Genomic DNA, 57365 nt, shown 5'->3' on the forward strand with positions numbered 1-57365 from the left:
CTTCGGCGTGCGGTTCAGGTCGGCGTACTTCGACGCCATCATGCGGTCGTACGCGAGTTTCCACGGCTGGGCGCCGGCCTGGACCTTGGCGCGCATGAAGTCCAGCTGTGGCCGGGACACGACGACTCCCGGGTGGACGAACGTCGCCGGCGCAGCCTGGGCTGAACCGGTGACAGGCACCAGAAGGGATGCCAGCAGTGCGATCAGAACCGTGCAGGACCGGGTGACCATGCGGCCAGTGTTAGTGGTCTATACCTTTCTGGTCAAACATCCCGGTCGAAGATTCATGCTGGTGAACCGGTTCATCGTGGTGAACGAACAACTCCGCGCGAACCAGCTCCAGCAGGCGCCCCATCCAGTTCCGGCCGTGCCCCCAGAAGGGGGAGAGATCGGAGTAGATCAGCCGCGCGGTTCCGGTCTCCTTCAGCGTCTCCGCGAGGTCGGGGTGCTGCGCGAACTTGAGGCGCAGCAACGTCGCCATCACGGCGGTGCGCGCCTGCGGTGCGACGGTCGCCTCCACGGCCTTCCAGGCCTCGGCGACGCTCGCGTGCGTCTGCCCGCCGACGAGGATGGGGGACGGGAAGGTGTTGCGCAGCACCAGGACGCCCACGTCGTCCGGCCAGCCGTTCGGGAACATGACGTTGTCGATCGGGAGGCTCGTCCCGGTGGGTTCCGGCGGGTTGCGCTCCTCGTACTGGCGCACCCGCTCGTCGCCGTCGGCGAAGTAGGCGAGGGCGCGGTCGTGGACGTCGGCGGTGATGGCGTGTTCCTCGCCGCGCAGGACGAACGTGCCGCCCGGACCGAACGCGAGCGCCTGCAACGGCCAGTCGTGGTGGTCCATGTCGCCGAGCGCGAACTGCCGCCTGTGCTCGGGGATGGCGAGGTAGGCGGCACGCAGGGCGGCGCGGGTGGTCTCGTCCGGCTGCGCGCGGAAGGCGTCCAGCGCGAGGTGGCAGCGGTCCGTGGAGTCGGGCCTGCGGTTCAGGCGGTCGAGGTCGTCGCGGACGTCGGCGAGGAGTCTCTCGGCGGTCAGCCAGGTGCGCGGCTCCGTGAACGTCCACGACGCCAGGTCGTAGGCCGAAGCCGTGCCGCTGTCGGGGAGCTCGGGCGCGTACGCGGCGATGTCCCGCTCGAACTCGTCGAACGGCATCAGCCTCCAGAAGCCGACCATGCCGTCCGCGTAGATGAAGAGATCCCGCAGGGAGTAGTCGCCGCCCTCCCGGTAGAGGACGTGCCGCCAGGTCCCCTCGATCCGCTCGCCGTCCACGTCCCGCCAGGTGCGGTTCCCTCTCGCCACGGACGCAGCCTAACCGCGGCGTTTCCACCGGGTACAACGAAATTCGAGTTGAGTGCGGGGGCACGGCCCGTCACGCTGTCGGCCATGAGCCGGAAACGCCTCGTCGTCCTCGACCCCGACGGCACCGCCGGTGACGCCTGGACGTACGTGGTGGTCGAGGCACCCACCGGGGTCGTCTACGAGAACCAGTACGGCGGAACCGCCTGCCGGCACGGGCACGTCGAGGGCTTCCTCGTGCCGGTGAACGGACTCGGCGCGCTGGACGTCCTGCGCCCGCTGTTCGAGAAGGACCTGCGCGGTGCCGGTGCCCGGGGCCACGAGTGGACCGACGCCGAGTTGACCAAGCTCCGCGACGCCGTGGGGAGGCTCATCTACTGGGCGTGCGCGTTGTCGGAGGACGAGGTGCCGACCACTCCGCTGCTGGACGAGAGCCGCCTGCGGGAGGCCGACGAGGCGTGGCTTCCCGTGATCACGGCGGACGGTCCCGGAATCCTCGTGTGGTGCAACTCCGACTGACGCTCCACAAAGGACAGCGAAGGGCCCCGGTGCGCGGGAGGTGCACCGGGGCCCTTCAGACACGACGGTCAGGGCGTCACTCGCGGCACTTCTTGCCCGAGTTCACGCAGTTGACCAGGCGGTTCATGATCTTCTGCGACATCACGTTGGCGAAGTCGTCGTGGTCGGTGAGCGGGTTGTGCTCCTCCTCCGGGAAGGAGTCGACCAGGTAGCGGCCGGCCTGCTGGACGTCCCTCGGGATCTTGTAGGTCAGCGAGATGCGCAGCTGCGGCACGGCCTTGAAGCCCTGCTTGCACTTGCCGTTGGCGTCCGGGAACACGATGTGGTCGCGGTGGTTCGCCGAGTCGATGTTCTTGCCGTCCCAGCAGCTCGGGAAGTCGTGGATGCGCTTGACGTCCGAGCCCTGCGGGCAGATCGGGTACTTGTCCATCAGGACCTTGTCCTCGAAGCCGGAGCAGGTCCAGGACGCCTTGGCGTTCTTCGGGCCGTTCTGGCCGGCCTTGGCGTCGCCGTAGAGCACGCGCAGGAACTTGGGCATCGCGGTGACCTTGCCGACGGGCGAGCCGCGGAACGTCAGGTCGACGACGGCCGGGCGCTGGATCTCGCCCTCGTTGCCCTCGAGCTCGTTCTCGGCGTTCTCCTCGGCGTTGTTCTGGTTCTGCTTGTCCTCGGTGCCCTCGGCCTGGGCGTTGTCGCTGTTCTCGTTGCCGTTGTCGAGGCCCTGCTCGCCGGCGGCCGCGTCCTTCACGGCGCACGCGGCGCCGGGGTTCAGGTCGGGGGCCTGCACGCCCTGGCGGGAGAACGCCAGCATCATGCGGTTGAGGATCGCGGCGCGCTTCTCGCGCGTCGGGCCGACGATGACGTTGTCACGGTCCTGGGCCTTGGTGGAGGCGACCTTCTTCTCGGCCTCCTCGGTCACCTTCTCGATGTTCTCGAGTTCCTTGTCGATCTCCGCCTGCGCGCCGTCCGGCACGTTCTCGGGCAGCAGCGACGCGACGTCGGGGCACTGCAGCTGGGCCTGGTTCTTGACGGCCTTGTCCTTGTCCTGCTGCGCCTTGTCGTCCTTCTTCGGCGGGGCCTGCTCCTGGCCGCCCTCCGCGGCCTCTTCCTCGTCGATGATGCGCACGACGGGCCAGAAGTAGGCGGACTTGTCGCCGTTCTTGCAGGTCGTGCCCGCCGCCTGGAGCGACTGGTTGTTGGAGTCCGCGTTGGTGGACAGGTTGCCGACGTAGTCGTGCAGGTGCTGGGCACCGTTGCGGACACCGGGCTGCGCGATGAAGTTGTCCGGGTTGAAGTGCCCGTTCTCGTTCCGCCCGCAGTCCACGGTGAACGTGCCGGTGGTGGCGTTGTTCTGTTGCTTTGGTTTCTTGACGTTCGGCTTCACCTTGGTGATGTCGACGAACAAGCTCTTGTCCGCCCCGTCGGCGAGCGCGGAGCCATCAGAAGAACTGATGGCCACCACCGCGGCACCGCCCGCGACCACGGCCATCGCCGCCGCTGCGGCGGTGAGCCAGATCGTGGATTTCCTCCGGTGAATAGCCATTTGCCACCTCGTGGTAGTCCGGTAAAACGGCATGGCGAAGCCGGCAGCGCTATGGCGCCGCTGTCTTCGATATGAACCTGGGTGTGCTGTTTTAGAACGAACGAGACTTGCGTCGGGACTTCTTCGACCGGGAGATGAATCTCATCCCCACCAGCGCGAGCGCGAGCACCGCGATGGCGCCGAAGAACACGCCGTTGTTCTCACCGAAGACGCCCTGCTCGGCGGTGCGGGTGAACCGGGTGCCTTCGGGCACGGTCGGGATCACGCCGTCGGTGGGGTTGGTCGACTGGTCGCCCGCCGCCTGGTCACCTGGCGCGGCGTTGTCGTCCGCGGGCGGGGGCGGGGCGAGGGGTGCCGGTGACTCCAGTCCTGCGAAGTCGACGCGACCGGTGTCCTCGAGCACCTTCATGTGGTCGAAGACGGTGATCATCGCCTGGGTCGAGAGGATGCGCACCAGCTCGTTCTTGGTGCCCGCGCGGATCTGGGCGGCGTAGGCGTAGACCTTGCCGTGGGCCGCGCGGAGCCGGTTGGCGAACACCGCGTCGAACTCGTCGCCGGTCGCCGCGTCCATCTCGGCGAGCCAGCCCTTCTGCTCGTCGGAGGCCTCGGTGGGCAGCGTGTGGCCGAGCAGGACGCCCGCCCGGTTCACCACGTTGTCCAGGAGGGTGTGTCCTTCGATGAGGTGCTTGCTGGCCTCGAGGATCTTGGGCTGGTCGGGCCGCTTGGCCCTGCCCTTCTCACCCGCGGGCTTCTCCCACAACCCGGCCTGCTTGACGCGGTTCAGGAAGTCCCTGTCGGCCGGTCCCAGCGGGCCCCACTGCGTCTGGACGACCTCGTCGCCCGTCCCGCTGCTCCCGGGCGGCGGGGTGGAGATGGGCGTGGACGGCGTCGTACTGGGCTGGCCGGCGGCGCTCCCGGTGTTCAGGAGCACTGCCAGCGCACAGCCTGCCAGCGCGACCATCAGTCGCGTCGGCTTCGCCAAGTCCAGGGGGAGTCGCACGAACGGGGATACGGCCCGGAAAGGGAGCGCGCCTCAGTTCGAGACGCCGCCGTTATCGAACCGTTATCTCGCTGACCGCAACCCCCGGACGTTCCCGCTGCATATGGCCGACATAGGGTCGTGAGCATGAGCAAGCGTTTTGTGGCGTTGGGGGACTCGTTCACCGAGGGAGTGGGCGATGTCGACGCCGGCAGGCCGAACGGCGTGCGCGGCTGGGCCGACCGGGTCGCCGACGTGCTGGGTTCTCTCGACCCCGAGTTCACCTACGCCAACCTGGCCGTGCGCGGCCGGTTGATGCCGCAGGTGCTGGGCGAGCAGCTCGACCGCGCTCTCGCGATGAAGCCCGACCTCGTCTCCCTCTACGCGGGCGGCAACGACCTCATGCGCCCCAAAGTGGACATCGACGCACTCATGCGCCGATATCGCGCGGCAGTCGCGCGCCTCGTCACCGCGGGCGCGCGCGTAATCCTCTTCACGGGCGTGGACGGCGCCGACGATCCGGTGTTCCGCAAGATGCGCGGTCGCGTGGCCATTTACAACGAGCACGTGCGTTCGATCGCGGCCGAGCACTCGTGCGTGCTCGTCGACATGTGGAGCATGCGCCAGCTGCGCGACCGTCGCATGTGGTCCGTCGACCGGCTGCACCTCAACTCGCTCGGGCACACCGAGGTCGCCATCTCGGTGCTCGAAGGTCTCGGCGTCTCGCACGCGCTGGAACGGACCGTGCTCGGCGTGGCTCCTCTGGTCGACCGCCGCGCCAAGCGCGCGGAGGACTGGAAGTGGGCGCGCGAGCACGTCGTGCCGTGGGTCGTGCGCCGGGTGCGCGGCGAGTCGTCCGGCGACGTGATCAGGCCCCGTCGTCCGGAACCGCTGCCGCCCTCCTAGGTAGAACGCGTTCTTGCGGGGTGCTCTAACGAGAGCAGGGTCTTTTGGTGACGGGTTTCCGTGCGATTCTTTGCATGTAGAACGCGTTCTAGAACCAGCCTGGACCTGGATGGATGCAGAGCCCTAGCGTCCGACCGTATGCGTCGCAGGACCGCACTGATCGCACTGACGATCTGCGCGTTGATCGCCGGGTGCGGGAGCAGGCTCACCGACGACCAACGCGCCGCACTCGTCGTGCCCCAGGGCGGCTCGGCGGGTGCCCAGGACGGCGCCGTCACCGGCGAGGACGGCGCCGTGCCCGACGGCACCGCGGGCGAGCAGCCGGGCGCCGCGAACCCGCAGCAGCCCGACAAGCAGCCGAACCCGCCCGGCAGCATCGCGGGCGCCTGCCAGGGCACCGGCGGCGCCACGGACAAGGGCGTCACCGCGGGCGAGATCACGATCGCCAACATCTCCGACATCAGCGGCCCCGTGCCGGGCATCTTCCAGTCCGCGCAGCAGGCCACCAAGGCGTTCGTCGAGTACTTCAACGCCACCCAAGGATCGATCTGCGGCCGCAAGCTCAAGCTGGTGTCGTTCGACTCGCGCACCGACAGCGGGGGCGACCAGCAGGCGACCTCCCAGGCGTGCGAACAGGCCTTCGCACTGGTGGGCTCGATGTCGGCGTTCGACCAGGGCGGTGGACCGGCGGCTGCCGGGTGCGGGATTCCGGACCTGCGAGCCTCCACCGTCACCGCCCAGCGCCAGCGCACGGCCGTGAGCTTCGGTGCCGCGTCCAACGTCGTGAACCTCGTGTCGTCGGCCGGTCCGGACCTGGTCAAGCAGGCGTTCCCCGGCGCGATCGGCAACGCCGCGTACATGTACCTCAACGCCGACGCGAGCGCCCAGAACGCGAAGAGCATGCAGAAGGCGGCGGAGGCGCGCGGCATCAAGTTCGTGTACTCGCAGGCCATCGACATCGCGGACGTCAATTACGCGCCCTACGTGGCGAAGCTGAAGGAGACCGGCGCCAAGATCGTCTACTGGATCGGGTCGGCGCAGTACGCGGTGCGGTTGCAGCAGGCCATGCGGCAGCAGGGCTACACGCCGGAGGCGTTCATCACCGACCCCTCGGCCTACGACCCCGTCTACGTGCGGCAGGGCGGGGCGGCGGTCGACGGGACGGTGGTCTACACGAACGGCGCGTTGTTCGAGGAGTCGAACGCCCAGGTGGCGCTGTACAAGCAGTGGCTGGGGCGGGTGGCTCCGGGGGCGGCGCCGTCGTACTTCGGGATGTTCGCCTGGGCGGCGGCGCGGTTGTTCGTGACGACGGCGGCGAAGGTGGGGCCGCAGCTGACGCGCAAGGCGGTGCTGGACGCGGTGCGGCAGGTGCACGACTTCACCGCCGAGGGGATGGTGGCGCCGCAGGACGTCGGGGGGAAGCGGACCTCGGCCTGCATGACTCTGGTGCGGCTGAAGGGCGGGGCGTGGTCGCGGCTGGCTCCCGCCTCCGGCTATTCGTGTGGATCGCTGATCGACACGGGGGTCGGGGGATGAGGGCCGGTTCGGGCTCGGGTGTGGGGGTGGGCGGATGACAGCCCTCCTCGCCTACACCGTCTTCGGCCTCGTCACCGGCGGTGCCTACGCCGTCGTCGCCGGCGGCCTCGTGCTGACCTACAGCACCTCCAAGGTGTTCAACGTCGGCCACGGCGCCATCGGCATGGTCATGGCGTTCCTCTACTGGGAACTCGCCGAGAACCGCGGCCTCCCGCAGTGGCTCGCCCTGGTGCTGGTCGTCGGCGTGGCCGCGCCGCTCTTCGGGCTCGTCGTCGAACGGTTCATCATGCGCCGCCTGGTCGGCGCGCCGGTCGGCATCTCGCTGGTGGCCGGGGTCGGCGTGCTGGTCGGGCTGATCGGGGTGGCGCAGGTGATCTGGCCGCCGCAGGCGCGGCCGGTGCGGCCGTTCCTCGACCAGCTCGGCGTCCACATCGGACAGTCGTTCGTCAGCGGGCACGACCTGATCACGTTGCTGTGCGCGGTGCTGGTGGCGGGCGGGTTGTACGTGCTGCTCAACCGGACGCGCACCGGGCTCGCGATGCGGGCCTGCGTGGACGCGCCGGAGCTGGCGGCGCTGTACGGGACGCGGCCGCACCGGTTGTCGGCGTTGAGCTGGGCGATCGGGTCGGCGTTGGCCGCGCTGGGCGGGATCCTGCTGACGCCGGTGGTGCAGCTCGACTACGTGACGATGACGTTGCTGGTGATCACCGCGTACACCGCGGCGCTGGTGGGGCGGTTGCGGAGTCTGCCGTGGACGTTCGCCGGGGCGCTGGGGCTCGGGCTGGTGCAGTCGTACGCGGTGGCCTACCTGCCGTCGTCGCCGTTCTGGATCTCCTTCCGGGCGGCGATCCCGGCGTTGCTGTTGTTCGTGGTGCTGCTGGCGATGCCGCAGTCGCCGCTGCGGATCGGTGGGGTGCGGGGGCAGCGCGGGGTGGCGGTGCCGACCGCGCTGACGACCGGGATCGCCGCCGGGTTGTTCGCCGCGGTGGTGCTCGCCCTCGCCTTGCTGGTGGACTCGGTGGTGGCCGGGCAGCTCGCGCTGGCTCTGGTGTTCGGGATCGTGCTGCTGTCGATGGTGCTGCTCACCGGGTACGGCGGGGTGGTGTCGCTGGGGCAGTTCACGTTCGTCGGGATCGGGGCCGTCACGGTCGCGCGGCTCGGCAGCGCGTCGCCGGTGAGCCTGCTGGCCGGGGCCGCGGTGGCGGCCGTCGTCGGGGCGTTGATCGCGCTGACGGTGCTGCGGGTGAGCGGGCTCTACCTGGCCTTGGCGACGCTGGGGTTCGCGCAGCTCATGGACAAGCTCGTGCTGCAGTCGCCGATCGCGTTCGGCGTGCGGGGGAGTCTGCAGGTCCCGCCGGTGGTCGGGTCGGCGACCGGTCAGCTGTTGGTGGCGGCGGGAGTCTTCGTGCTGGTCGGGATCGGGGTGCTGGCGATCCGGCGCGGCCGGCTCGGGCGGCGGATGATCGCGGTCAAGGACAGCTCGGCCGCCTGCGCGACCCTCGGGCTCAACGTGCGGTGGATCCGGGTGTGGGTGTTCTCGCTGTCGGCGGCGATCGCCGGGCTCGCGGGCGGGTTGTTCGCGCAGTTGCGGGAAACCGTGGCGGCGAGCGACTTCCAGCTGTTCAACAACCTGCCGTTGCTGCTGTTCGCGGTGATCGCGGGCGTCACGTCCGTGTCCGGCGCGTTGCTCGGCGGGGTGCTGCTGATGCTGCTCCCCGTGCTGCAGAGCGGGTTCCCGGCGTTCGCCGGGGTGGCGGTGGTGCTGCTCGGCGTCGCGGCCGCAGGTCTCGCGCGCGATCCGAACGGCCTCGTCAGCTGGGGTTTCCGGGCCTGGACCTGGCGGCGCGCATGAGCACGTTGCGGGTGGAGGGCGTGACTGTCCGCTTCGGCGAGGTGACCGCGGTCGACGACGTGTCGCTGGTGGTCGAACCCGGGGTGACCGGGCTGATCGGCCCGAACGGTGCCGGCAAGACGACGTTGTTCGACGTGATCAGCGGCCTGCGCCGGCCGACCTCGGGCCGGGTGCTGCTGGACGCGGCCGATGTCACCGGTCTGGGCCCGCACCAGCGGTCCCGGCTGGGCGTGGCGCGGACGTTCCAGCGGCTGGAGGTCTTCGGGTCGCTCACGGTCTGGGAGAACGTCGTGGTGGCGCTGGAGAGCCGCCGCCGTCCCGCGAAGCTCGCCGGCGAACTCCTGGACCGGGTCGGGATCGGCGAGTTCGCGCGCAACCAGGCCGACACCGTGCCCACCGGCGCCGCCCGCCTGCTGGAACTGGCCCGCGCGCTGGCCACCGATCCTTCCCTGCTGCTGCTGGACGAACCGTCGTCCGGGCTCGACCGGGCCGAGACCGAGGAGTTCGGCGAGCTGCTGCGGCAGCTCAGCGCGGAGGGCCGGTCGGTCGTGCTGGTGGAGCACGACATGGACCTCGTCATGGGCTACTGCGACCACGTGCACGTGCTGAACCTGGGACGGCTGCTGGTGTCCGGCACGCCCGACGTCGTCCGCGCCGACGCCGGAGTCCGGGAGGCGTACCTCGGATGATCGACCTGGTGGACGTCCACGCCGGCTACGGCCGCATCGAGGTGCTGCGCGGGGTCTCGCTGAACGTTCCGCGCGGCACCGTCACCGCGTTGCTGGGCCCGAACGGCGCGGGCAAGTCGACGCTCGTCAAAGTCCTCAGTGGACAGATCAGGGCCACCTCCGGCCACGTCCACCTGGCGGGCGTGCACGTCAACGACGCACCTCCGGACGAACTGGCCCGCGCGGGCCTGTGCACGATCCCGGAGGGTCGCGCGATCTTCCCGAACCTCACCGTCGCGGAGAACCTGCGGCTCATGCGCGGCGACCCGGCCGTGGTCTACGACCGGTTCCCGAAGCTGAAGACGCGGCGGGGACAGCTCGCGGGCTCGATGTCCGGCGGCGAGCAGCAGATGCTGGCGTTCTCCCGGGCGTTGCTCACCGACCCGGCGGTCGTGGTGGTCGACGAACTCTCGATGGGCCTCGCCCCGGTGATCGTCGCCGAGCTGTACGAGGTGGTGGGGGAGCTGGCGCGCTCGGGCGTCACGATGCTGGTCGTCGAGCAGTTCGCCGAGACCGCCTCCGCCGTCGCCGACCAGGTCGTCGTGATGACGCACGGCACCGTCTCGGCCGGCCACGACCTCGCCACCGTCTACTTCGGAGGGACGACATGAGGTACGCGCTCGTTCTGCTGCTCCTCCTGCTGTCCCCGGCGCCGGCCCGGGCCTCGTCCGACATCGGCGGCTTCACGCTGTCCGCCCACGCCGCGCCGGTGTCCGTGCTGCTGCACACCGACCTCATCCCGGTCCCGGCCGAACCGCAGGGCGAGGTCCACCTCTCCTACACCCGGACCGAACTCGGCTCCGGCCCGATCGGCCGCTCGCTCGCCTCCTCGGTGTGGCCGGGCGCCGCCGTCGGCACCGGCCTGCCGCAGCTGCTCGGCTTCGCCTACCCGGTGCAGGCCAACGCGGCCCACCCCGGCGGCCCGGCCGATCAGACCCAGCCGGGCATGCGCGCCGTCGCCGGCGCCGCGAAGGCCGAGTCGTACGCGGGCGCCAAGCAGGAGGTGCCGTTCCTGCTGACCGCCGACGGCCTTTCCTCCTCCAGCGTCAGCGCGGTCAGCGCGTCCGAAGCCCGTTCCACCGCCGTCACCTCCGCACAAACGATCTCGCTGCTCGCCGGGCTCGTCGTGCTGTCGGGTGTGAAGTTCGAGTCCGTGGCCGTGAGCGACGGCGCGAAGGGCAGCGGCACCAGCACCTTCAACCTCGCCGAAGTCACCGTGCTGGGCCAGAAGTTCCCCGTCAAGTCGCCGGACGCACCACCGGACGGCCTGCTGAAGCCTTGGCACCACTGGGCATCACGCTCACCTGGCCCACCGCGGGCGCGAAGGTCGAGGCCACGGCGGCGACCTCGGCCTCGCGCGGCCTGACGCTGACCATCGACGTGCTGGCGTTGCGCACCAAGCTCGGCCTCGGCGGCATCCTGGACGGCATCGTCGCCCCGTTGCTGCCCGAAGAACTCGTGCCGCTGCTCAACCCGCTGCGCAAGATGGTGGTGATCATCGGTGACACCGAGGCCGTCGCGAACGCCTCCGCCGCCGCACCCCTGACCCCGCCCGATGCTTCCGCACCCGGAGTCGTGCCCCCGCCGGCTCTGGACGCACCCCCGCCGCTCTCCCCGGGCACACCTCCGGTCGCGGGCGTGAACCCGCCGGCCAAGTCGGTCGTCCCGGTCGCCTCCGCCCGCACCCGGCCCCGGTCGTTGCTCGACTTCCCCGGAGTTCCGGCGTTGCTGGTGCTCACCGGCCTCGGCGTCGCGGCGGCGGGCGCGTTCGGCATGAAGTCGTTCGGCACGTTCCTGCTGGGCGGCGCCCCCTGTCCTTCCGGGCACCCGACCGGTGTCCCCGACCTGAGGGTGGAGCCATGACGATCCAGGACCGCCGCCGGGCCCGCCTGCGCAACGGGCTCGGGCTGGCCGGCACGATGCTGATGACGGCGGGCATCGCGGCGATCCTCTTCGCCTGGTGGGGCGTCGCGCACACCGGGTACACGTTCGAGCAGGTCCCGTACGTCGTGTCGGGCGGGATCCTCGGCGTGGGGCTGATCGGGGTCGGCGGCTTCCTCTACTTCGGATCGTGGCTGACGAAGTTGCTGGAGGAGCAGCGGCAGACCACCTACGCGCTCCTCCAGCTGCTGGAGGAGCGCGATCGGGAGAAGCTGGAACGGACTAGCGCGCTGTGAGCGCGTAAGCGGGCAACGGCACGTTCCCGCGCTCCTGTGCGACCTGCCGGAGCAACTCCTTCGCCAGCCCGTCCGGTGCCTCCTGCAGCGCGATCTCCACCTCCCAGTCGGCGTCCTGCAACGCGCTGGTGTCCACCGTGGACACCTCCTCGACCTGCCAGCCCGTCCGCTCCAACGCCTCCAGCACCGTCGCGCGGGTCAGCGGCGCCCGCACGTTGAGGTCGGTGTCGCCGGCGAGCCGATCTTGGGCGAGCACGGCCAGCAGGTGCGGGATCTGGCCGGTGTGCGCGGGCATCGGGTCCCACTCGGCGAAGCAGAGCCGCGACCCGAGTTCGCGCGCCTTCCGCAACGTCTGCTCCAGCAGCCCCGCGGACGCGAAGTACCAGGAGCAGTGGACCAGCACGACGAGGTCGTAGCCGGTGCCGACGTCGTCGGTGAGCACGTCCGTCTCGAAGCGCATGTCCACGCGGGAGCCGAGCGGGCCGTCGTGCAGGCGCCGGGCGGAGTCACCAACGGTGATCGGGGCGCCGTAACCCGGGAGGGCGATGTCGGTGCCGACGACGCGGCCGTCCGGGCCCACCTGGTCGGCGAGCACGGCGGTCATGTCGCCCTGGCCGCAGCCGATCTCCAGGACCCGGGCGCCCCTGGGGATCTGCCACGTCCTGGCCAGATCGAGGCGGTAGGCGGTCTGGGTGAGCTGGATGTCCGGGCTCACTTCGTAGGCCGCCATCAGCTGTGCGAGTTCTTGAACGTTCATATGGCTGCGAGGGTACGTCCGGAAGGCCCCGGTCGCGGAACCGGTTTCGCCCACGTCAGCGGGTTTCGTCAGCGGCCGAACATTCGCAGTCTTCAGTGGATTTAAGGTGAGAGCGTTCTCATCCAACGTCCGTACCAGCGCAAACGGTGTCCGTTTCATCCCCTTGAACAGGTGGTTTAGACCAGTTAACGTGCCCTTCATCACGTACCCCCTGCACGTGAATGGAGCACCATGAAGAAGTTTCGCTGGCAGATCCTGACCGTCGGGCTCGCGATGGCCACCGTGGTCGGAGGCGTCGTCGCCGCACCCGCGAGCGGCGCGTCGGGCGTGACGGCGGCGTTCACGAAGACGTCGGACTGGGGCAGCGGCTACGAGGCCAAGTACACGATCTCCAACAGCGGTGGGTCCGCGCTCTCGTCGTGGACCGTCGAGTTCACGTTGCCGAGCGGTCAGTCCATCGCGTCGCTCTGGGACGGCAGCTACGCGGCCAACGGCCAGAACATCACGGTCCGCAGCACCTGGAACGGTGCCGTCCCGGTGGGCGGCAGCACCAGTTTCGGCTTCACCGTGAAGGGTTCGGGTGCGAACCCGTCCAACTGCAAGGTGAACGGTGGTTCGTGCGACGGCACCGGCAACCCGCCGACGACGACCACGACGACCACCACCACGACGACGTCGAACCCGCCGTTGCCCGGCAACGGCCGTGGCGCGCCGTACCTGTACCTCGGCTGGGGCAACCCGCAGAGCGCCACGCAGGTCATGAGCCAGACCGGCGTCAAGTGGTTCACGCTCGCGTTCGTGCTGTCGAGCGGTGGCTGCACCCCCGCGTGGGACGGCCAGCGGCCGCTCACGGGTGGGGTCGACCAGCAGACGATCAACGCGATCCGCGCGGCCGGTGGTGACGTCGTGCCGTCGTTCGGCGGGTGGAGCGGCAACAAGCTCGGCCCGAACTGCTCGACCCCCGAGGCGCTGGCCGGCGCGTACCAGCAGGTCATCAACGCCTACGGGCTCAAGGCGATCGACATCGACATCGAGAACACCGACGAGTTCGAGAACGCCGTCGTCGCCGACCGGATCGTCAACGCCCTGCGCATCGTCAAGCAGAACAACCCGGGCATCCAGACGATCGTCACCTTCGGCACGTCGACCACCGGCCCGAACTTCTACGGCAACCGGCTGATCGACCAGGCCAAGGCGCTGAACGCGAACATCGACGTGTTCACGATCATGCCGTTCGACTTCGGCAGCTCCAACGTCCGCCAGGACACCATCAACGCGGCGACGGGGCTGAAGAACAAGCTCAGGTCGACGTTCGGCTGGAGCGACGCCGAGGCGTTCAAGCACGTCGGCATCTCCGGCATGAACGGCCTGTCGGACCAGCGCGAGCTCACCTCGGTCGACGACTGGACCGCGATCCGCGACTGGTCGAAGTCCAACGGCCTCGGGCGGCTGGCCTTCTGGTCGGTCAACCGCGACCGCGGCGGCTGCGACGGGCAGGTCTCCGCGAGCTGCTCCGGCATCCAGCAGTCCGAGCTGGCGTTCACGAAGATCACCGCGGGCTTCTAGCCACGTTCGGTGGATGATCGACCACGAGCCGTCAGCGCCATTTATTCGGTGGCGCTGACGGCTTAGTCTTGTGTCATGCGCCGACGACATTGATCTTCAACTGATCTGTCCCGAACCGCGACGGCGTGGGCGTGGTGTTCGCACCTCGTGCCCATCTACGCGCTGTACGCGTTGCTCTTCGCCGACAGCGGGCTGTCGGACGCCTCCATCTCGGTGCTGCTCACGATCTGGTCGCTGACCGCGGTCGTGTTCGAGGTGCCGTCCGGAGCGCTGGCCGACCGGTTCTCACGGCGGAGCTGCCTGGTCGTTTCCGGTGTGCTGCAAGCACTCGGGCACGCGGCCTGGATCGTGTTCCCCTCGTTCTGGGGGTTCGCGGCGGGGTTCGTGCTGTGGGGCCTGGGCGGCACGTTGCAGTCCGGGTCGTTCGAAGCCCTGGTGTACGACGGGCTCGCGGCCAACGGCGACGAAGACCGGTACGGACGTCTCAACGCGCGCATCGACACCATCGAGCTGATCTCGCAGGTGCCGGTCGCGGTCATGGCCACCGTGCTGTTCTCGACCGGCGGCTACGAGCTGGCGGGCTGGGTGTCCGTCGTCGTGCTGCTGGCGTCGTCGGTGATCGCCCTGCGGTTCCCCGAACCCGAACGCGGCGGCGGCGACGAGGACGAACTCGGCTACCTCGACACGCTCAGGACCGGGCTGCGCGCGTCCGTGCCGATCAAACGCGCCGTGCTCGCGGTGGCGCTGGTCTACGCGATCGACGCGTTCGAGGAGTACTTCACGCTGCTCGCCCAGGACTGGCACGTGCCGACGGTCTGGGTGCCGATGGCGACGATCGGGGTGCCGTTGCTGGGCGCGGCCGGCGCGTCGCTCGCCGGTCGGTTGCCGCTGCGCGGCTGGGTGCTGTTCGCCTCGGGCCTGACGTTGCTCGCGGCGGCGTGGCTGGCGGTACCGGTCGCGATCGTCCTGCTGGGACTGTTCTACGGCCTGTACCGGTTCGTGCTCGTGCACGTGGAGACCGAGCTCCAGCACCGCATCGAGTCCGACGCCCGCGCGACCATCACGTCGGTGGCCGCGATCGGGTCGGAGTTCGTGGCGTTCGCGGTCTACGGGCTGTGGGTGCTGGGCTCGGCCTTCGCCGTCGCCGCGATGGTCCTGGTGGTGGCGTTGATCGTGCGGCGTCAGTGAGGAAACGCGCGCCGCGGACGGCGGTCGTCCACGCTCTCGCGGTACTCCTCGATCGCGAGGGCCACGTCGAACGCCGTCCGCGTCTCCTGCAGCGACGGCAGGTAGTGCACGCTCTCCGCGAGCGCGTCCAGGTCGACGCTGAAGTACACGCCCATCAACGGGTTCACGAACAACTCGCTGCCCTCGGTGCGGGTCGTGAACCGCACGTCGCCGAACTCGCCCCGCAACGACGCCGCGATCTGGCCGTTCACGATGCTCGGCGACAACGGCGTCGCCTCCTGCGCCTGCCGGACCGCGGTCGTGTAGGCGCGGGCCTCGTGGCTGTCCGACGGGATCGACAACGCACCGAGGTACGCACCGCGCTTGTCGAGCGCCGCCAGGTTCTCCAGCACGTGCGCGTGGCACACGCCGTGGTGCGCGTCGATGCCGAACCCGAGGCTGGTCACGATCTTGACCACGCCGTCGATCCCGGTGACCGCGGCGAGGCTCGTCATGTCCTCGGTGGGCGTGCCGAGGTGCTGTTCGTCGCCGCGCAGCAGGATGTCCGTGCCGCCGTCGACCAGCACGACGGCGTCGATGCCGTGCTTCTCGATGATCGTGCGGTAGGCGGAGCGCAACGGCCGCACGCCGGTGCGCGGGAACGCGTAGACGGTGCCGCCGAGGAACCGCGCCAGCTCGCGTTCGGGGAAGTACGCGTCCTCGCCGGACGTCTCGGGCTCGACGGCGGCGAGCCCCGGCTCGAGCCACGCGTCGAGGTCGAGGCGTTCGAGGTCGCTGAAGCTCAGGCTCGCGTAGTGCACGCGCTTGCCGAGGTCGCGCAGCGCGACGCCGAGCGGGATGCCGGCGAAGACGTCGAAGCCGCCACCGGCTCCGGCGATCAGGACGTTGTTCGCTCTTTTGAGTCTCGCGAAGAGCGGTGGTGTGGCAAGGCTGAACACACCCGCGACCATAGCTTTTCGACGTCGGCGGGGCTCGTGACTTTGACCAGCAGCCGGTCGGGGTGGTGGGCGAGGCCGTCGTCGAGGTCGCCGGCCAGCACGCCCAGTCGCGGGTGTGCGGCCTGGTCGCGGTACCTCGCCACGTGCTCGGTCTGGCCGGCGAACACGAACAGGCCGTCGTCGTGGTGCGCGGCGAGGTCGGCGATCTCGGGGGAGCGCGTGCAGGCGTGCCAGACGTACGGCGCGTTCGGCCACAACGCGCGGAGCTGCGCGTAGTTCTCGAACGTCAGCGGCAGGCCGTACTCGATCGCCCTGCCGAACCAGCCGAACACCTTCGCGGTGTTGCCCCGGCCCAGCACCAGGTCGGTGCGGCCGGGGGCGAGCAGGTCCAGGGTGGCGTACTCGGCGGCGAGCTTCGCCGGGTCGTTCGTGGTGATCAGCGTGGTGGCCGTCGAGAGGGCGATCGTCGTGGTCGCCGCGATGTGCGCGAGGAGCGTGGCCGGGCAGGACGAGCTGTACGGCGGGTTGTGGTGCTCGCCGACCGCGAAGACGTCGAACCCCGCCGCGTCGGCCGCGCGGGCCAGGGCCACGATGCCCGCCGGATCCTGCTCGCCCGCGGTGAAGACGCCGATCTGCACGGCCTCCAGTGTGCCCGGATCGTGACGCCGCTACCGCCACCTGGCCGATTCCATCGAGGCGGGCGTAACGCCAGGATCTTCCGAACAGATCAAACCGCACAAAGCTGGACATCCGCGGAGGCCGCCGTGCTAGTCGTACAGATCTTCCTGCCGCTGGCGCTCGGCCTGGTGATGTTCGGCCTCGGCCTGACGCTCACCGTCGACGACTTCGCGCGCGTCGCCAAGTACCCCAAGGCCGCCGTCATCGCGCTCGTCTGCCAGGTGGTCGTGCTGCCCGCGATCTGCCTCGGGCTGGTGCTGGCGTTCGGGCTCAAGGGCGTGCTGGCCGTCGGCATGATGCTGCTCGTCGCGTCGCCGGGCGGCACGAGCGCGAACCTCTTCAGCCACCTGGCGGGCGGGGACGTGGCGCTCAACATCACGCTCACCGCGATCAACTCGGTGCTGGCGGTGTTCACGTTGCCGCTGGTGGTGGGACTGAGCATGGCGCACTTCATGGCGGACAACGCCGAGGTCGGGTTGCAGCCCGCGAAGTTCGTGCAGGTGTTCGCGATCGTGCTGGTGCCGGTCGCGATCGGCATGCTGGTGCGCCGGAAGTTCGAGGCGTGGGCGCTCAAGATGAACGACCCGGTGCGCATCGCGTCCGTGGTGGTGCTGGTGCTGGTGATCATCGCGGCGATCGCGCAGGCCTACGAGCAGTTGCTCGACAACATCGGCACGCTCGGGCCGGTGGCGTTGCTGCTGAGCATCTTCAGCCTGCTGATCGGCTACTACGTGCCGAGGCTGTTCAAGGTGGAGCGCAAGCAGGCGATCGCCAGCGCGATGGAGATCGGCATCCACAACGCCACCATCGCCATCACCCTCGCGCTCACGGTGCTGAACGACGAGACGATGGCGATCCCGCCGGCCGTGTACGGGGTGCTCATGTACCTGCCCGCGGCGGTGGCGGCGCGGTTGTTGTCACGCAACAAGGCTGCGGTCTAGCGGTTTGTCCGCAGTGGACAGTCGCTGGGCCCTGAGCGCGAGGGCGATGAGGACGGCGGGCGCGAGCACGTCGTAGATCAGGATGCCGCCGGTGTTGCCCGGCTGGTGGTTGCCCGCCGCGAACCACTGGTGGACGTGGCCGATCACCGCGCCCCAGAGGAACATGCTCGCGCCCAGGCCGACGAGCACGCGCTCCCTGGTGGTGGCCGACGCCGACGCGGCGTGGAAGGCCAGCACCGCCAGTGCGAGGTTGGCGAAGGCGATCTCGAACTCGAACGGGGTGCGCGCGAAGCCGATCGTGGCCGCCATCTCGTCCGGGACGACGAGGAACGCGACGACGAGCCACGCGCTGCCGCCGCCGAGCGCGGCGCCCGCCCACCACCGCTGCCAGGTCTCGAGCCGGGCCGCGGGGGACGGGCTGTGGCGGGTGCGCACGACCGCTCCGACGACCGCGATCAGCAGCCAGAGCAGGGGGAACGAGGTTCGCGCGAACCGGACACCCCGGCTGGCAACGCCAGGACGTCCGGCTGCTCGCGACCGAGCAGGTCGCACCGGTCGACCACCGGTGCGACCTCTGGACTAGCTAGCGGATCCCTGCGGCGCGCGTCCGTGCGACTTGCCGGGCGCGCGCACGCCGTTCACCGTCGAGGTGTCGAACGCGAACGTGATCACCGCCGTGGCGATCGCGTCGGCGTTGACGTCCAGCGCGGTCAGGTTCAGGTTCGACCTGTCGTCGCACGGCTGGTGGTAGCACGGGTCGAACGCGACGCCCGCGGTCCCGCCGTACAGCGCCGCCTGCGCCGGGGTCTTGACCTCCTCCGCGCCGGTGAACAGCCCGCCCGCCGGGATGTTCACCGCGATGAACGGCCCGTAGTCGGAACGGCCGGAGAAGTCCGTGTCCTCCGACGGCAGGCCGCGGTCGGCGTAGAACTTCTCGAACACGTCCTCGATCTGCGCCGACCCCGGAGGGATCGGCACGGGCGCGGTACCGCTCGAGTCGTCGCCGTCGTAGATGCCGTAGAAGTGGTTCGGCGAGCCGACCATGTCGAAGTTCAGGTACAGCGCGATCCTGTCGCGGTCGGCCTGCGGCAGGGTCGCGACGTAGTGCTCGGACCCGAGCAGGCCTTCCTCCTCCGCGCCCCACCACGCGAAGCGGACCTTGGCGTTCGGCTTGACCTTCCTCATCTGGACCGCGGTCTCCAGCAACGCCGCGGAACCGCTGCCGTTGTCGTTGATGCCCGGCCCGTCCTGCACGCTGTCGAGGTGCGCGCCGGCCATCACGACGTTGTTCGCGTTGCCGTCGCGGGTCTCGGCGAACACGTTCCACGCCTGCCGCGTCTCCTCGGTGAAGTCGACCACGACGGTGACCAGAGCGCCGGGCGTGCTCAGGATCAGCTCCTGCGCGGCCGCGAACGTCGCGAACACCACGGGGATCGTGAGGCCCGTGACGTCACCGATGGGCGTGACCAGGCCGGTGCGGCCGGGCTGGCCCTCGTTGAACAGGATCACCGCCGCCGCGCCCGCGGCCTGCGCGTTGAGCACCTTGACGTTGAACCCGCACGAGCCGCGCTGGAGCATCGCGACCCGGCCGGGCACGAACCCGGCGAAGTCGGCGGCCTCGCAGCCGCTGCTGTTGCCGTTCGGCGCGGGCGTCGGCGGGAGCACCACGTCGACCGGCTGGATCACGCCGGTCGCGGTGCCCTCGACGGGCTGGTCGAAGCCGTGGCGGTTGAAGTCGGTGTCCCGGACGAACGTCCGCGGCACGGGGGAGACGCGGACGAGCCGCGAGTCGTCCTCCACATAAGGGAAGTCGAACGTCTGCACGCTCGGTGAGAACCCGGCCGCGGACAGTTGCGACACCACGTAGTCCACCGACGCCCGGTATCCAGGACGTCCGGCCGCGCGGTCGCCGTGGGTGTCCGCGATGGACTGGAACGCGTCGAGATGTCGCAGTACGCCGTCGAGAGTCACGGCCTTGGTGAGCTTCGCGGGAGAGTTGTTGTTGGGATCAGCGAGCGCCTGTCCGGTCACGGCCAGTGGTAGAACCAGTGCCAGGACCGCGAACAGTGCGAGCCGTCGAGGACGTTGAACCATCGGTATGCCTCCATGCGTGCTTCGCCGCCGAATGCACCCCCGAAGTTCCTTATCTGCCCGATGTGTCTCGTGTTACACCGTTTGGAGGTGGGAGGGTGTTCCGCCTGCTGGAGACCGCCGTCCGCGTCGAGCCGCTTCCGGGCGAGGGCCTCACCAACGTGCTGCACCTCGTGACTCTCGCGGACGGCCGCAAAGCCGTGCTGCGCCGGCCCAGGGTGGCGCGGGACCTGCCGAAGTTCGTCGTGCCGGGCGCGCCGGAGGTACTCGCGCACAACGGCCGCGGCGACGTGCTGGTCGAGTACGTCGAGGGCCGCCCGCTCGCCGACGCCCTGCCGGTGTCCGACGAGGTCTGGCGCAGCATCGGCGACGCGTTCCGCAAGATCCACCGGATCGGCCTGCTGCACAACGACGTCAACCTCCACAACATCATCGTGGGCGACGGCGAGGCCACGCTGATCGACTGGGACAACCCCGGTCAGGGCAACCCGCTCGACGAGCTGGCGGCGTTCGAGGAACACCTCTACCTGCACGGAACCGCGCTGCCCCAGGCGTTCTGGACCGGGTACGGGTCCACCCCGGACCCGGACCTGCTGCGCGTGCACCGGATCGCGGGCTGCATCGGCTGGCTCGCGAGCGGGGACTGGCGGGAGTGGGAGAACGACAGGACGCTCAGCCCGGACAAGCTGGCGAGGGTCCGGAGCTGGCGGCGACTGCTCGCCGAGTGGCTCGCCGACCAGCTCCGGAACGACCTCCTAGCGGCTGAGGTCGCGGTACTTCAGGACCGACAACGGCCAGAAGATCGCCACGAACACCGCGGGCCACAGCACGGCCAGTAGCAGCGAGTTCTGCGCGGCCCAGGAGTCACCGCCGACACCGGGGTTGCCGAACAGCTCCCGCGCCGCCGCCACCGTCGAGGACAGCGGGTTCCACTCCGCGACCACCCGCAGCCAGCCCGGCATCAGCTCCGGTGAGACGAACGTGTTCGCGAACATCGTCAGCGGGAACAGGAACATCCAGGACGCCTGTGCCGCCTCGGGTTTGACCAGCAGGCCGAGGTAGACGCCCATCCAGACCAGGGCGAACCGCAACCACAGGAACAGCGCGAACGCCAGCAGGGCGTTCAGCAGCCCGTCGTGGAACGACCAGCCGATCACCAGGCCGCACAGCGTGAGCACCAGCAGTTCCAGCGACGAGTTCACCAGGTCCGCGATGCTGCGCCCGGCCACCACGCCGGTCTGCGACATCGGCGACGCGCGGAACCGGTCCGTCACGCCCCGGTCGGCGTCCATCGACACCGTCATCATGGTCGTGGCCACGCCGAACGCGATGGTCTGGCCGAACATGCCCGGCATCAGGAACTCGATGTAGTCGCCGCCGCCGAAGACGTTCATCGCGCTGCCGAACACCAGGCCGAAGATCAGCACCGAGATGACCGGGTAGGCGAGGTTCGCGAACACCCTGACCGGCTCGCGCACCCAGTGGATCAGATCTCTCTTCGCGACGACCCACGAGTCGACGACCGCGTACCTCATGCCCGCACCTCCGAAGTGGCCCTGTGCCCGGTGATGGCGAGGAAGACCTCGTCCAGCGTCGGCCGGCGCAGCGCGATGTCCTCGGCCTCGACCCCCTTCGCCGCCAACGCCGACGTCACGCGGGTCAGCGCCGCGACCCGGTCGGCCACGGCCGCGCTCACCCGGAACGCGTCCGGGTCGACCTCGGCGTGCGGCCCGAGCACGTCCGCGACGACCGGCAGTTCACCGGCGTCGCGGACCACGACCTCGATCCGGTCGCCGCCGAGCTGGGACTTGAGCCCCTCCGGCGTGCCCTGCGCGGCGACGCGGCCGGTGTCCATCACCACGATCTGGTCGGCGAGCTGGTCGGCCTCGTCCAGGTACTGGGTGGTCAGCAGGACGGTCGTGCCCTCGGCGACGACCCGTTTCACCTCACGCCACACCTCGCCGCGGTTGCGCGGGTCGAGGCCGGTCGTCGGTTCGTCGAGGAACAGCACCGACGGCCGCATGACGAAGCTCGACGCCAGGTCCAGGCGCCGCCGCATGCCGCCCGAGTAGTGCTTGGCCCGCTTGCCGGCCGCGTCGGTGAGCCCGAACTGCTCCAGCAGCTCGTCGGCCCGCGCGGCGGCCTGGCGCTGGGACAGGTGGTACAGCCTGCCCCACATGATCAGGTTCTCCTTGCCGGTCAGCACGTCGTCGACCGTGGACTGCTGGCCGTTCAACGCCACCTGCCGCCGCACGGCTGGTGCCTCGCGCACCACGTCGTGACCAGCCACCTCGGCACGGCCGCCGTCCAGGCGCAGCAACGTGGCCAGGATGCGCACCGCCGTGGTCTTGCCGGCGCCGTTCGGGCCGAGCAGCCCGCACACCGTTCCGGCGGGCACGGACAGGTCGAACCCGTCGAGTGCCCAGTTCCTGTCGAATCTCTTGCGCAGGCCTTCCGCGTGCACCGCGTGTCCCACGACTTCACCCCCGGTGGCTTAACTGCGTACGTTGTAAGCTGAGGCGTACGTTGTACACGGTTCTAGGATTCACATGCAAGCGCGTTGTGAACGAGGGGGTTGGGTGAAGAGCGATCGGGACCGGAGCGTGCGGCTGCTGTGGGAGCCGCCGGCCGAGGCGACCAGGGGGCCGAAGGCCGCGCTGAGCCAATCGCGGGTGGTCGAGGCGGCGATCAAGGTGGCCGACGCCGACGGGATCGACGCGCTCACCATGCGCCGGGTGGCCGAGACGCTCGGCAGCACGGCGATGGCGCTCTACCGGCACGTCCCCGGCAAGTCCGAGCTGCTCGACCTCATGGTCGACGCCGTGTGGGGCGAGACCGAGCACACGCCCGAGGGGGAGTGGCGCCAGGGCCTCGAGTTCTTCGCGCGGCAGATGTGGGCGATGTACCGCGCGCACCCGTGGATGCTCCAGCTGACGACCTCGCGGCGGGTGCCCGGCCCGCAGTCCATGACCCGCAGCGACGCCGCCTACGCCGCCGTCTCGCGGCTCGGGCTCGCGCCGGAGGAGATGGTCGCGGTGGTGACGACGGTGGCCCAGTTCGTCGACGGCGTCGGCCGCACGATGGCGGACCGCGTCCAGGCCGAACGCGAGACCGGCATCTCCGAGGAGGACTGGTGGAACGGCCGGGAGGAGCTCTGGCAGCAGTTCACGCCCGAGCGGCTGCCGATGATGAACCACATCTGGAACACCGGCGGCTTCCACCGCCTGCTGGACGAGTTCGAGTTCGGTCTGGCGAGGGTCCTGGACGGCCTCGCGGTGTTCATTGAGTCGGAGGAACGACCGCTGGTTCGTCCACAGACGTGCCTGTAGTCATTCAAGGCACCTTGAGTCGTCCGATCGAGTGAAAAGGGCAGCTCAGCGCCAGGTGGAAGGGTAGTTGGGCGGTTACGTAATGCCATTGTTATGCGATATCAGAATGAACTCGTGGGAACGCTGAACCGACCACTCCTATCTGCCCGTTTTCCTTCGTGACACCGTTTCGCCGCGGGGGTCGAATCGGGACGACGAGGAGGTCGTATGACAGCTGGCGCGCACGACGCGGTCACCCTTGGCTGCTACGCGCTCGGCGTTCTGGACGCGCACGAGAGTCTTGGCGTGGAGCAGCACCTTCGGGGCTGTCCGTCCTGCCGTGCGCAGGTCGCCGACTTCCATCGGATCCGAACAGCACTTGACGACGTGCCTCGTGAGGCATTTCTGCACGAGCTCGAGGACGACCTGCCCATGCCGTCGGACCTGGTGCTGCAACGCACGTTGCGGCAGATCAGGCAGGAGTCGGCCATCCCGCAGCAGCGGGAGTCCGCTCCCCGCCTGAGAGCCAGTCCGGCGCCGCCGCCGGTGGAGGACCTTCCCTCACCGCAGCACGCCAAGGCCCGGCGCTGGCCGGGCTATCTCGCCGCCGCGGCCGTCGCCGCGGTGGTCGCGTTCGGGGGTGCCGCGGTGTTCATGCAGAACGAGGCACCGGGCACGAGCATCGCCTCCACTCGCACGGGCGAGGGGACGGCGGGTGCGATCAAGCTGGTGGCGGAGATCGCTCCGTCCTCGCAGGACCGCTACCTGGTGACGGCGAACGTCGACGGGTTGCCGGCCGCGCAGAAGTGCAAGCTGATCGTGGTGGGCAAGGACGGGACGAAGACCGAGGCCTTCGCCTGGACGACGACCGAGAAGCAACGGGTCGAGGGGTCCAAGGTGCGGGGCATGGTGAGCGTCTCGCCGGACACGGTGCAGTCGATCTCGGTCGAGACGGCCGAGGGCAAGGCGATCGTGGTGGCGAACCTGTAAGGGACGGAAACAGGCGAAGGGCCCGGATTCTTCGGAATCCGGGCCCTTCGAGTTGCATTGGTGTAATTAGACGGCCTGCAATGTCAGCCAGGCGCCGACGACGATGACCATCGCGGCCGTGCCCACCGGTGCGTAATGAGACAGCAGGCGGGTGGCGCGGCCGTCCAGGATTTTCTCCACGCGTTCCCGCGCCTTCACGAGCAGCAGTCCGACGGCGGTGAGCGTGCCGGCCATGCCGATTCCGTAGCCGACGACGAGAAGCACGCCGAACCCCGTGCGGCCGAGCGCCATCGCGCCCAGCAGGACCACGAGGGCGGACGGCGAGGGGACCAGTCCGTTGGCCGCGCCCATGCCGATGAGGCTCGCGCGGCTGTACCCGTGGCCATGACCGTGCCCGTGGCCATGACCGTGCCCATGTCCGTGGCCGTGGCCGTGGCCGTGGCCATGACCGGTCAGGGCACCGGCGAGCGCGGGCTGGCGTTGCGCCGAGAGGGCCGACCGCAGCAGCATCACGCCGATCCCGGCGATCAGCACGCCGCTGACCAGGCCGAGCCAGCGCAGCACCTGTTCACCGGCCAACGCGCTGGAGGCGCTGATGATCAGGCCGAGGACCAGCACGCCACCGGTGTGCGTGGCCGTGACCGACGCACCGACGATGAACGCGTCCTTGGGCGTGCCCTGCCGTCCGGCCAAATAGGCCGCGATGAGCGTCTTGCCGTGACCGGGCAACGCGGCGTGCGAGGCGCCGAGCACCAACGACAGCAGCAAAGCCAGGAACCCGAGCCACGGCGTGAGGTCGTCGCTGCCCAGGATGTCGTTGAGTTCGGCCGCCGTGACGCTGAAGGTCTGGACGGGGGAGCCGGACGCCTGCTTCGGTTCGGACCCCGTGCCCGGTTCGGCGCTGAACGCGACGCTGCGCACGTCCATCGGGCTGCTGAGCAGGTCCTCCGGGTACGTGCGCAGTTCGTCGCTGATGCTCGCGGTCGGCACCTTCGAGTCGGTGAGTCTGACCCCGGTGCCGGCGGCGGTGATCTCCCGCCAGCCGACCCGGTCGGCGTTCGACTCGTCGTGGAACTCGAGCCGCGCCGGCCGGTCGAGCTCCACCCTGGCGGTGAACTCGCAGACCAGCCGTGTCGTGGAGAGTTCGGCCTGGCCGAGCGGGTGGTCCTTGGCGGAGCTGGAGAGCGTCCACGAGATCTGCCGTCCGTCCACGGAGGAACGGTCGGTGCGCGACACCTCCTCGCACCACTGCCTCGCGTCGCGGGCCTTCAGGTTCTCCTGCAACGTCGGGATCTCCGCCACGTCGACCACGGACCGGAGGTCGATCCGGTCGGGGTGCAGGTGCAGCCCGTGGTAGTGGTTGACGCTGAAGTTGCCCAGCGGGTGGGCGGACGCTTCACCGTTGATGAAGAAGATGCCGGCGAGCAACAACGCGACCACCAGAACAGGTCGCACCACCCAGCCCGACAGGCTCACCTGCCGCCTCGCAGCTCCGCGAGCTTGCGGCCTGCCTTGAGGGACTGCAGCGGGGAGAAGTTCGCGTTCAGCCGCAGCGCCTGCACCAGCGCCTCCTGGGCCTCGGCGACGCGGCCGAGCGCGGCCAGGATCATCCCGCGGTGGTAGGAGAACGTGGCGTTCTGCCAGCCCAGCGCGACCGCGCGGTCGGAGTAGCTCAACGCTTCCGCGTCCCTTCCGTTGACGTGCAGTGCCCACGCCATGGCGTCGGCGACGAAGACGCTCTGCCTGCGGCTCCACTCGGCTTCCGCGCGGCGCAGCGCCTGCATGCCATCACCGCGGTCCGCGGCGACGAGGGCAGCGGCCAGATCGTCGGAAGCACCCTGGGACTCCATCAGTCGTTGCTGCTCGGAGAGCACCGCGTACTGCTGCGCGGCCTCCTCTGTCCTGCCGTTCGCCTCCAGCAGTTCCGCGTACTCCTGCAGGTACTGGGGCAGGGGAGCGCGCGCCACGAGCCTGCGGTACGAGTCCAGCGCCACGGGGGTGTCACCCCGGGCCGCCGCGACCTTCGCCATGCCTTGAGTGAGAGTCATGTCGTCTCCTCTCGCCGCCAGTCCCTGCTCGTAGTGCTGCGCGGCAACGTCCAGCTGGTTGTGGTCGAACGCGAGTTCGCCCAGCCGGTAACGGCAGAACGCGATCTCCTCCGGCGTCGTCGAGGCCTTCAGCGCGCGTTCCATCGCGTCGCGGGCACCGTCGACGTCACCGTGGAGCTCGAAGTGGAAGGAGGCACGGGCGAACGACGCCGTGCCGGGCTTCAGGTCCAGCATCTTCTGCACCGCCTCCTCCGCGCCCGCGTCGTCGCCGAGCTGCGTCAACGCGTCCGCCAGCACGCCGTGGGCCTCCGCGGAGGCGGGCAGTGCGGCAATCGCCTTCGCGGCCCAGTCGCGGGCCGCGTGGAAGTCGTGGCGGGCGTTGGCGAGCGTCCCCATGCCGATGGCGGCGAGGCCCGTGTTACCCGCGTTCTTCAGCGCACCTTCGGCCTTCGCGTAGTACGCCGGGTCGGCCGTGACCCGCGCCAGCTCCACGTAGGACGATCCGAGCCTGGCCCAGGAGTCCCTGTCCTGCGGGAGCTCGTGCAACCGCTGCTGGAGCTGGTGGACCACCTTGTGCATCTGGTTCTGCTGCGCCACGGCCGGAACCACCGGCGCAGGGGGCGCGCCCCCGGCCCTGCTGTCGGCAGGACCGGAGGCGGCTAGGTGAGCAAGCGCCGCGGTGACCAGGAGAACCACCGCGACGGCCTGCTGTTGTTGGTACTTCACTTCGAGTGCGACCCGTACTTGCGGATGTGCTGCTGACGCTTGCGCCACAACAGGAAACCGGCGCCGAACACGACCGCCGAGCCGACCGCCGTCGTCATGGCCATCGGGTCGATGTTCCCGATCTGACCGACCGGGTTGACCGCGACCTCGGCGCTGTTGCCGGAGGTGTTCACCGCGGTGCCGTTGCGGGGCAGGCCCACGTACGGGAAGTTCGCCTCGAACGGCTGGTCGTTCGCGTCGACCTTGTCGCCGGTGGCGAGCGCGTCCACGAGCTTGCCGGACGCCGCGGCACCCTCCATCGCCTGGATCGCGATGTCCACCACGTCGTCGGTGAGCCGGCGACCGTTCGGGAAGCCCTGCGTGTCACCGGCGAGCAGGCCGAGGCGGTTCGGGTTGGCGTTCGGGTCGATCATCATGTTCAGCCGCAGCATCTCCGCCGGGCGGAACTTCTGCGCGTTCGCGTCCTGGTTGTTGACCTGCGAGTTCAGGTCGGCGTTGATCTGCGCGCCGAGCTTCTTCGTGATGCCGGTCAGGAAGATCTCGGCCAGGTCGTCGCGCTGGCCCTGCGGCGCGGGGATCTTGTAGATCGCCTCGATGAGCTTCGGCAGCTCCGGGTTCACGACCCGGTCCACCAGCTCCTTGACGTTCGCGTCCTGGTCGGGGCGCAGGCCGTTGAACGCGTCCTTCAGGCCCGCGGGCGCCACGACCTCGTTGACCAGCGGGTTGCCCAGCCGCGAGACCTGCACGAAGTCACCGGTCGGTTCCGCCTTGCCCGGCGAGAGCTTCAGGCTGCGCTTCTGCGTGGTGCTCCAGACGCCGATGTTCGGGTTGCGGTGGTTGTCGTTGCGCAACGCCAGCGCGTTCTTCGGCAGCTGGATCGCGATGGTGTTGACGTTGTAACCACGCAGCGTGTCCTGGCCGACCTCGCTCAGGTTGCCGCCGTAGAGCAGGTCGAACACCCGCAGGTCGGCGAAGAACGAGTCCTCCGACGGGCCCACGTAGACCTTGCCGCCGCCCGCGATCTGCGTGATCGCCTGGTCGCGCAGCTTCTTGAAGTCGGGCATCGACGCCGGGCCGTTCGGGGACGGCGCCACCGGGGCGTTGTTCACCAGCTTGACCTTCTGGCCGTTCTGGTAGATGGCCTCGAGGTTGTAGCGCTGGCGGAACAGCAGGTTCTCGTCGTCGAGCGACTCCACGACGCCGTTGGTGTACAGGAACGTGTTGTTCTTGCGCCGGTCGTCGGTCTGGAACGTGAACCGCAGCGTGACGTCGGGCTTCGCATCGCCGTCGTTGTCGACGTTGAAGTCGTACTGCGCGTCCTCGGCCCACGGGAAGAAGTTGGGGCCACCGTTGGGTTCCTGGAACCCTGACCAGTTGCCGACCAGCGTCACGGTGTCCTTGTGGTCAGGACTCACGAACGCGTACAGGTCCGTGTTGTCCACGGCCGGGTCACCCGCGATCAGCGGAGCCTCGCGGTGGGACGACGCCGTGGCGTTGTTCCCGCCGAACATGGCCGCGTTCAGCAGTGTGGCGGCCACCAGCGCGGCCGCAGCCACCTGGCCGCGCCGACCGCTGAGGGCGTGCGGTGATGACATCTCTGGGCAACCTTTCGGAGAAATGGTTCAGGTGCGCTGTCACGCGCTGTGCATCAGCAGCGACGGTTCGCTGGAGTGGCTCGAATGGCTTGCGTGGTCGTTCGTCCACCTCGCCTGGGTGAAGTCGCGGATGCCCTCCACGAGCCGGTCGACGTCGTGCTCGGGGCGCACGACGAGCCGGGCGAACTTGCTCGTCATGCCGAGCTTGTTGCCGCACTCGCGGATGAAGACCTGGTGGCGGGACAGCAGGTGGTCCCGCAGCTCGCGGCCGTCGATGCCGCCGCCGAGCTTGACCAGCAGGAAGTTGGCCTGCGAGGAGTAGACGGTGAGGTCCGGGGCGCGCGAGAGCTCCATGCCCATCCGGTACCTGTCCCGTGACAGCAGACGCAGGCTTTCGGCGTACTCCGCCTCGTGTTCGGCCAGCATGAACACGACGGTCTCCGCCAACGAGTTGAGGTTCCACTTCGGCAGGATCTGGCGCATCTTCCCGGCCAGACCGGGGTTCGCGACCAGGTAGCCGAACCGGATGCCGTGCAGGCCGAAGTTCTTGCCGAGGCTCTTCAGCACGACCACGTTGGGCCGGATGGACGCCTCGGCCGCGACGCTCGGGTTGCGCTCGACCTCGACGAAGTCGATGAACGACTCGTCGATGACGACGAGGTCCAGGTCGGCGAGCTCGTCCATGAAGCGGATGATCTCCCTGCGGGGCAGGTAGCCGCCGTCGGGGTTGTTCGGGTTGCAGATCACGGCGACCTTGCTGCCGCGAGCGCGGATGAACTTGATGTACTCGTCGACGTCCAGCTCGAAGTTGTTGCTCTCCTGGAGCAGGAACATGTCGACGCGCTTGTTGCTCTCCATCGGCTGGTCGGTCCAGCGGCCGAAGGTGGGGATCGGGATCGCGACGCTCTCGTGGATCCACATGTGGTCCATCCACGTGATGAGCTCGGTGGACCCGTTCGACATGGCGATCGTGGCCGGGTTGAGCCCCAGCACGGCGCTCAGCTGGGCCGCGATCTTCGTCGAGTCGCTGGGGTAGAACTTCAGGACCGCCTCGAGGTTCTTGGACAGCTCCTCGAACATCTGCGGGGTCGGAAAGTACGGGTTGCACGGGATGCAGAAGTCCACGAGCTCGCCCGCACCCGTCCGCGACAGCTCGAAGTAGGACGGGCTGTGCGCGGTCTGCTGGAAGAGACCCGAGTCCACACCATGCCGCACGCGATCACTCCGTCCCTCGGTCCGTTTCCGACATCGGGGCATACGTGCCGATGTTCATCGCGGTTCACGGGTCCGTTTCGGGAAGGTCTCGGAACGGTCTCGCGCGCAACCTCGCCCCGGCGTGCCGACGACCTGCCCGGCCACTGCATTCGTGTCTACATAGGACGGTTGAACGGCGCTGATCCGGACCGCTGGGTCGCGTGCTCGCGTGCTCGGGCAACCGCGCTTGACGCGCGCTCGCGTGCGTGACGTTCGCCAACCGGTCTCGTTTGGGGCTGGTTCGACTGTTTTCGCAGGTCGACGGGTTGCAGAGGCCGGTTTCACGTTCCACTGACGCGCCGTCCGGGGCGGTTTCCACCTCCGTGACGGGCGTCCTGCGAAGAATTGTCGGTGGGGACGGATACCCTGCTGGCAGTCCGCACACAATCAGGGAGCAGTACCCGTGACCGCAGAGACCCTGTACGGGGCCGACGACCTCACCCACCTGGAAGGTCTGGAGGCCGTCCGCAAACGGCCCGGCATGTACATCGGGTCGACCGACAGTCGTGGCATCAACCACCTCTTCAGCGAGATCATCGACAACTCGACCGACGAGGGCGTCGCAGGCCACGCCACGCGCGTCGTCGTGACGCTGCACGCCGACGGCAGCGTCCAGGTCGACGACGACGGCCGCGGCATCCCGACCGACGTGCACGCGAAGTCCGGTCTGTCCGGTGTGGAACTCGTGCTGACCAAGCTGCACGCCGGCGGCAAGTTCGGCGGCTCCGGCTACAAGACCTCCGGCGGCCTGCACGGCGTCGGCGCTTCCGCCGTCAACGCCCTCTCGCACCGCTACGACGTCACCGTCCGCCGCGGCGGCAAGGTGCACGAGATGTCGTTCGCCCACGGCGTGCCCGGCGTCTTCGACGGCCCCGGCCCCAAGGCGAAGTTCACCCGCCAGTCGGGCCTGAACGTCGTCGGCAAGATGAAGCGCAACGAGTCGACCGGCACCTCGACCCGGTACTGGTACGACGCCCGCTACTTCGAGAACGGCGCCGCCCTGGACGTGGACACGGTCCGCGCCAAGCTGCGCAACACGGCGTTCCTGGTGCCGGGCGTGACCTACGTGCTGCGGACCGCCCTGGAAGACTCGATCTCCGAAGAGGTCTTCCACTACCCCAACGGCCTCACCGACATGGTCGAGTTCCTGGCGCCCTCGGGCGACCGGGCCGTCTCCGGGACCCTGGTCATCACCGGCACGGGCGCCTACTTCGAGAACGCCGCCGACGAGAACGGCGTGATGCGGTCCAAAGTGGAGCGTCAGGCCGAGGTCGAGGTGGCGCTGCGCTGGGGCACCGGCTACGAGCGCACCGTCGAGTGCTTCACCAACACCATCCGCAACATGCACGGCGGCACCCACCGCCGGGGCTTCGACCGCGCCGTCCTGAAGTCGATCCAGGACGCCATCTCCAAGACGCGCGGCCTGCTGAAGCCCAAGGAGGAGATGCCGACGCTCGACGACGTGCTGGAAGGCATGACGGCCGTCGTCCACGTCCGCATCCCCGAACCGCAGTTCACCTCGCAGACCAAGGACGAGCTCTCCACCGCCGGCATCACCAAGGTGCTGCAGGGCATCGTCGACCAGCACGTCCGCGCCTGGACCGAGGACCGCAAGACCAAGGTCGAGGCCAAGACCGTCCTGCAGAAGGTCGTCGACGCCTCCCGCGTCCGCCTGACCCAGAAGCAGCAGAAGGACGCGGCCCGCCGCAAGACGGCGCTGGAAGGCGCCGCGATGCCCGCGAAGCTCGTCGACTGCCGCACCACGGGCGTGTCGCGGTCCGAGCTGTTCCTCGTGGAGGGCGACAGCGCGCTCGGGTGTTTTGTGAAGGAAACTCGCGTTTCGCTCGCGTCCGGCAGGTCGCTGTCCTTCGGCGAGCTCGTCGAGGACTGGGAGCGCGGCGTAACGCACTTCGGTTACGCCACCAACAAAGCCGGTCGTGTCGTCGTCGTCCCGCTGGTCGAGCCGCGGCTGACGAAGAAGGATGCGCCGCTGGTCCGCGTCACGCTGGACAACGGCGAGTCCGTGCGGTGCACGCCCGACCACCTGTTCCGGCTGCGGGACGGTTCCTACCGGCGTGCCGATGCCCTGCAGCCCGGTGATTCGCTGATGCCGCTGTACCGGTCGGTGTCGTCAAAGGCCGAGGGCCACAACCTCGACGGGTACGAGCGGGTCTGGATGAACGACCGGCAGGAGTGGGTCTACACCCACTACCTGGCCGACGCCTACAACCTGCGGCACGGCTTCGACAGCGCGGAGAACGGCAACGTCCGCCACCACGTCGACGTCGACAAGCGGAACAACGACCCGCGCAACCTCCAGCGGATGACGTGGGAGGACCACGCGGCCCTGCACGCCGCGCTGATGGGCGAACACGTGCACGAGGGCTACCGCGCGTGGCTCGCGGCGGGCGGCACCGAGTTCAAGTCCGCCATGCTGTCCGAGCAGTGGAAGAACCCGGAGTTCCGCGCCTCCTGCCTCGCGCGGCTCGCTGACCGCAACCAGGACCCGGAGTTCCGCGCCCGGATCGAGCAGGGCTTCCGCGACTGGTATTCGGCACTGAGCCAGGGCGAGAAGGCCGTCTACGCCGAGCGCATGCGTGCGTTGCAGGCCGAGTACTGGGCAAAGCCCGAGCACCGCGCCGCGGCAGCCGAGCGGGTGCGCGTGTTCTTCGCGCAGCCAGGCAAGCGCGAGGAGTGGCGTGAGCGTTCGCTCGCGCAGTGGCAGGACGAGGAACTGCTCGCCTGGCGTTCCCGCGCCACGACCGAGCAGTTCGCGGATCCGGCCGAACGCCAGAGGCAGCGTGACACGATCCTCACCTGGCACGAGAACAACCCGGAGTTCGGCCGCGAGCACTCCGCCCGGATGAGGCAGCGCATGGCTGACGCGTCCACCGGTCACCTGGAGAAGGTCCAGGAGGGCCGCCGTCGGTACGTCGATTCGACTCCGCGTGCGGAGAGGGTCGCGCGGCAGACCGAAGGCCGTCGGATCGCCGCCCTGAAGCGCCTGGCGCCCATGCTGGACACGCCGTCGAACTTCGAGCTGGCGTTGTCCTACGAACTCGACCGCAAGCAGAACGCGAAGACGGGACTCAAGTTCCGGAACGTCCTGGCGCACTACGACGACGACTTCGGGCGGCTGCGCGAAGCGGCGTCGATGGTGAACCACACCGTCGCCTCCGTCGAGGCCTTGCCGGAGCGTGAGGACGTCTACGACCTGACAGTGGACGGCTACCACAACTTCGCGCTCGAAGCCGGTGTGTTCGTCCACAACAGCGCTCGTATGGCGCGGGTCTCCGAGTACCAGGCGCTGCTCCCGTTGCGCGGCAAGATCCTCAACGTCCAGAAGGCCTCGCTGGCCGACACCCTGCGCAACGCCGAGATCGCCTCCATCGTCCAGGTCCTCGGCGCCGGCACCGGCCGCACGTTCGACATCTCGGCCATGCGCTACGGCCGCGTGATCCTGATGGCGGACGCGGACGTCGACGGCAGCCACATCCGCACGCTGCTGATCACGTTGTTCGCCAAGTACATGCGCCCGGTCATCGAGGACGGCCGCCTCTACGCGGCCATGCCGCCGTTGCACAAGGTCATGACCCGCGGCCGCAACGCCGAGACGCACTTCACCTTCACCCAGCGCCAGATGGAGCAGAAGGTCGCGCAGCTCGAAAAGGCCGGCAAGCAGGTCGTCACCCCGGTCCCGCGGTTCAAGGGCCTCGGCGAGATGGACGCGGACGAACTGTGGGAGACCACGATGAACCCGTCGAGCCGCTCGGTCCGCCGCATCACCATGGACGACGCCGACGCCGCGGAAGAGGCCCTCGAACTGCTGATGGGCGAGAAGGTCGAGCCGCGCCGCAACTGGCTCGTCGAGTCCGCCGCCAGGGTCGACCAGTCGGCCATCGACCTCTAAGCCTTCAAGAAACAGACGGAGTCACGAAGTCATGGCACGCCGCAAGGGACCCACGACCAAGGTCGACCCAGCCGCGTTCGACCGGGCCGGTAAGACGGTTCTCGACAACTCGCTGAAGACGGAGATCGAGGACTCCTACCTGGAGTACGCGTACTCGGTCATCCACTCGCGTGCCCTCCCGGACGCGCGCGACGGCCTCAAGCCGGTACACCGCCGCATCCTCTACTCGATGCACGAGCAGGGTTACCGGCCGACGCACGCGTACGTGAAGTCGTCGCGCGTCGTAGGCGACACGATGGGCAAGTTCCACCCGCACGGCGACACGGCCATCTACGACGCCCTTGTGCGCCTCGCCCAGGACTTCAGCCTCAACGAGCCGTTGATCGACGGCCACGGGAACTTCGGTAGTCCAGACGATGGACCGGCCGCGAGCCGTTACACCGAGTGCCGCATGTCCCCGGTCGCCATGCAGCTCGTCGGCGAGCTCAACGAGGAAACGGTCGACTTCCGTCCCAACTACGACGGCTCACTCCAAGAGCCGTCTGTGCTCCCGGCGGCGTTCCCGAACCTGCTGGTCAACGGCACGTCCGGCATCGCGGTCGGCATGGCGACGAACATGATCCCGCACAACCTGCGCGAGGTCGTGGGCGCGGCGCGGTGGCTGATCAACCACCCGAACGCCGACCTCGACAAGCTGATGGAGTTCGTGCCGGGCCCCGACCTGCCGACCGGCGGCATCCTGCTCGGCCTCGACGAGGTCCGGAAGGCCTACGAGACGGGCCGCGGCGTCGTGCGCATGCGGGCCAAGGTCGAGATCGGCCCGCTGGAGGGTTCGCGCGGCCGCCAGGCCATCACGGTCACCGAACTGCCGTACGGCGTCGGTTCCGAGCGGATCGTCGAGAAGATCACCGACGAGGTCAACAAGTCCAAGCGACTCACCGGCATCGCGGACGTCAAGGACCTCACCGACCGCGAGAACGGCATCCGCCTCGTCATCGAGTGCAAGGTCGGCGTGAACCCGCAGGCGCTGCTGGCGGACCTCTACCGCCTCACGCCGATGGAGCAGTCGTTCGGCATCAACAACCTGGTGCTCGTGAACGGCCAGCCGCAGACGCTCGGCCTCAAGGAGTTGCTGGAGGTCTTCCTCCAGCACCGCTACGACGTCGTCACGCGCCGCACGAAGTTCCGCCGCCGCAAGCGCGAGGAACGCCTGCACCTCGTCGAGGGCCTGCTGCTCGCCCTGCTCGACATCGACAAGGTCATCAAGCTGATCCGGGGCAGCGAGAACGCCGCTGCCGCCAAGGACGGCCTGATGAAGCAGTTCACGCTGTCGGAGATCCAGGCGAGCTACATCCTCGACACGCCGCTGCGCCGCCTCACCAAGTTCGACAAGCTCGAGCTCGAGAACGAGCAGGACAAGCTCCGCCAGGAGATCGCCGAGCTGAGCGCGATCCTGGACGACGAGGGCGTCCTCAAGAAGCTCGTCTCGACCGAGCTCGCCGCCGTGGCGAAGGAACTGGGCGGCGAGCGCCGTACGAGCCTCATCGACGGCGACCTGAAGGAGGTCCTCGCGGCCTCCAAGCCGGCGGGCCCGCTCGAGGTGGCCGACGACCCGTGCCAGGTGATCCTGAGCGCCGCGGGTCTGGTCGCCCGCACCGCGGCCGAGTCGGAGGAGGCCTCCGAGGGCAAGCGCCGCGCGGGCCGCGTGAAGCACGACGCCGTGGCGGCCGTCGTGCACTCGACGGCACGAGGCCAGGTCGTCCTGATCACGAACCTGGGCCGGGCGTTCAAGACCGACGTGCTCCCACTACCGGTGCTACCCGAACAAAGCGGCACGGTCTCGTTGCGCGGCGGCATGGCGGCCTCCGAACTGGTGCCGCTGGACAAGGGCGAGAAGGTGGTCGGCATCGCCCCGCTCGACCCGAAGGACTCACCCGGCATAGCGCTCGGCACCAAGCTCGGCACCGTCAAGGTGTGCGTGCCGGAGTGGCCGGTCCGCTCGGACGAGTTCGAGGTCATCACCCTCAAGGACGGCGACGAGATCGTCGGCTGCACCTGGCTCACCGACGGCAGCGAAACCCTCGCCTTCGTCAGCTCCGACTCGTCCCTGCTGCGCTACGACGCCAAACTCGTCCGCCCGCAGGGCCTCAAGGGCGGCGGCATGGCGGGCATCAACCTGAGCGGCGACGCCCAGGTCGTCTTCTTCGGCGCGATCCGCACCGACGACGACGAACACGGCGAACCGATGGTCGTCACCTCCTCCGGCCAGAGCGTGAAGGTCACCCCGTTCAGCGAGTACCCGGCCAAGGGCCGAGCGACCGGCGGCGTCCGCTCGCAGCGCTTCCTCAAGGGCGAGACGCACCTGGTGCTCGCCTGGATCGGCTCCCGCCCGGCCGGTGCCGACGACAAGGGCAGCCCGGTGGAGCTACCGGACATCGACCCGCGCCGGGACGGTTCGGGCCACGCACACCCCGGCCCGGACGTGATCGGCCACCTGATCGAACGCGACTAGCACCTCTGGTTCCGGCTGTCGGTGCGAACGCGGTCGTTCTCATCGACAGCCGATCCGGTCGCCGTCAAATGCGGTGCGGCGGAGCCATCCACAGGGGACGGATCCGTTGTGCTGCGGTCAGAAGCCCGCGCCGAGGTGGTCGAAGTCGCCGAACGTCCATTCGCTACGCGCGCATGGGCTTTCCGTTGAGCGGTTAGTGCGACTGGACGACGGGCCAGTTGTGCAGGGCCGTGTCGGCGATGCCCCGCAGATCGGCGCGGCTCACTCCGCTCGCGGCCTGCACCGAGATCCCGAACCCGACGGTGATGACGTACAGGGCGAGCCTGCCCGCGTCGGTGCCGGTCGGCAGATCGCCCTCCGAGACCGCGCGCCGGAACCGCGTTTCGAGGAGACGGCGGCCCTTGTCGCGCCACTCGGCGAGGATCTGGCGCGCGGTCTCGGCTGCCTCTCCTGCCGCGAGCGAGCCCTGCACGCCCAGGCACCCCTGCGGGCCGTCCGGGCGGGTCGTGGTCAGGACCGCGCCTTCGAGGAACGCCTTGGCGACCTCGTGGGCGGTCGGTTCGTCGACGGCGCGCAGGGCATAGGAGGCCGGGCCGTCGTCGTAGCGGGCCAGGGCCTTGCGGAAGAGTTCTTCCTTGTTGCCGAACGCCGCGTACATGCTGGTCCTGGTGATGCCCATGGCCGCGGTGAGGTCGGTGAGGCTCGCGCCCTCGTAGCCGTGCCGCCAGAACACCAGCATGGCGGCTTCGAGCGCCTCGTCCGCGTCGAAGCTCCTGGGTCTGCCGATCGCCGTCACGCCACCAGTCTACCTATTCGGTACCGATCGGTCCGTAAGTGATACGGTCGACTTCGGTACCGATCGGTACCGAAGTCTTGGGAGGGCAGATGGCGCGGTTCGAGGGCAAGACGGTGGTCGTGACCGGCGGCAGCAGCGGGATCGGACTGGCCGCCGCGCGGAGGTTCGCCGGCGAAGGTGCGCACGTGTTCATCACCGGCAGGCGGCAGGTCGAGTTGGACGCCGCGGTGGAACTGGTCGGTGACGCCACCGGTGTGCGCGGAGACGTGGCGGACCCGGCCGACCTGGATCGGCTCTACGACGCGGTCCGGGCCAGGGGAAGGGGTGTGGACACGTTGTTCGCCAACGCGGGTGTCGGTGCGTTCGCGACGCTCGAGGAGACGACCGGGGAGCACTTCGACCAGGTCTTCGCCGTCAACGTGCGCGGCACGCTGTTCAGCGTCCAGAAGGCGTTGCCGTTGCTCAACGACGGCGCCACGGTGGTCGTGAACCTCTCGGTCCGCGCCGATGACGGTGTCGCGGGGTTCGGCACCTACTCGGCGACCAAGGCCGCGCTGCGGTCGTACGTCCGCACCTGGGCCAACGAGCTCAAGGATCGCGGCGTGCGCGTCAACGCGGTCTCTCCCGGCACGATCGACACCCCCGCGGTCGCCGGGATGGACGAGGCGGTCCGGGCGGGCTTCGCTGCGCGGGTGCCCATCGGCCGCACGGGCACGGCGGAGGAGGTGGCGGACGCGGTGGCGTTCCTCGCCTCGCAGCAGAGCAGCTTCATCGTCGGCGCCAACCTCTACGTCGACGGCGGCGAGAATCAGCTCTGACACATTCCTGGCGGCGCGTAACCCACACGGGTCAAGAAGCCCTGGAGAATTTGCCTGATTCTCCCAAGGTGGCGATACGGTTCTGCCCATGACCAGTCCCGAGGCCTCGGCGGTGCACCTCATCGGGGAGGCGCACGCGTATCTGAAGGCCGCCGCTCTCCGGGCGGTGGCGGTGCTCGGGGTGGCCGACCACCTCGGCGATGGACCGCGGCCGGTGGAGGAGCTGGCGCGGGAGACCGGGACCGACGCCGACTGCCTCGGGCGGATGCTGCGGTTGCTGGCCGCCGGCGGGATCTTCCGGCGGGAGCCGGGCGGCTTCTCGTTGACGCCGCTGGGGCAGGGGCTGCGCACGGACTCGCGGTACTCGGCGCGGTGGGGCATTGTCATGTCCACAATGGACACGCATTGGCAGAGTGCGTTCGAGCTGGGAACCAGCCTGCGCACCGGGAAGCCGTCGTTCGAGGCGTTGTACGGCAAGCCGTTCTTCGACCACGTCGCGGAGGACGAAGCGGCCAGGGCCGAGTTCCACGGCGGGATGGGCAGCTTCTCCGGGGCGGCGCGCAGGCTGGCGCTCGACGAGTACGACTTTCCCGGCGGGGGAACGGTCGTGGACGTCGGCGGCGGCAGAGGTGGGTTCCTGAGTGACGTGCTGAAGGGCAACCCCGGCCTGGACGGAGTGCTGTTCGACCAGGCGCACGTGCTTCCGGGGGCTGTGCCGGACGGGGTCGGGGAGGGCAGGTGGACCGAGGTCGCCGGTGACTTCTTCGACGAGGTGCCCCGGGGCGACGTCTACCTGTTGTCGTACGTGTTGCACGACTGGGACGACGACGCCTGCGTGCGCATATTGGGCAACTGCCGTGAGGCGATGGTCCCCGGCGGCCGGATCGCGGTGTTCGACGCGGTCGTGGGCGCCGGGGACGAGCCTGAGGACGCCAAGCTGCTCGACCTGGTGATGATGATGCTGGTCAGCGGTCGGGAACGGACGGCGGAGGAGTTCGAGCGGCTCTTCGAGAAGGCCGGTCTCCGGGTGGAGCGCGTCGTCGGGTCGGAGGGGCCGTTGTCGGTGGTCGAGGGGGTCAGGGCCGAGCGGTGACGTCCAGGGCGGCGCTGACGATGCTGTCGGTGTCGATGCCGTGGTGGCGGTACACGCTGTCCAGGTCGCCGGACTGGCCGAACGCGCTGACGCCCAGGTGCACGGCGCCGCGACCGGTGACGCCCGCCAGGAACGCCAGGGTGTGCGGGTGGCCGTCCAGCACGGTGACCAGGGGCGTCGCGGGGAAGAGCGTGTCGAGGATCCACGTCGGGGCGTCCGAACGACCTCGACGTGCTTGCACCGCACGGAAAACCAGGTCGGGGCTCGTCAGGCAGACGACGTCGGCGGTGACACCGAGAGCGGTCAGGCGGTCGGCCGCGGCGAGGGCCTCGGTGACCAGGGCACCCATCGTCACGATCGTCACGTCGGCGGAGGCGTTGCGGCGCAGCGGGTAGCCGCCGGCGACGACCTGGCGGCGGCGGCGTTCGCGGGCGGCGGGGTCGGAAGGAACCGCGGCCAACGTCTGGTCCACGGGGCGCGTCGACAGGCGCAGGTAGGCGGATGTGCCGTCGGGTTTGCCCAATGCGCCCAGTGCGGCCAGCAGGCACCACTCGGTGTCCAGGGCGAAGGCCGGTTCCCACGTCGTGCAGCCGGGTTGTTCGATGCCGATGGACGGGGTGGTGATCGACTGGTGCGCGCCGCCCTCGGGGGCCAGCGTCACGCCGGACGGGGTGCCGACGAGAATCGACTGGCCGCCCGCGTAGAGGCCGAACGACCACGGCTCCAGCGCGCGCGAGACGAACGGGTCGTAGAGCACGCCGATCGGCAGAAGTGGCTGGCCCCAACGGTTCCAGGTCGCGCCGAGCTCGCCCAGCAGGCCGACGAGGTTGGTCTCCGCGATGCCCAGCTCGATGTGACGGCCGGTCGGGCGTTCGCGCCAGTGCAGGATCGTCTCGGCGTCGTCGGCGAACCAGTCGACGTTCTCACTGGTCGACCACACGCCGACCTTGTTCACCCAGCCGCCCAGGTTCGTGCTGGAGCTGACGTCGGGGGAGACGGTGACGACCCGCGCGCCCGCCTCCGGTGCGACGCGGTTCAGGTCGAGCAGGGTGCGGCCGAGTGCCGACTGCGTGGTGGCGGTGCCGGACGGGGTGCGGCCCAGGTCGGCCGGCACGGCAGGTGGTTCCGTCGGCGCGACGGGGGAGCGGAGCAGCCGGGCGGCCGCGGAGCGGCACAGCAGTTCCTCGGCGCTGCCGGGCGTAAATCGTTGCCACGGCTGGGAAGCGGACATCCCCGATCGCTCCGCCAGCTCCTCGAACTGGGGACCGGACAGCAGTGCCGAGTGGTTCTGCGGGTGCCCGGCGGTCGGCAGGCCGTGTCCCTTCACGGTGTAGGCGATGATCACCGTCGGCCGGCTGTCGTCGATCTCGGCGAACGCCGCGCGCAACGCCGCGTGGTCGTGCCCGCCCAGGGAACGCAACGCCGTCACCAGCTCTTCATCGTCCAAATCGGACACCAGAGAGGAAATCCGCGAGGCATCGGGACCGTCACCCGGCAGCAGCGAGCGCAACCGGTCGGGCGTGTGCCGCAGCAGACGCTGGTACTCGGCGTTGGTCATCGTGTCGATGCGGTCGCGCAACGCCTCCCCGCCGGGCCGCCGGAACAGGGCCTCCAGCGCGGCGCCGTACTTGGCGGTGATCACCTGCCAGCCCGCGGCCGTGAACAACGCCCGCATCCGGTCGGCGGCGAGCACCGGCACGACCCGGTCGAGCGACTGGCGGTTGAAGTCGACGATCCAGACGATCTCGCCCAGCGCCGTGACCATCGGGTCGCAGATGGCCTCCCAGACCGCGCCCTCGTCGAGTTCGGCGTCACCCACCAGCGAGTACTGCCTGCCCAGCGGCTGCTCGGCGAAGTGCCCGCCGACGTACCGGCGCGAGAGCGCGCCCCAGATCGGCGCCGTAGCGCCGATGCCGACGGACCCGGTCGAGTAGTCGGCGGGCACCGGGTCCTTCGTGCGCGACGGGTAGCTCTGCAGGCCGCCGAACGAGCGCAACGTCGTCAGGGCGTCGGCGTCGAGCTGCCCCAGCAGGTACTCGATCGCGTGCAGCACGGGGGAGGCGTGCGGCTTGACCGACACCCGGTCCTCCGGTCGGAGATGCTCGAAGTACAGCGCGGTCATGATGCTCGTGATCGACGCGCTGGACGCCTGGTGGCCACCCACCTTGAGGCCGGAGGCGTTGGGGCGCACGCGGTTCGCGTGGTCCACGATCGCCGTCGACAGCCACAGCACCCGCTGCTCCACGCTCCGCAGGACGTCCAGGTCCGTGGCGGTGGTGCGCTCGCTCAACGTCGTCATGGCACGAAGTGGAACCAAGCCCGGGAACGGGCCGCAAGTATCACGCGTGATTTCGAGGTCTAAGTGCAGTTTTCCGCCGCCGGAACACCCAGCTCGCGCTAAAAAACTGCGCAAACCACTAGAGTTCGGCTCATGGCCGACTCGATCGACGACCTGGACCGCGAGATCCTCGCCTTGCTGATCGAGGACGGCCGCCGGTCGCTGGTCGACATCGCCGACCGCGTCAGCCTCTCGCCCGCCCCGGTGAAGCGCCGCATCGAACGGCTGGAGCGCCTCGGCGTCATCACCGGCTACACCGCGCTCGTCGACCACGGCAAGCTCGGCGCGGGCCTGGAGGCGTGGGTGGAGCTCAGGTTCGCGGGCGACGTCAGCGTCGAGGAGGTCACCGACGCGATGATGCGCATCCCCGAGGTGCAGGAGATCGTCACCGTGGCGGGCGATCCCGACGCCCTGGCGCGGGTGCGGCTCACGAACGTCGCCCAGGTGCGCGACGTGATCGACCGGATGCGCGAGGGCGGCTTCGTGATCGGCACCAAGACGTTGATGGTGCTGGGCCGGAAACGTCGCTGAGCCAGGCGGGCGTGTACCGTCGATCACGCGTGTTTCCGCAGCTCAGCAGCCCAGGTCAGGTGGAATTCGGCGGTGTGCGAACCGGTCGTGCTTTCGGCCCGAACGTCTCCGGGGGGCTTCGGGCTGCGCGAACGGGCGGTGGAAACGATGAACCTCGGCGCCGATGTCACCCCGTTGGCCCAGCAGCGGGGTTGTTGCCCTTGTGCTGTCCGAACGGGCTGGTGTGAGGTGTCGCAGTGACGACGTCCGGCAGCGCCCCGCAGCGGTTCGACGCGTTCTTCCGCGCCTGCCCGGCCGCGGCCGTCATCACCGACCCCGACGGGGTGGTGCGGGCCGCCAACCCCGCCTTCACCGACCTCGTCGAGAAGACCGAGATCGGCGCGCGCGTCGGGTTCGGCATCGGCGAGATGGCGACGACCGGGGCCACCGGGGCGTTCCTCGCCGACACGGTGAACAAGCTCCGCCAGAACGCCGACCTCGTCGTGCGCGGTGAGGCCGAGATCGTGTCGGCGGAGGCGCCGAGCCGGTACGTGCGGGTGTCGGCGACCGCGTTGCCGGAGGAGGGGCTGCTCTTCCTGTTCGAGGACGAGCAGGAGTTGCGGCAGCTGCAGGAGACGTTCCGGCACCAGACGTTGCACGACTCGCTGACGGGCCTGCCGAACGACGCCTACTTCCGCTCGAAGCTCGAGAGCATGGTCGGCGGGCCGGCCGACGGCGACCGGATCGCCGTGCTGTTCCTGGACGTCGACGGGTTCGGCGTGATCAACGACGGCCTCGGGCCCGACCTCGCGAACCGCGTCCTGTACGCGACCGCCGCCACCCTGCGCGAGGTGTTCGCGCACGAGAACGCCTTCATCGCGCGGCTGTTCCGCGACGAGTTCGCGGTGGCGCTCAAGGGGGACATCACCCAGCAGTCCGTCGTGGCACTGGTCGAGGAGATGATCGACCGGCTCGCGCAGCCGGTCTACCACGACTCCCGCGTCGGCGTGGGGGTGAGCGCGAGCGTGGGCGTCGTGGTCGCGGACTGCGCCGGCGCCGACCACAGCGCGCTGGCCCGCTCCGCCGAGGTCGCGTTGCACCGCGCCAAGGAACTCGGCAAGTCGCAGTGGGTGCTGTTCGACCCGGAGACGGACCGCACGGCCCGGGACCGCTACTTCCTGGCGGCCTCGCTCGCCGGTGCGATCGAGGTCGGCGAGGTCGGGTTCGTCTACCAGCCGCAGGTCGTGCTGCCGGACGCCCCGGTGATCACGTCGCTGAAGGCGAGCCTGTGCTGGCGGCACCCGTCGCTCGGGCCGCTGGGCGCGGACGAGGTCTACGCGCTCGCCGAACTCACCGGCATGACGATGCCGCTGGGCAGGCACCTGCTCGCGGAAGCCGTCGAGACCGCCGCCGACTGGTGGGCCCGGTTCGCCGACGCAGCTCCGGTCGTGTGCCTGAACCTGCCGCAGCGCATGGCGATCGACCCCGACCTGGTCCGCATCGTCCGCACCGAACTCGACCGGCGCGGCGTGGACGCGCGGCGGCTGATGCTGTGCACGAACAGCGCCTCGTTGCTGGACAAGCGGGGCGACCTGCAGGAGTCGATCGGCGTGCTGGCGCGGCTCGGCATCGTGTTCGTGATGGACGTGGCCGGGCTGCCCGACCTCGAACTGGTCGCCGCGCTGGAACTCCCGGTGCCCGGCGTGATGCTGGTCGGCCCGGTCGTGGCCGTCACCGCCACCGGCGAGGCCCCCGAGTGGGCCCGCCGCCAGATCAGCCACCTCGTCGAACGGGCGGGGCAGCTGGGCGTCGTGGTGGGCGCGCACGGCGTGGCCTCGCAGGCGCAGGCGGAGTTGCTGCACTCGCTCGGCGTGCTCGTCGCGGCCGGCCCGTACCTGCCCCAGTACGAGAGCAGGGACGAGGCCGAGGTGTGGGCCGGCCGCGTCTGGTCCGCGGGCTAGGACACGGCCGGGCGGGCGTGCTTCTCGAACAACGCCTCGAAGGCGTCCAGCACGGCCGGAACGCTGTACCTGGCGTCGGCCGCGCCGTCTGACATCGGCGGGCTGTCGAAGAGCGAGCTGAGGCCCGCCGTGATCGCCGCCGCGTCACCGGGCGGCACGACCACGCCGAAACCCGTCTCCCGCACCGGGATCCGCACGCCGGGCAGGTCGCTCGCCAGCACCGGCACGCCCGCCAGCATCGCGACCACCTGTACGATCCCGAACGCCTCGAAGGCGTTCACCGACGGCAGCGCGAACACGTCGAGCGAGGCGTAGAAGTCGCCCAGGTCCTCGTCCGGCACGAACCCGAGCAGCTTGATCCGCGGGTCGCCCGCGATGTGCGCGCGGACGCGGTCGATGACGCTGCCGCCCGCGACGTTGCCGAAGTCGCCGCCGATCAGCAGCCGCGCCGACGGGTCCGGCAGCGCGCGGAACCCGTCCACCAGGTGCTCGACGCCCTTCTCCTCGACGATCCGCCCGAGGAACCCGACGTGCGGGCCGTCGCCGTCGCGGAACCGGGGCGTGCCGGCCGCAACCGGGCGGCACGGCGGCGGGATGGCGGCCATGTGCGGCCGGATCGACGGCCACAGCCTGCTCGCCCGCGCGTAGTCCTCGCTCGTCACCGCGACGGCGGCCGCGCGGCGCATCGCGAGACGGCTGGACGCGTCGATCACCTTGCCCTGCACCGCGTTCACCGCACCGGGCGGCAGGCTGACGTCGCAGTGGTACGTCACGACGACCGGGCACTTCGCGAGCGCCGCCACCGGACCGGCCTCCAGCATCGGCAGGTGCAGGTTCAGCACGCGCGCGTTCGCGGACGCCTCGCGCACCATCGCGGCGAACGCCGGGCTGATCACGCCCTTGCCGAGCTTCGCGAGCACCGGCGCGCGGCTGACCCGCACGCCGTTGATCGTCTCCTCGTGCGGCAACGACGGGTCGTGCCGGGTGGTGACCACCCTGACCCGCTTCCCGCGCTCGGCGAGACCCTCCGCGACGTCCCGAGCGAAGTTGGTCAGGCCCGACACGTACGGCGAGTAGTAGGTCAGGGCGATGACGAGGTCGTCGAGCACAGTTCGCTCTCCTGTCGTGGGGAAGTGAGCAACCGGACCCCGACGAGCAGTCCGGTGAGCGATCCGGCGAGGAACGCGATCTCCGCGCGCAGCACCAGATCGGGGATGACGGCGAACGTCGCCGCCGCGGTCAGGACGCCGGCGGCCCAGCTCCACGCCACCCGGCTGTGCAGGGCGTCCGCGACCAGCGCCTGGGTGGTGACGATCAACCCGAGGTGCGCGACCACCCCCAGCGCCAGCAGCGCGAGATCACCCGCGGACACCACGTAGAGATGCCCGAACACCAGCTGCACCAGCCACGGCCCGATGGTGAACGCCACCGCGACCCCGGCCGCCCCGGCCACCGCGAGCAGGACGGCGAGCCGGGTCACGACGGCCCGCTTCGGCTTGCCCGCGATCACCGGCAGCAACGCCGTCTGCAACGGGACCGCGACGAACAGCGGGACCCGGGCGAGCAGGAACGCCGCGAGGAACACCCCGGCGCGGGCCCGTTCCCCCGGTTCCGCGACGGCCGCGACGACGACCGGAATGCCGTTGAGCAGCAACTGTGCGCACAAGGACCCGACGAGCAACGGCGCGACCGAGCGGGCGATCTCGCGCACGGGCACCTCGCGTTCGCCCTGCCACCAGATCGCGGCCAGCACGGGCAGGTGCGCCACCGCGACCGCCGCCACCAGCGTCCACTCGAACTGGGCGCTCGTCGTCGCGCCGAGCCACCCGGCGAGCAGGGCGAACAGCACGCGCAGGGCGGTGTCGGCGACCAGCAGGCCACCGTGCCACGACAGCCTCCCGCTGCCGATCAACGCGCCGCGCACCAGGAACTGGGCCGCGGACAGGAAGCACAGCACGACGACGGCGGGGGAGAGGAACGCGGCGAACACGCTCTCGACCAGGGCGATGCCGATCGCCACGACCGCGGCCGACCGCAGCGCGCGTGGCCCGAGGCGTGCCAACTCCTGTTCCACCGGCAGGAAAGCACCGAACCCGACCAGCAGCGCGATCGACCAGAACGCGCCGAAGTCGCCGTACTCGGCGGGGGTGACGCCGCGCGCGACGATCGCGAGGTACACGTTGACCAGCAGTCCGGACAGGACTATGCACACCCCGACGAAGCTGAGGGCACGGAGCATGGGCGGACCCTATCCGTTGCGGCGTGGCGGTTTTCCCGTCCGTAACACGAATCCGGGGTATGGCAACGCAGACGTAGCAATGCCGTGGGTGACCGGCCGGTTCGCGTAACGAGGGCTCGCTAGCTTCTGACGCCTCGCCCATCCGCACCCCCTAGGACATCGGCGCGTGACGACACAAACGATTCCGCTAGCCCCTGAAGCGCCTGCCCCTGCCACCACGCCCGTGCGGAGGACGAGACGGCTGAAGGTCGCCGCCCTCGTGTCCGGCGCGCTCACCGTGCTGTTCGCGGCGCTGATGCCGCTCGCGCCCGTGACGATCAACGACCCGGTCGTGACCTGGCCGGAAAGCGCTTCCACAGCGCCGCGGTCCACGATGCTCCCGCTGAGCGCCTACCGTCCGTTCGAGGTGGACGCGCGCTTCGGCTGCGACACCGTGCGCGCGGCGCAGGCCAGTGGTGGCGTGGTGTTCGCGACGATCACGCCCACGGCCCCCGCGCGTGGCCTGGTGGTGCAGGCGGAGAACGGCCGCCTGCTGATCAGCGGCGTCGCGACGCTGGACGAGCCGGTGCCCGCCGGATCGTGCGCGTACGAGATCCGCGGTGACCGCGATGGGCTGAGCATCCTGCGCGACGGCCGGGAGATCGGTCGTGCGCCCATGCCGGACGTGCACGTGCTGGCGACCACGATCACCGTGCCGGGCACCGACCTGTCCGTGCGGATCAGGGTCGACGACCAGTTCAGCACCAGCCCGTCGGTGTGGAAGACCGTGCTGGTGGTGTTGCTGGCGCTGTCCACGGTGACGGCCTTCGCCTGCCTCGTGCTCATGGACCGGCGCGTGACCCGTGAGCCGTCCAGGTTCCGGTGGCGGCTGAGCCTCGTCGACCTGGTCGTGCCCGCGATCATGCTGGCCTGGCTGTTCCTGGCACCGATGTCCGACGACGACGGCTACTACAGCGCGATGGCCAGGAACGTGCCGTTCGAGGGGTACGTCGGCAACTACTACCAGATCCTCAACCAGGGCTTCACGCCGTTCTCCTGGTTCTACTACTTCCTGGCGAAGTGGCAGGTCTTCGGGTTCGCGCCGGTCGTGCTGCGGATCCCCGCGCTGCTGTTCGGGCTGGTCACCTGGTTCGCCGCACGTCGTTACGTGTCGGGGAAGTTCAGCGGCGTCGTGCTCGGGGCCGCGTTCCTCGCCTGGTGGCTGCCGCTGGACATGGGCGTGCGTCCTGAGGGCGTCGTGACCATGTGCGGCCTGCTCACCCTGCTCGCGGTGACGGCCGCCGTCGAACGGCAGCGGCTCGCGTGGCTCGGCGCGGCCGTCGGCGTCGCGGGCATCGGGTTCTTCGCCCACCCCACGGGTTTCACGACGCTCGCGCCGCTGATCGCGGGCCTGCCGTTCATCTGGAAACTGCTCGCCGAGGACGCCGGCTGGCGCACGATCGTGGCCAGGGTCCTCGCCGTGCTCTCTCCCGGCGCGATCGCGGTGATCATGGCGTTCAGCGACGGCAGCCTGCGCGACTTCCTGTACGCGCAGGAGATCTTCAAGAAGATGGCGGGCTCGGAGACCTGGTACACCGAGTTCGCGCGGTGGGTGTTCCTGCTGAACCAGGGCGACGCCATGGCGAACTACGCCAAGCGCGCGCCCGTGCTGCTGTGCGTGGTGGCGCTGATCTGGTTCGTCGTGCTGGTCACGGCCGCGCGGGCCCGCCGGATCGAGGTGCCGTCACGGCTCGCGCTGGCGGGCTGGTCGACGCTGTTCGCGTTCTTCCTGCTGTGGTTCACGCCGAGCAAGTGGACGCACCACTTCGGCAGCCTCGCGGGGATCGGGTCGGTGTTCCTCGCCTTGATGCTGCTGGCTTTCGTACCGCTGGTGCGTGAGCTGACCACCGACCGCAAGCTGTCCGTGCCGGTGCTCTTCGGCGGTGTCGTCAGCGTCGTGGTGATGATGGGACTCGCGGGGCACGGCGCCAACCTGTGGCCCTACTCGTGGCACCTGGGGCTGCCCTCCGCGGGCGTGCCGCCGCACGTGTCGGTGCTCAAGTTCGACAAGCCCTACTGGTGGTTGCTGCTGATCGTCGTCGTCGCGGTCGTGTTGTACCGGCGGGGCAAGGGATCGCTCGCGCCGGTGATCGCGATCCCGGTCGTGGTCGTGCTCTTCTTCGCCGCCAACGTCACCTACCTGGTGGGCGGGTTCGCCGTCGCCACCGCGCGCACGCTGGACACCTGGTCGCCGTGGGCCGCCAACGTGCAGGACCCGCTGGCGGAGAAGTGCGTCGCGGCGGACGGGATCGAGGTGGCCACACCGCAGGCGCTGGTTCCGCTGCCGGACAGGTGGTTCGCGATCCAGACCGGCCCGATCGCGACCGTCGTCACCGGCAAGCCCGCATCGATCACCTACGAGTACGCGACGTCGAACGCCGAGGTGCTCTCGGGCGGCAAGATCACCGACACCGTCGACAGCACCCTGCGGCGCACCCTCGTGCTGCCGCCGGCTCCGTCCGGCGCGACGCAGGTGCGGCTCACCGGCGACGGCGAGTTCTCGGCGCCCGCCGCGCAGAAGTACGTGCCGTTGCGGGAGTTCCTGCCCCGTGAGGCGGCCGTCGGGGTGGCGTGGCAGTTCGCGTTCCTGTTCCCCTGCCAGCGCCAGCCGCGCGTGCAGGACGGCGTGATCGAACCGATCTCGTACGCCGTGCAGTGGGGCGACTCGCCGTGGCTCGGCCTGAGCGACGCGACCTGGCAACCGGTGCGCGGGGCGTTGTTCGGTGACGTCCTGACCACGCACGAGGTCACCGCGCTGCCCGCGCGGCTGCGGGACTTCGCCGGCCCGCACCCGATCCAGGTCTACCGGACCACCCCGCTCTACGAGACCGGTGGCTACACCACCACCCACGACCGCCAGACCCGCATGGGTTGGGAAGGGCCACGATGAGCGAACGTGAAGCGGAGGCGTTGGTCGTCGTGCAGACGGCCCTGGCGAAACCTCCGGTGGTGCGGGCAGCGCGCCTGATGTCGTTCTTCGGCGAGCACAGCGCCGGGTGGGTGCTGCTCGGCGTCGCCGGTGCGCTGGTGGACCGCCGCCGACGTCCTGAGTGGACGGTCGCCGCGGCCTCGGTGGTCGCCGCGCACGCGACGTCGATCGTGGTGAAGCGGGTGGTGCGACGGAAACGGCCGCACCACGCGGAGGTCCAGGTGCTCGCGGGGACACCGAGCCGGCTGAGCTTCCCGTCCTCGCACGCCACCTCCACCACGGCCGCAGCGATCGCCTACGGCGCGCTGACGAACCAGCCGCTGGTGCCGTTGCTGGTGCCGCCGATGATGGTCAGCAGGCTGGTGCTGGGCGTGCACTACCCGACCGACGTGCTGGCCGGTGCCGTGCTGGGGGCCGCCGTGGCCCGCGGTGTGCGGCGTGTCGTGTGGGGCCGGCGATGACCGTGGCGACCGAGACGCGACCTTCCCTGCTGCGCGGCCTCGTCAAGACGGCCAGGCCGCACCAGTGGGTCAAGAACGTGCTGGTGCTGGCCGCTCCCTTCGCGTCCAGCCGGATCGCGGAACCCGTCGTGCTGCGGTCCGCCGCCCTTGCCTTCGTGGCGTTCTGCTGCGCGGCCTCGGCGGTGTACCTGGTCAACGACGCGAAGGACGTCGAGGCCGACCGCGAGCACCCGAAGAAGCGCACCCGGCCGATCGCGGCGGGCGTGGTGCCCGTGCCGGTCGCGTTCGTCACCGCCGGGGTGCTGATGGCGGCGGCGCTGGCCGTCGGCGCGGTGGCGAGCTGGCAGCTGCTGGTGCTGATGGCCGTGTACCTGGCCGTGCAGCTCGGGTACTGCTTCGGCCTGAAGCACCAGCCCGTGCTCGAGCTGTGCATCGTCGCGTCCGGGTTCCTGATGCGCGCCATCGCGGGCGGGCTGGGCGCCGGCATCGTGCCCAGCCAGTGGTTCCTGCTCGTGACGGCGTTCGGCTCGTTGTTCATGGTGGCGGGCAAGCGGTACGCGGAGATCACGCTGTTCCACGCCACCGGCGCCGCGATCCGGCACTCGCTGACCCGCTACTCGGAGACCTACCTGCGGTTCGTGTGGGCCACCTCCGCGGCCGTCATGAACATGACCTACGGCCTGTGGGCGTTCGAACTCGGCCAGCGCACGGGTAGCCCGTGGGCCGCGCTGTCCATGATCCCGTTCGTCATCGCGGTGCTGCGCTACGCCGTCGACGTGGACAGCGGCAAGGCGGGCGCGCCGGACGACCTCGCGCGTTCCGACCGGGTCCTGCAGTCGCTCGGCCTCGCCTGGGTGGTGACCGTCGCGCTGGCCATCTACGTGTGACCTGCCGAGACGGTGTGGGAACGCTCTCACCCGGAGGGCGGTTGTGACGCGCGGTGGGGCTCGACGCCTACGCCGGCACCGTGACCATGCGCGGGCTAGTCCTGAGCTGATCACGCCGTGAATGCAACAGATTCAGGCGGTCATGCGTCCGAGCAGTGGAGCGTGCTGGACGCGACGTGAACCGATCACCGGATGTGTGCCTGGTGAAGTGGAAACGTTGCCCTCCAACACGGTGACGTGATCTCGTGGACGGCCCGCGGCACTGCCGCGCGGGCGGGAGGGGGAGGAATTACGTGATCGACATCCTCAACACGGTCGTCGCAGCACTGGCCGCGGGCGCGGCGGTGGGGTTCAGCGACACCGCGTCGACGGCGGTGAAGGACAGCTACGGCGTCGTGAAGAACTCCGTGAGCGGACTGCTCCGCCGCAGGGGCGCCGCGAATGACGCGGAGGTGGAAGAACTGCTGGCCGACCCGGAGAACAACCGCGAGGCGCTGGCCGCCGCGTTGGCTGACGCCGACGACACCGAACGGGACCAGCTGAAGGTGGCGGCGGAACGCGTGACCGGGTCGGTGCGCGTCGAGCAGGGGAACGTCCTGGTCTACAAGAGCCCGGGATCGGCCGTTGGTCCCAGCGCCAACATCACCAACATCAACTTCACGCCCCGCTGAGCAGGGGATGACCGACGAGCTGGAGTCGGGAGCGCCTTCGCCCGACCCGCCCTCCGCAAACCTCTACGGGAGCCACGGCTCAGCCACCGGGCCCAACTCCGTGGTGATCAACATCAATGGTGTCTCCGAGCAGCTCTTCGGAATGAGCCACGACGAGCTCCTCGTCAAGTTCGTCCTGACCCAGGAAAACCTGGTCGACGAGCTGCGAGAGGGCAAGGAGAGCCAGCGACTCATCGCCGAGCAGAAGCGTGAGATCGAGCGTCTGCAGGACCAGTTGGGGAAGGTGCGGGGTCTTGTGCCCTCCCTGGTGGACCTGTACCGCTCGCTGGGGCACGACAAGATCGAGAAGGAAAGTCGGCGTGCCGCGCTTCGCGTTCAGTTCGATCAGGCTCTGGACGACCGCGACAGCCTCAAGGCCGAGTTGGACCGGCTCGACAGCTATCTGAAGGCGATAGAGGTCCAACGGGTCGACGTGTTGCGCGTGGTGCGTGAAACGGATGTCGAGCAGCAGATCGGGCAGAACATCCTCGACGTGTTCCTGATGCGGTTGCAGGTGCTCACCGGGATGCGGATCGGCTCGGAGCAGCGCGTGCGCGAGGTGACCACGGCGGCGTTCTCGATGTCCGGCCGCTCGGCCGACGGAGAGGACCTGATCGCCTACGCCGGCCGAATCCTGGCTGAGGCGGCCGAGATCCTCGAGGAAGCCCACAAGTTGATGAAAGAGCTGGCCCTGGAGCTCTACCGGGCTGTTGCGCCGGGAGAGAAGAGCGAGGAGCAGTTGGCTCGCGTGAGGCAGCTCGAGGGCGAAATCGCCACCATTCGCAGACGGCACGAGGCGTTCCAGGAGAAGGTCAAGGCTCAAGAACTCAAACACGAGAGAGAACTCTCCAAGCGGGAGCGAGAGCTCGCGAAGCAGAAGCGGGGAACCCCCGACCCCGTACGGGTGTTGCGTGAGGGAACCAGCGGCCTGCTGCCCGGCCTCGGGCTGTTCCTGCTCGGCGTCGTCATCCGCGAGGTGTCGAAGCTGGCGCCGTTGTCGCAGACCCAGCAGTGGGTGTTCGTCACCCTCGCGCTGCTCTTCGCCGTCGCGCCGATCGCGGTGTTGCTCAAGTGGTCCGCGTCGGCCGACAGCTCGGCTCAGATCGCGGTGGCCGCGCTGGGGGCGTTCTGCGTCGTCGCCGGCAACTTCAGCTGGCTGGTGGCCGCGGTGTTCGGACTGGTCGCACTGGCGTCTGTGGTGAGCACCAGGAAGTTCGGTCCGGGGTTCGCGCTCGCGCTGATCGGTGCGCTGGTCGTCAGCGCGGCGCTGCCCGGTGTGATGTGGTGGTCCTGGAGCGGTTTCGACTGGTTGGCTCGTGTGCTGTGACTCGCGCCGAGTCGCTTAGAGGCCGAAGCCGCCCGACACCTCGACGTTCTGCGCCGTGATCCACCGCCCGTCCGCCCCCGCCAGCGCCGCGATCGCCACCGCCACGTCCTCGGGTTCCCCGACCCGGCCCAGTGCGGTGTTCGCGGCCAGTGCGGGAATCACCTCCGGGTACTTCTCGAACGCGTCACCGCCCAGCCGCGTCCGGGTGGCGCCGGGGGAGACGGAGTTGACCCGGATGCCGCGCGGGCTGAGTTCCTTGGCCAGGTACCGGGTGAGCACGACCAGCGCGCCCTTCATGCTGGCGTAGGCCGAGTAGCCGGGCTCCGCCGTCTCGGTCGAGCTGCTCGTGGTGTTGATGACCACGCCGCCGTTCGCGAGCAGGGGGAGCAGGGTCTGGGTGAGGAAGAACGGGCCCTTGAGCAGCACGCGGTAGAGCCGGTCGAACAGCTCCTCGCTCAGGTCCGGGAACAGGGCCGTCTCGGCGAAGCCCGCGTTGTTCACGAGCACGTCGAACGAGTCCGTGCCCCAGCCGCGCAACACCTCGGCGACCTCGTCGCGGAACGCCGCGAAGGTGTCGCTGCGGCCGACGTCGAGGTGCAGGGCGGTGGCCTTGCCGCCGTTCTGCTCGATCAGGTCGACGGCCTGCTTGGCGCCGGCCTCGTTGGAGCTGTAGGTGAGGATCACCTCGAAGCCGCGCCCGGCGAGTTCGACGGCCGTGGCCCCGCCGATGCCGGAGCTGCTGCCGGTGACGATCGCTGCTGACATGTTCCTGCCGCCTCACTGGTTCGCTCGAACTTCCGATGAACCAATAAGACCAGCCCTAGACCCGAAGGCGAGAGATCGAAGCTCTCGCCTTCTTGCCTGATCCTCCCGCTGTTCAGACCATGCGGCTCTCCAGCGCACGGAGCTCGGCGATCACGCGGTTCGCCGCGTCCGGGTCGGTCATGTCGCGGTGCGGGAGCGTGAAGATCTGCAGGAACACGGTCTCGCCGTTCAACACGTTCTCGTTGTGCCGGACGCTGGGCGTGAGCACGACCTGTCCGGAAGCGCGGGCCTGCTCGGGAACGGTGGCGCCGAGCCGGTCCTCGGCCTCGGCCTCCTCGAGCAGCCTCCGCACGAACCGCTCCAGGAACTGGTGTGCGTGCAGGAGCGGTGCGACGGCCTCCGCCGAGGGCAGGGTGCCGTGCTGCACGAGGGCGTTCAGCTGGCCGGTGGGGTCGTCGATGCCCCCGGCCTCGAGGCCCTGGTCGTAGCGGCTCAGGATGAACGCCCTCAGGTGGACGGTGATCCACCTGGTCACCGCCCGGTACGACGGCTGGGCCGGCGCGGCCAGGATCCTCGGCACGGGCGCTCCGGGGCGCTGCTCGACGTTGAGCAGGCGGACGCACGAGTTGAAGTCGGCGTGCATGATGCCGTGCGCGTCGAGCCAGGCGGCGGTGACGGCCATGTGGTTCGCGCTGCGGGTGCCGGCCAGCGCCAGCTCGGTGCTCAGGGCGCGCCACCTGCGCTCCTGCTGGCCCGCCTCGCTCAGCTGGGCGATCCGGGTCTGCGTCGCGACGAGCTGCACGCGCTGGCTCTCGACCACCGCGGCACGGTCCGCGAGTTCGGCGTTGAGCCGGACGATCTCCCTGCGCAACAGCAGGATCATGCCCTCCGTGTCGGGTGCGGGGTGCTCGCCGGTCAGTCGCACGTACTCCGTGCCGAGGCGTTCCTCGACGGCCTCGCGGTCGTGCTCGACGGTGCCTCTGACGATCCACGCGACCATCGACCAGGACGGCAGGTGCTTGGCCGTGCAGTTGAGCGACTCGTACAGCGCGTTCTTGACCGTGTTGAACCTGCGGCGGGCCCAGGCGGGCTGATCGTCCTGCTCCTGCAGCCACGTGACGAACCGGATGACGCTGTTGCGGGTCGGGTGCTCGCGCAGGATCCGGCACACCTCGATGACGAACTCCTTCTCGTCCGTCCCGAGCGGGCACTCCTCCTTGAAGTCTCCGAGCTCCTGGGGGAGCCGGGGTCCCGGCGTGCCGGGCCGCTTCGTCCCGTCGCCCGCGTGCTTGGCCATGAGTGGTTCGTGGTTCCTTTGCTCCCCGACGAAGCTGGCAGAGTCTCACCTGAACGGGTGACGTTGGGGCACACCGGTGTTCGACAACGCCCGGAAGAGATGGCGGTCCGGGTCGAATCCGGCTGTGGTCGCGCTTTCGCGGTCGTGACGTGCGGCTTTTCTGTTCGCCCTGCGACGAATTGCCGGGTGGCACGGGGATGGGCGCGCGGCGAATTCACTCGAAAAGCGGAGCCCTGGGTTCGCAGCCGTGGGCTCCGCTCTCGGTGAGATTCCGATGTCCGTCCTGAGTCATGAGGAGTCGCGGCATCGGGGAATTTCTTGCGATCCGTACATTCCAGGGTCTTCCTGCTGTCGTGCAAGTGCTGTCACTCGTTCGGTGGGCCGCAGGTCGCGGCCTGTGCTGGCAGGCCGCGGCGGGTGCGTGCCATTCCCTGCGGGCGGGACTGGGCCGGGAATGTTCGGAAATCGGGACAATCCTCGGAGTCCATTGCCTGCGGAAAGCCTGCTGGTGTTGTTTGCTCGGCCGGCGCGCACGTTCGTGCTGTCATGGTCGGGCCTGGTGGATACTCGCCTTCAGGTCGTCATCCGGTGGATCGCAGCCCGCCGGATGAATGTCCGGTCCTGAGTCACGTTGTTTGTCGAGGAGTCGGTCGAAATGTTTCATCTGAAGCGAGACAAATCGAGTGATCCGCATCACATCAGCGCAACCGGAGGTAGGAGGGAACTTCCCGTCAAGCCACGACGGGTGTTCAAGAAGAAGCGGGCCGGCCGGACGCGGCCCGCTCCGGCCGGCGCCTGGCACGCGATCGCCGGGAGCTGGACGGCGGTGCTGAGAACCACCGCCGTCCTGGCGGTCGCGGTCCTGCTGGCCCACGTGTCCGGGGCCGCGGTGGCGGTCGGGCCGTTCGAGATCAGCGTCGCCGGGTCCTGCGAGGCTCCTCCCGCGGTGGTGCACGTGCCCGCACCGGACGGTGAGGTCGCGCCGAACGCGGGTGTCGCGGTGCGACCCGTGCCGTTCCACCGGGGAACGCGTCCGGTGAGCACCGCGGTCACGTCGGTCTAGCCGAGCCGGGAAGCGGCCGGTACCGGGCAACCTCCGGTGCCGGCCGTTCGGCGTTCACTCGATGTGCAGGCTCTGGATCTTGGCCTCGGCGACGATGCGGTCGGCCTCGTCGCGGGCCACGTTGCGCAGCTCCGCCAACGCGCGCATGGCCTCGGCGCGGCGGGCGGACATGGCCAGGCGGAAGTCCTCGCGGACCTCCTCGCGCTCGGCCGTCGCGGCCTCGTCGAGGTCACGGGCTCGCTGCTCGGCCTCGCCCACGATCATCAACGCCTTGAGCTGTGCGTCCCTGATGACGTCGCGGCGTTCCTCCTCGGCGAGGGCGACCATGCGGGCGAGCCGTTCCGGCAGGCCCTTCGGGTCTATCGGGGTGAGGCAGATGCGGTGCAGGCCGTCCTGCAGGGCCGCGTTCTCCTCCTGCACGGTGATCAGCCTGGCGGCCAGCGCCTCCGCGCGGGCTTCCGACGCGTCGCGGTCGGCGGTGACCAGGCGGAGCTCGGCCTCCAGTTCGGCGACGTAGTCGTCCACCTCGTCGCGGTCGTAGCCGCGCCAGCGCAGCCCGAACCACGTCCGCAGCGGTACGAGCTCTTGCCTGCTGTCGACGCTCACGTTCTGCCTCCTCTGCCTCCCGCGAGTCAGTCCTGCCAAGGGGTACGTACGGGGCAGTGCATCGGTTCTAACGGGATTACCAGGCACAATGTCGGCGTGAACAACAAACTGTGCCCCTGCGGCACCGGCGGGTCCTATGTGGAGTGCTGTGGAGCGCTGCACTCGGGCGCCCGCAAGGCGGCCACCGCGGAGCAGCTGATGCGGTCCCGGTACAGCGCTTTCGCGGTGCACGACGAGGACTACCTGCTGCGCACGTGGGCCACCCGGCACCGGCCGTCGAGCGCCGGGATCGACTCGACGGACCGCTGGTTGAAGCTCGAGGTGCTCGCCACGGAGAACGGCGGGCTGCTGCAGAACGAGGGCGTCGTGGAGTTCCGCGCGCACTACGTCGGCGGCGTCGTGCACGAGCGCAGCAAGTTCGTCCGGGAGAACGGCCAGTGGGTGTACCTGGAGGGTCAGGAATGAGCACCGTGAAGGTCGCGAGCAGGTTCAACGGGCCGCCCGGCATGGGCAACGGCGGATATTCGGCGGGCCTGCTCGCCGCGCACGTCGACGCCCGCGCGGTGAGCGTCCGGCTGCGCAGGCCCGTGCCGCTCGACCGCGACCTCGAGGTCGTCGACGGCGAGCTGCTCGACGGCGAGACCGTGATCGCCTCGGCCGAGCCCGCGACGCTCGACCTGGACGTACCGCGGGCGCCGACGCTGGAAGAGGCGCTCAAGGCGTCCGCGCAGGTTCCGTGGCGCGACAGGCACCCGTTCCCGACCTGCTTCGGGTGCGGCCCGGACCGCGAGGACGGCATCGCCGCGTTGCTCGGCCCACTGGAAGGCCGCAGCGAGTGGGCGGGCGTCTGGCGGCCGTCCGACGTGCTGCCGAACGACGGGGTCAGCGTGCTGCCGGAGATCGTCTGGGCCGCGCTCGACTGCCCTTCCGCGCAACCCGTCGCCCCCGACGGCGGACCGGCGTTCGTGCTCGGCACGTTCGTCGCGCAGGTCGAGAAGCCGGTGGAGCTGGGGGTGGACCACGTGCTGCTGGCGTGGGAGCTCGGCAAGGAAGGACGCAAGGCGTACTCCGCGTCCGCGATCGTCGGTCCTGACGGAGTGTGTGGACGAGCACGGGCCGTGTGGGTCTCGATCGGATGAGATCAAATAACCCGACTGGGTGAGACGGATGCGCCGCGTCTTGATAGCGTGCACGACCGTTGCCCGATTACACCGAAAGGGCGAGTGACCGGGATGGCACGGAGGTGATCAGGCGCTTGTTGGGCCGACGTGCCGCCGCCCAAGGCGAGCAGCAACCACAGATCCAGCAGACCCAGCAGAGTTCTGGCCAGAGCGTGTTCGGGGTGCAGACCATCACGAGCACCGACCAGGACCAGGATCTGTACGCCGTCGAGCAGCCCCCGGCAGCAGCGCCGCCGCCGGAGCCGGTGCCCCAGAGGACGCCCTTCGCGGCCAACCTCGTGGGCGCCACGCTCGTCGTCTCCGCTCCGG

52 protein-coding genes (2 of these 52 only partly in view) are annotated in these 57365 nt (G+C 69.6%); 30 read left to right on the top strand and 22 right to left on the bottom strand.

Translation table 11 applies throughout. The features are described from left to right. Both QSK25_RS01105 and QSK25_RS01110 read right to left on the bottom strand, forming a co-directional pair. Positions 1-120, bottom strand: the start of a protein-coding gene (locus tag QSK25_RS01105) for an alginate lyase family protein (protein ID WP_285631079.1). It extends 939 nt beyond the left edge of the window; the window shows 120 of its 1059 coding nt (coding positions 1-120); its start codon is at positions 118-120; its stop codon lies off the left edge, out of view. Between the two features lie 121 nt (positions 121-241). Further along, positions 242-1297, bottom strand: coding sequence for an NADAR family protein (locus QSK25_RS01110; protein ID WP_285631082.1), 1056 nt, complete (start codon positions 1295-1297; stop codon positions 242-244). A gap of 84 nt (positions 1298-1381) precedes the next feature. Here QSK25_RS01110 and QSK25_RS01115 point away from each other — a divergent pair, with 84 nt between their 5' ends. Continuing rightward, positions 1382-1813 carry a DUF6210 family protein gene (locus tag QSK25_RS01115; protein WP_285631085.1) on the top strand — a complete coding sequence of 144 codons (432 nt, stop codon included), beginning with the start codon at positions 1382-1384 and terminating at the stop codon, positions 1811-1813. A 76-nt stretch (positions 1814-1889) separates the two neighbouring features. On the opposite strand, the gene QSK25_RS01120 is transcribed toward QSK25_RS01115, so the two are convergent. Next, entirely contained in the window at positions 1890-3356 is a 1467-nt protein-coding gene (locus QSK25_RS01120) for a DUF1996 domain-containing protein (protein WP_285631087.1), read from the bottom strand. Between the two features lie 91 nt (positions 3357-3447). Next, a complete protein-coding gene (locus QSK25_RS01125) occupies positions 3448-4356 on the bottom strand; it encodes a DUF4142 domain-containing protein (RefSeq protein ID WP_285631089.1) in 909 nt (302 codons plus the stop codon). Positions 4357-4482: 126 nt separating this feature from the next. On the opposite strand from QSK25_RS01125, the gene QSK25_RS01130 reads away from it, so the two are divergent. From QSK25_RS01130 to QSK25_RS01165, 8 genes are all read left to right on the top strand, one after another. Further along, entirely contained in the window at positions 4483-5241 is a 759-nt protein-coding gene (locus tag QSK25_RS01130) for an SGNH/GDSL hydrolase family protein (protein ID WP_285631092.1), read from the top strand. 138 nt (positions 5242-5379) lie between these two features. Continuing rightward, entirely contained in the window at positions 5380-6777 is a 1398-nt protein-coding gene (locus QSK25_RS01135; protein ID WP_285631095.1) for an ABC transporter substrate-binding protein, read from the top strand. Between the two features lie 34 nt (positions 6778-6811). Continuing rightward, positions 6812-8629: an ABC transporter permease gene (locus QSK25_RS01140; protein WP_285631098.1), complete on the top strand. Its 1818-nt coding sequence runs from the start codon at positions 6812-6814 to the stop codon at positions 8627-8629. Positions 8630-8649: 20 nt separating this feature from the next. Then, positions 8650-9318 (top strand): ABC transporter ATP-binding protein, encoded by a 669-nt coding sequence (locus QSK25_RS01145; RefSeq protein ID WP_285631102.1) that lies wholly within the window; start codon positions 8650-8652, stop codon positions 9316-9318. Beyond that, positions 9315-9968, top strand: a complete 654-nt coding sequence (locus QSK25_RS01150) for an ABC transporter ATP-binding protein (protein WP_285631105.1) — start codon at positions 9315-9317, stop codon at positions 9966-9968. Before QSK25_RS01145 ends, QSK25_RS01150 begins: the two co-directional genes overlap by 4 nt. Next, complete coding sequence (locus QSK25_RS01155; RefSeq protein WP_285631108.1) at positions 9965-10723, top strand: choice-of-anchor P family protein; 759 nt, start codon at positions 9965-9967, stop codon at positions 10721-10723. The genes QSK25_RS01150 and QSK25_RS01155 overlap by 4 nt, the downstream gene beginning before the upstream one ends. Continuing rightward, positions 10636-11220 carry a hypothetical protein gene (locus QSK25_RS01160; RefSeq protein WP_285631111.1) on the top strand — a complete coding sequence of 195 codons (585 nt, stop codon included), beginning with the start codon at positions 10636-10638 and terminating at the stop codon, positions 11218-11220. The genes QSK25_RS01155 and QSK25_RS01160 overlap by 88 nt, the downstream gene beginning before the upstream one ends. Further along, positions 11217-11534, top strand: a complete 318-nt coding sequence (locus QSK25_RS01165) for a hypothetical protein (protein ID WP_285631114.1) — start codon at positions 11217-11219, stop codon at positions 11532-11534. Before QSK25_RS01160 ends, QSK25_RS01165 begins: the two co-directional genes overlap by 4 nt. Here the strand turns inward: QSK25_RS01165 and QSK25_RS01170 are convergent. Next, positions 11521-12291 (bottom strand): class I SAM-dependent methyltransferase, encoded by a 771-nt coding sequence (locus tag QSK25_RS01170; protein WP_285631117.1) that lies wholly within the window; start codon positions 12289-12291, stop codon positions 11521-11523. The genes QSK25_RS01165 and QSK25_RS01170 overlap by 14 nt on opposite strands. A gap of 231 nt (positions 12292-12522) precedes the next feature. On the opposite strand from QSK25_RS01170, the gene QSK25_RS01175 reads away from it, so the two are divergent. Together QSK25_RS01175 and QSK25_RS01180 are read left to right on the top strand one after the other, a co-directional pair. Further along, positions 12523-13857 carry a cellulose binding domain-containing protein gene (locus QSK25_RS01175; RefSeq protein WP_502881793.1) on the top strand — a complete coding sequence of 445 codons (1335 nt, stop codon included), beginning with the start codon at positions 12523-12525 and terminating at the stop codon, positions 13855-13857. A gap of 147 nt (positions 13858-14004) precedes the next feature. Then, a complete protein-coding gene (locus tag QSK25_RS01180) occupies positions 14005-15045 on the top strand; it encodes an MFS transporter (RefSeq protein WP_285631120.1) in 1041 nt (346 codons plus the stop codon). Here the strand turns inward: QSK25_RS01180 and QSK25_RS01185 are convergent. After that, positions 15039-15983, bottom strand: a complete 945-nt coding sequence (locus tag QSK25_RS01185; protein ID WP_285631123.1) for a DUF1152 domain-containing protein — start codon at positions 15981-15983, stop codon at positions 15039-15041. The genes QSK25_RS01180 and QSK25_RS01185 overlap by 7 nt on opposite strands. Then, positions 15923-16621: an LLM class flavin-dependent oxidoreductase gene (locus tag QSK25_RS01190; RefSeq protein ID WP_285631126.1), complete on the bottom strand. Its 699-nt coding sequence runs from the start codon at positions 16619-16621 to the stop codon at positions 15923-15925. Before QSK25_RS01190 ends, QSK25_RS01185 begins: the two co-directional genes overlap by 61 nt. Positions 16622-16747: 126 nt before the next feature. On the opposite strand from QSK25_RS01190, the gene QSK25_RS01195 reads away from it, so the two are divergent. Next, complete coding sequence (locus QSK25_RS01195) at positions 16748-17602, top strand: bile acid:sodium symporter family protein (protein ID WP_285631129.1); 855 nt, start codon at positions 16748-16750, stop codon at positions 17600-17602. Here QSK25_RS01195 and QSK25_RS01200 read toward each other — a convergent pair. Further along, the gene (locus QSK25_RS01200; protein ID WP_352235704.1) at positions 17579-18073 is read right to left on the bottom strand and encodes a DUF6790 family protein; all 495 of its coding nucleotides are present in this window, start codon (positions 18071-18073) and stop codon (positions 17579-17581) included. The two genes, QSK25_RS01195 and QSK25_RS01200, sit on opposite strands and share 24 nt — an antisense overlap. A 108-nt stretch (positions 18074-18181) precedes the next feature. Next, positions 18182-19696, bottom strand: a complete 1515-nt coding sequence (locus QSK25_RS01205) for a M28 family metallopeptidase (RefSeq protein WP_285631134.1) — start codon at positions 19694-19696, stop codon at positions 18182-18184. 95 nt (positions 19697-19791) lie between these two features. Between QSK25_RS01205 and QSK25_RS01210 the strand changes: the two genes are divergently transcribed. Then, positions 19792-20532 (top strand): lipopolysaccharide core heptose(II) kinase RfaY, encoded by a 741-nt coding sequence (locus tag QSK25_RS01210; RefSeq protein WP_285631137.1) that lies wholly within the window; start codon positions 19792-19794, stop codon positions 20530-20532. Here the strand turns inward: QSK25_RS01210 and QSK25_RS01215 are convergent. Both QSK25_RS01215 and QSK25_RS01220 read right to left on the bottom strand, forming a co-directional pair. Beyond that, the gene (locus tag QSK25_RS01215; RefSeq protein WP_285631140.1) at positions 20449-21228 is read right to left on the bottom strand and encodes an ABC transporter permease; all 780 of its coding nucleotides are present in this window, start codon (positions 21226-21228) and stop codon (positions 20449-20451) included. The two genes, QSK25_RS01210 and QSK25_RS01215, sit on opposite strands and share 84 nt — an antisense overlap. Next, the gene (locus tag QSK25_RS01220; RefSeq protein ID WP_285631142.1) at positions 21225-22169 is read right to left on the bottom strand and encodes an ATP-binding cassette domain-containing protein; all 945 of its coding nucleotides are present in this window, start codon (positions 22167-22169) and stop codon (positions 21225-21227) included. The genes QSK25_RS01215 and QSK25_RS01220 overlap by 4 nt, the downstream gene beginning before the upstream one ends. Before the next feature lie 103 nt (positions 22170-22272). On the opposite strand from QSK25_RS01220, the gene QSK25_RS01225 reads away from it, so the two are divergent. Both QSK25_RS01225 and QSK25_RS01230 read left to right on the top strand, forming a co-directional pair. Then, entirely contained in the window at positions 22273-23022 is a 750-nt protein-coding gene (locus QSK25_RS01225) for a TetR/AcrR family transcriptional regulator (protein WP_285631144.1), read from the top strand. 207 nt (positions 23023-23229) lie between these two features. After that, positions 23230-23991, top strand: coding sequence for an anti-sigma factor family protein (locus tag QSK25_RS01230; protein WP_285631147.1), 762 nt, complete (start codon positions 23230-23232; stop codon positions 23989-23991). Between the two features lie 66 nt (positions 23992-24057). Here QSK25_RS01230 and QSK25_RS01235 read toward each other — a convergent pair whose 3' ends face one another. The 4 genes from QSK25_RS01235 to QSK25_RS01250 all read right to left on the bottom strand — a co-directional run bounded on the left by QSK25_RS01235 (position 24058) and on the right by QSK25_RS01250 (position 29575). Next, complete coding sequence (locus QSK25_RS01235) at positions 24058-25467, bottom strand: nickel/cobalt transporter (protein ID WP_285631150.1); 1410 nt, start codon at positions 25465-25467, stop codon at positions 24058-24060. Further along, positions 25464-26636, bottom strand: coding sequence for a tetratricopeptide repeat protein (locus QSK25_RS01240; RefSeq protein ID WP_285631153.1), 1173 nt, complete (start codon positions 26634-26636; stop codon positions 25464-25466). The genes QSK25_RS01235 and QSK25_RS01240 overlap by 4 nt, the downstream gene beginning before the upstream one ends. A gap of 125 nt (positions 26637-26761) precedes the next feature. Further along, positions 26762-28360, bottom strand: a complete 1599-nt coding sequence (locus tag QSK25_RS01245; protein WP_285631156.1) for a DUF4331 domain-containing protein — start codon at positions 28358-28360, stop codon at positions 26762-26764. A 39-nt stretch (positions 28361-28399) separates the two neighbouring features. After that, positions 28400-29575, bottom strand: coding sequence for a pyridoxal phosphate-dependent aminotransferase (locus QSK25_RS01250; RefSeq protein ID WP_285631159.1), 1176 nt, complete (start codon positions 29573-29575; stop codon positions 28400-28402). Between the two features lie 442 nt (positions 29576-30017). Between QSK25_RS01250 and QSK25_RS01255 the strand changes: the two genes are divergently transcribed. Together QSK25_RS01255 and QSK25_RS01260 are read left to right on the top strand one after the other, a co-directional pair. Next, on the top strand, positions 30018-33524 hold the full coding sequence (locus QSK25_RS01255) for an ATP-binding protein (protein ID WP_285631162.1): 3507 nt from the start codon (positions 30018-30020) through the stop codon (positions 33522-33524). A 31-nt stretch (positions 33525-33555) separates the two neighbouring features. Next, on the top strand, positions 33556-36036 hold the full coding sequence (locus QSK25_RS01260) for a DNA gyrase/topoisomerase IV subunit A (protein WP_285631165.1): 2481 nt from the start codon (positions 33556-33558) through the stop codon (positions 36034-36036). A gap of 193 nt (positions 36037-36229) precedes the next feature. Here the strand turns inward: QSK25_RS01260 and QSK25_RS01265 are convergent, their stop codons facing one another. Then, positions 36230-36832 (bottom strand): TetR/AcrR family transcriptional regulator, encoded by a 603-nt coding sequence (locus tag QSK25_RS01265; RefSeq protein WP_285631169.1) that lies wholly within the window; start codon positions 36830-36832, stop codon positions 36230-36232. Between the two features lie 89 nt (positions 36833-36921). Here QSK25_RS01265 and QSK25_RS01270 point away from each other — a divergent pair, with 89 nt between their 5' ends. Together QSK25_RS01270 and QSK25_RS01275 are read left to right on the top strand one after the other, a co-directional pair. After that, a complete protein-coding gene (locus QSK25_RS01270) occupies positions 36922-37650 on the top strand; it encodes an SDR family oxidoreductase (protein WP_285631172.1) in 729 nt (242 codons plus the stop codon). A gap of 88 nt (positions 37651-37738) precedes the next feature. Further along, complete coding sequence (locus QSK25_RS01275) at positions 37739-38743, top strand: methyltransferase (RefSeq protein ID WP_285631175.1); 1005 nt, start codon at positions 37739-37741, stop codon at positions 38741-38743. Here QSK25_RS01275 and QSK25_RS01280 read toward each other — a convergent pair. Next, a complete protein-coding gene (locus QSK25_RS01280) occupies positions 38727-41042 on the bottom strand; it encodes a thiamine pyrophosphate-binding protein (RefSeq protein ID WP_285631178.1) in 2316 nt (771 codons plus the stop codon). The genes QSK25_RS01275 and QSK25_RS01280 overlap by 17 nt on opposite strands. Before the next feature lie 132 nt (positions 41043-41174). On the opposite strand from QSK25_RS01280, the gene QSK25_RS01285 reads away from it, so the two are divergent. Next, on the top strand, positions 41175-41612 hold the full coding sequence (locus QSK25_RS01285) for an Lrp/AsnC family transcriptional regulator (protein ID WP_285631181.1): 438 nt from the start codon (positions 41175-41177) through the stop codon (positions 41610-41612). 236 nt (positions 41613-41848) lie between these two features. Further along, on the top strand, positions 41849-43552 hold the full coding sequence (locus QSK25_RS01290) for a diguanylate cyclase domain-containing protein (protein ID WP_285631184.1): 1704 nt from the start codon (positions 41849-41851) through the stop codon (positions 43550-43552). On the opposite strand, the gene QSK25_RS01295 is transcribed toward QSK25_RS01290, so the two are convergent. Further along, a complete protein-coding gene (locus QSK25_RS01295) occupies positions 43549-44661 on the bottom strand; it encodes a glycosyltransferase family 4 protein (protein WP_285631187.1) in 1113 nt (370 codons plus the stop codon). The two genes, QSK25_RS01290 and QSK25_RS01295, sit on opposite strands and share 4 nt — an antisense overlap. After that, a complete protein-coding gene (locus QSK25_RS01300; protein ID WP_285631190.1) occupies positions 44634-45791 on the bottom strand; it encodes a lipopolysaccharide biosynthesis protein in 1158 nt (385 codons plus the stop codon). The genes QSK25_RS01295 and QSK25_RS01300 overlap by 28 nt, the downstream gene beginning before the upstream one ends. Positions 45792-46014: 223 nt before the next feature. Here QSK25_RS01300 and QSK25_RS01305 point away from each other — a divergent pair, with 223 nt between their 5' ends. The 5 genes from QSK25_RS01305 (at position 46015) to QSK25_RS01325 (ending at position 52144) form a co-directional block, all read left to right on the top strand. After that, on the top strand, positions 46015-48720 hold the full coding sequence (locus tag QSK25_RS01305) for an arabinosyltransferase domain-containing protein (protein WP_285631193.1): 2706 nt from the start codon (positions 46015-46017) through the stop codon (positions 48718-48720). Further along, positions 48717-49220: a phosphatase PAP2 family protein gene (locus tag QSK25_RS01310; RefSeq protein ID WP_285631197.1), complete on the top strand. Its 504-nt coding sequence runs from the start codon at positions 48717-48719 to the stop codon at positions 49218-49220. The genes QSK25_RS01305 and QSK25_RS01310 overlap by 4 nt, the downstream gene beginning before the upstream one ends. Then, the gene (locus QSK25_RS01315; RefSeq protein ID WP_285631200.1) at positions 49217-50107 is read left to right on the top strand and encodes a decaprenyl-phosphate phosphoribosyltransferase; all 891 of its coding nucleotides are present in this window, start codon (positions 49217-49219) and stop codon (positions 50105-50107) included. Before QSK25_RS01310 ends, QSK25_RS01315 begins: the two co-directional genes overlap by 4 nt. A gap of 293 nt (positions 50108-50400) precedes the next feature. Beyond that, on the top strand, positions 50401-50778 hold the full coding sequence (locus QSK25_RS01320; RefSeq protein WP_285631203.1) for a hypothetical protein: 378 nt from the start codon (positions 50401-50403) through the stop codon (positions 50776-50778). A gap of 7 nt (positions 50779-50785) precedes the next feature. Further along, the gene (locus QSK25_RS01325; protein ID WP_285631206.1) at positions 50786-52144 is read left to right on the top strand and encodes a DMT family transporter; all 1359 of its coding nucleotides are present in this window, start codon (positions 50786-50788) and stop codon (positions 52142-52144) included. Between the two features lie 15 nt (positions 52145-52159). Here the strand turns inward: QSK25_RS01325 and QSK25_RS01330 are convergent, their stop codons facing one another. Both QSK25_RS01330 and QSK25_RS01335 read right to left on the bottom strand, forming a co-directional pair. Continuing rightward, on the bottom strand, positions 52160-52909 hold the full coding sequence (locus QSK25_RS01330; RefSeq protein WP_285631209.1) for an SDR family NAD(P)-dependent oxidoreductase: 750 nt from the start codon (positions 52907-52909) through the stop codon (positions 52160-52162). Between the two features lie 112 nt (positions 52910-53021). Then, the gene (locus QSK25_RS01335) at positions 53022-54206 is read right to left on the bottom strand and encodes a hypothetical protein (RefSeq protein ID WP_285631212.1); all 1185 of its coding nucleotides are present in this window, start codon (positions 54204-54206) and stop codon (positions 53022-53024) included. Between the two features lie 745 nt (positions 54207-54951). On the opposite strand from QSK25_RS01335, the gene QSK25_RS01340 reads away from it, so the two are divergent. Further along, the gene (locus QSK25_RS01340; protein WP_285631214.1) at positions 54952-55269 is read left to right on the top strand and encodes a hypothetical protein; all 318 of its coding nucleotides are present in this window, start codon (positions 54952-54954) and stop codon (positions 55267-55269) included. Positions 55270-55323: 54 nt separating this feature from the next. On the opposite strand, the gene QSK25_RS01345 is transcribed toward QSK25_RS01340, so the two are convergent. Beyond that, positions 55324-55875 carry a DivIVA domain-containing protein gene (locus QSK25_RS01345; RefSeq protein WP_285631217.1) on the bottom strand — a complete coding sequence of 184 codons (552 nt, stop codon included), beginning with the start codon at positions 55873-55875 and terminating at the stop codon, positions 55324-55326. 96 nt (positions 55876-55971) lie between these two features. On the opposite strand from QSK25_RS01345, the gene QSK25_RS01350 reads away from it, so the two are divergent. The 3 genes from QSK25_RS01350 to QSK25_RS01360 all read left to right on the top strand — a co-directional run. Beyond that, on the top strand, positions 55972-56340 hold the full coding sequence (locus tag QSK25_RS01350) for a YchJ family protein (protein WP_285631219.1): 369 nt from the start codon (positions 55972-55974) through the stop codon (positions 56338-56340). Next, a complete protein-coding gene (locus QSK25_RS01355) occupies positions 56337-57014 on the top strand; it encodes a hypothetical protein (protein ID WP_285631221.1) in 678 nt (225 codons plus the stop codon). The genes QSK25_RS01350 and QSK25_RS01355 overlap by 4 nt, the downstream gene beginning before the upstream one ends. Before the next feature lie 116 nt (positions 57015-57130). Continuing rightward, positions 57131-57365, top strand: the beginning of a protein-coding gene (locus QSK25_RS01360; protein WP_285631224.1) for a hypothetical protein. Its footprint extends 2162 nt past the window's final position; 235 of the gene's 2397 nt are visible here — the first part of the coding sequence; its start codon is at positions 57131-57133; its stop codon lies off the right edge, out of view.

Origin of the sequence: Lentzea sp. NBRC 102530 (genome assembly GCF_030269365.1) — a bacterium.
GTDB lineage: Bacteria > Actinomycetota > Actinomycetes > Mycobacteriales > Pseudonocardiaceae > Lentzea.

What these genes read in the sequence shown, in the direction of transcription:
- QSK25_RS01115 (WP_285631085.1), top strand. Translation starts at nt 1,382, where the DNA reads ATGAGCCGGAAACGCCTCGTCGTCCTCGACCCCGACGGCACCGCCGGT.
- QSK25_RS01120 (WP_285631087.1), bottom strand. Translation starts at nt 3,356, where the DNA reads ATGGCTATTCACCGGAGGAAATCCACGATCTGGCTCACCGCCGCAGCG.
- QSK25_RS01130 (WP_285631092.1), top strand. Translation starts at nt 4,483, where the DNA reads ATGAGCAAGCGTTTTGTGGCGTTGGGGGACTCGTTCACCGAGGGAGTG.
- QSK25_RS01135 (WP_285631095.1), top strand. Translation starts at nt 5,380, where the DNA reads ATGCGTCGCAGGACCGCACTGATCGCACTGACGATCTGCGCGTTGATC.
- QSK25_RS01140 (WP_285631098.1), top strand. Translation starts at nt 6,812, where the DNA reads ATGACAGCCCTCCTCGCCTACACCGTCTTCGGCCTCGTCACCGGCGGT.
- QSK25_RS01150 (WP_285631105.1), top strand. Translation starts at nt 9,315, where the DNA reads ATGATCGACCTGGTGGACGTCCACGCCGGCTACGGCCGCATCGAGGTG.
- QSK25_RS01155 (WP_285631108.1), top strand. Translation starts at nt 9,965, where the DNA reads ATGAGGTACGCGCTCGTTCTGCTGCTCCTCCTGCTGTCCCCGGCGCCG.
- QSK25_RS01165 (WP_285631114.1), top strand. Translation starts at nt 11,217, where the DNA reads ATGACGATCCAGGACCGCCGCCGGGCCCGCCTGCGCAACGGGCTCGGG.
- QSK25_RS01170 (WP_285631117.1), bottom strand. Translation starts at nt 12,291, where the DNA reads ATGAACGTTCAAGAACTCGCACAGCTGATGGCGGCCTACGAAGTGAGC.
- QSK25_RS01175 (WP_502881793.1), top strand. Translation starts at nt 12,523, where the DNA reads ATGAAGAAGTTTCGCTGGCAGATCCTGACCGTCGGGCTCGCGATGGCC.
- QSK25_RS01205 (WP_285631134.1), bottom strand. Translation starts at nt 19,696, where the DNA reads ATGGTTCAACGTCCTCGACGGCTCGCACTGTTCGCGGTCCTGGCACTG.
- QSK25_RS01215 (WP_285631140.1), bottom strand. Translation starts at nt 21,228, where the DNA reads ATGAGGTACGCGGTCGTCGACTCGTGGGTCGTCGCGAAGAGAGATCTG.
- QSK25_RS01230 (WP_285631147.1), top strand. Translation starts at nt 23,230, where the DNA reads ATGACAGCTGGCGCGCACGACGCGGTCACCCTTGGCTGCTACGCGCTC.
- QSK25_RS01245 (WP_285631156.1), bottom strand. Translation starts at nt 28,360, where the DNA reads ATGTCATCACCGCACGCCCTCAGCGGTCGGCGCGGCCAGGTGGCTGCG.
- QSK25_RS01260 (WP_285631165.1), top strand. Translation starts at nt 33,556, where the DNA reads ATGGCACGCCGCAAGGGACCCACGACCAAGGTCGACCCAGCCGCGTTC.
- QSK25_RS01270 (WP_285631172.1), top strand. Translation starts at nt 36,922, where the DNA reads ATGGCGCGGTTCGAGGGCAAGACGGTGGTCGTGACCGGCGGCAGCAGC.
- QSK25_RS01275 (WP_285631175.1), top strand. Translation starts at nt 37,739, where the DNA reads ATGACCAGTCCCGAGGCCTCGGCGGTGCACCTCATCGGGGAGGCGCAC.
- QSK25_RS01280 (WP_285631178.1), bottom strand. Translation starts at nt 41,042, where the DNA reads ATGACGACGTTGAGCGAGCGCACCACCGCCACGGACCTGGACGTCCTG.
- QSK25_RS01285 (WP_285631181.1), top strand. Translation starts at nt 41,175, where the DNA reads ATGGCCGACTCGATCGACGACCTGGACCGCGAGATCCTCGCCTTGCTG.
- QSK25_RS01300 (WP_285631190.1), bottom strand. Translation starts at nt 45,791, where the DNA reads ATGCTCCGTGCCCTCAGCTTCGTCGGGGTGTGCATAGTCCTGTCCGGA.
- QSK25_RS01310 (WP_285631197.1), top strand. Translation starts at nt 48,717, where the DNA reads ATGAGCGAACGTGAAGCGGAGGCGTTGGTCGTCGTGCAGACGGCCCTG.
- QSK25_RS01315 (WP_285631200.1), top strand. Translation starts at nt 49,217, where the DNA reads ATGACCGTGGCGACCGAGACGCGACCTTCCCTGCTGCGCGGCCTCGTC.
- QSK25_RS01325 (WP_285631206.1), top strand. Translation starts at nt 50,786, where the DNA reads ATGACCGACGAGCTGGAGTCGGGAGCGCCTTCGCCCGACCCGCCCTCC.
- QSK25_RS01330 (WP_285631209.1), bottom strand. Translation starts at nt 52,909, where the DNA reads ATGTCAGCAGCGATCGTCACCGGCAGCAGCTCCGGCATCGGCGGGGCC.
- QSK25_RS01335 (WP_285631212.1), bottom strand. Translation starts at nt 54,206, where the DNA reads ATGGCCAAGCACGCGGGCGACGGGACGAAGCGGCCCGGCACGCCGGGA.
- QSK25_RS01355 (WP_285631221.1), top strand. Translation starts at nt 56,337, where the DNA reads ATGAGCACCGTGAAGGTCGCGAGCAGGTTCAACGGGCCGCCCGGCATG.